Below are 54074 nucleotides of genomic sequence, written 5' to 3'. Positions count from 1 at the left end.
TCCTCAGCTTCATCCAACTCGCCTGCGCCATGTTATGGATGCGATGAATGTCGATTCAGCCTAGTGCAATTCCAGGAAAAGTGCGTAGCGGTTTTCGGACGACATCATGCTCCACTCCTTTGATCTAGAGCCGGATGATTTCAGGTCGATTCGACCTGAAATCATCCGGCTCTGGCGCCGGCTTGGCCGCCGGCGCCGTTCTTCGTCTCTTCGTCCTGCACCATCGCCAGCGCCGTGCCCGGCTCGCCCTCCCACAGGATCAGGCTTGCCGCGCCGACCAGCCCGGCGCGGTCGCCGAGCTCAGCCGGCACGATCGGCACGTCGCGATAGGCGGGCATGGCCCGAGTCTCGACGGTGGTTCTGATCAGCGGCGCCAGCAGGTCGAAGCCGTTGGCAAGACCGCCGCCCATGACGATCAGATCAGGCGAATAGAGATGCAGCAAATTGGTGAAGCCGATTCCAAGCCACTTCGCCTCGGCCTCGACCAGGTCGAGTGCGCTGGCATCGCCGGCGCGCGCGGCCTCGACGACATGCCGGGCCGAAACGTCGCCGTCATTCGAAAGTTGCCGGAGCAGCGAGCCGTCGCCAGGGGCAGTGAGCTTGGTGGCGCGTCGCCCGAGCGCCGTCCCCGAAGCGACCGCCTCGAAGCAACCGACGGCGCCGCAGAAGCAGCGTTCGCCTTCGCCGGTAATCGTCATATGGCCGATCTCGGCTGCCAGTCCGCGCCTTCCATGATAGATGTGGCCGTCGGCAACCACGCCGCCGCCGATGCCGGTCGACACCGTGACGAAGACCAGCGATCCGCTGCCGCGGCCGGCGCCGAAGCGCCATTCGCCAAGGGCGGCCGCATTGGCGTCGTTTTCCAGCCGCACCGGCAGGCCGAATTGCCGGCTGAGAATGTCGATCAGCGGCACATTGTGCCAGCCGGCCAGCGTCGGCGGCCCGATGACGATGCCGGCCTTGGGATCGAGCGGCCCCGGCGCGCACATGCCGATACCGACCACCTTTGCCTGCGGATGCTCCTTGAGCAGCGTGCCTGCCAGTGTGATGATCTGGCCGATCACCGCCTCCGATCCCGCGCCCGCCATCGTCGGCGCCGAAACACGCGCCATGACGTCGCCGCTGCGCTCGACCAGCGCACCGCGCAGCTCCGTGCCGCCGAGATCGAAGGCAAGCGCAAGCGTGTTCATCAGGCCGCGACCTCCAGCCCGTGAAGCCAGGCCATGCGCTGCGCAAGGTCGGGATCGCCGAAGGCGAGCGAGCCCAGCACCACGGTCTCGGCGCCTGCGGCGCGCAGAAGCGGCACGGTCTCGTGGCGGATGCCGCCGTCGGCGGCGAGCACGATGTCCGTCTCGCGGCCGGCCTTGCGCATCAGCGCGCGCGCCTCGATCAGCCGCGGGCAGGCCTGGTCGGACAGGCTCTGGCCCTTGACGCCTATGGAGGTGCCGAGCAGCGTCACGAACGCCACTTCGGGCAGGAAGGGCGTGACGGCGGCAACAGGCGTTTCCAGCCTGAGCACCACGCCGGCCTCGGCGCCGAGCTCATGCGCCAGCCGCACGGCACGAAGTCCGGCCTCGCCGTTTTCGGCATGCACGCTGATCAGGTCGGCGCCGGCCTCGATGAACTGCCGCGTCTGTTCCTCGACGATTTCGGCCTCGACCATCAGGTGCACATGGATAGGCTTTGCGGTCAGCTTGGCGATCCGCGCCACCAGGTCGGGGAAGAACAGGAAGCCCGGCGTGAAGCGGGCGTCCGCCACGTCGATGTGGTGGAGGTCGACATGAGCGTCGATGCGCTTCAGGTCGCGCTCCATATTGGCGAGGTCGGCCGACCACAGCGAGAACTCGCCGATCAGCCGATTGCGCGGCAAGGCGGCTATTGCCGAGGGGCCGGACAGGGGTTTGGTGGTCATGACGGAATGAGGCTCCGGAAGTTGGCGTGGGGGTGAAGGAAGGCCGTGATCTCGGCGTGCAGCTCTGCGAAATGCCTGGCGCTGTCGAGCGCCTTGGGCGCGATATCGGCAAAGACGGCGTTGGGAATGGCGGCCGCCAGCGCATAGGCGGAGGACAGCGGGTGCACGGCATCCATCGCGTTGCCGATGACCAAAGCCGGAATGTCGAGGGCCTCCGCATCCTTTGCCGAAACGCTCGGTCCGTCGGCGGCGATGTCGGCAAGCACTTGCGCGAACGCCATGGTGTCCGGCCGGTCGAAATAGCCCAACAGCGAAGCGAGGTTGTCGGGCGCCTCGCGATAGAGGCGTACGGCGGTATCCGACTGCGCAAAGAGCGCCCGCGCCTTGTCCGGACCATGGTCTAGGATAAGGCCGGCGACCTCGGCGATCGGCCGCATGTTGGCCGGTGCCTTGCCGAACGTCCAGGCCGGACGCACCAGGACCAGGCCGGCGACGCGGTCGGGATGGCGGCAGGCGAGGCGCAGCGCGATTCCCGCCCCCATCGAGACGCCGCCGGCGACGAAACGCTCGAGGCCGGCCTGGTCGGCGGCGGCGAGCACATCGTCGGCGAACATCTGGAACGAGAACGGCCGGCTTCTGCCGAGCGCCGAGCCGCCATGTCCGCGGCATTCGAGCGTGATGCGCCGCAAGTCGGCGCCGGCGGGGAAGGATTGAGCGACCTGCGCCTCGCTGCCGCCGAGGCCATGCTGGAAGACGACCGCCAGTCCATCGCCCGCGTCGGAAACCCTGAGCGTAGCGTCATCGCGGAGCAAGGTCGTCGGGCGCTTCATCACACCAGCCCTTTCAGGAAGCGGGCGACTTCTGGCGCTTCCTCGGCCGAAAGCCCATGCGTCACCAACGGGCCGTCAAAGCCTGTTGCCTTGAGCCGTGCGACGAAGTCGGCAAAATCGACGACCCCTTGCCCGGCGGTGGCGAAGCGGCCGTCGGCGAAACGGTCCTTGGCGTGGGCCATGGCGACATGGCCCGCCGTGGTTTCGATGGCGGCGGTGACGATGGCGCGGGCTTGCGCCGCATCCGCCTGCTCGAACAGGTTCGCCGGATCGAGCACGACGCGCAGCCGCTTCGAGCCCATTTCGGCGATGAGACGCATGGCGTCGTCGGCCGACGTCACGATGTTGGCCTGCTCGGGCTCCATGCCGAGATCGACGCCGTGGCGTTCGGCGAGGTCGAGCGCCTTTTCCATTTCGCGCGCCATGTCGGCCCAGACCGAGGGATCGGCATTGTCGGGATGGTGCGTCCACTGGTCGTCACGGTTGCGGGTTCCCGTGCAGAGCGTGACCAGCGGAATGGAAAGTGCTGACGCGGCCTCGATGACAGCCGCCAGCCGACGCAGGCCGTCCTCGCGCACCGCTCTGTCGGGATGCGCCATGTTGTAGGTGCCGGACAGCGCGACCACCCCGACGCCGGTGGCATCAGAGGCGGCCGCGATGGCACGGATGGTATCCAGCGGAACCTTGTCCGGCATCGACGGCAGGCCGGCACAGGCCAGGTTGAACTGGGTGACGGCAAATCCCGCGTCGCGCACCGCTTCCAGCACGCCGGCCGGCTCGCTGCCCGGAAAAGTCTTGGCGAACACCCCGATTTGCATCAGACCGCTCCCGTGACGCTGGCGATCTCGACGCGCTCGCCGCTCTCGACCGAGCGGGCGATCGCCACCATGGCGCGGATCGAGGCGAGGCCGTCATCGACATCGGCGCCGCGCATCGGCTTGCCGTCGAGGACTGTCTCGGCGAGGCCCTCGAGCTGGCGCCGGAAGCAATGGCCGTCGGCGCCGAGCGGCTTGCGCGAGGTCGCATCCTTCTCGTGGAAGATGTCGACCTCGCTGGCACGGAAATACCAGGGATTGAAGGTCTTCGCGATCACTGAGCCGTTCTCGCCATAGAGCTGAAAACCTTCGTGCCAGTCCATGCGCACGGCCACGGTGAGGTCGAGATGGCCAAGTGCGCTACTGGCGAATTCCGTTTCGACGAACCAGCAATAGGCGCCAAAGCGCTCGTTGAGGCGGGCGCGCACGGCTGTGATCTCGCCGCACAAAAAGCGCGCCGTGTCGACCAGATGCGAGCCATGCGCCAGCATGAAATATTGCCGCAGATCCGCCTTCGGATTGCCGGCCGGCTTCCTCGCCAGCTTGCTGGTCACGGGCAGCGGCTGCACCGCGTCGGTGTTGGTGTAGCGATGCGTGGAATCGCAATACCAGGCTTTTAGCGCCAGGATCTCGCCCATCTCGTCGCGGACGAAATCGCGCGCCGCCTCCAGCGCCGGATCGAAGCGTTTCATATGGCCGACCTGAAGCACCTTGCCGGAACGCTTTACCGCGTCGGCAAGTTTTTGGCCCTCTTCGACCGAGACGCCGATCGGCTTTTCGCACAGCACGTGCTTGCCGGCTTCGAGCGCCTTGATCGACATCGGCACGTGATAGGCGTCCGAGGTGGCGACGATCACCGCTTCCAGTTGCGGGTCGGCGAGCATGGCGTCGTAGTCGCCGTATATCTTCTCGGGCTCATAAGTCGCGCCCATGCGCGCCAGCAGGTCGGGGGCGGCATCGCAGATCGCGTAGAGATCGGCATTGCTGGCCTTCACGCAGGATTCCAGATGGGCGAATTGCGCGATCGGCCCGCAGCCGAGCACTCCGACACGAAGACGACGGTCTTGCTTGCGGATCATCGTCTCAGGCTCCGTAGCCGCGCATGGTCTGGCGATTGGTCTTGACCGCTATGGCCGGATCGGCGGCCGCGGTTTCGGATTCCTCCTCCAGCACCAGCCAGCCGTTGAAGTTGGGCGCGGCACTGGCGATCTCGATCACCTTCGCCGTGTCGCAAATGCCCTTGCCGAGCATCGCCCAGGTGCCGCCGGCGTCGACGTCCTTCAGATGCACGTAGCGGATGCGGTCGCGATAGGTGGTGAGCGTGTCGGCCATGTCCTTGTGGCCGCGCAGTATGTGGCCGGTGTCGGGCACCCAGCCGACCAGCGAGGCGTCGAGCAGACCGAAGATGCGGTCGTAATCGGCGCGGTCGTAGAGCAGCGTGTTGTGGTGCGAACTCGGATGCACCGCGACCTGGACGCCGGCCTTGCGGCCGAGTTCACCAGCCTTGTTGTAGACCTCGGCCGCAATGGCGAACTTGTCGTCGCGCGGGCCGTCCGACACGACGGTCGCCGAGCCCATGGACACCAGCGCGCCCGGAAAGGCGGCGGCAAAATCGATCCAGCGCCTGGCGGTCTCGATATCGGCGCCGATCTTCTCCTTGAGTGTGAAGCCGCTGTTCGAACCGAAGGCGAAGGAGACGAGCGTCAGGCCGGATGTCTTCAGCGCGGTCGCGAACTCCGCCGGTTTGCCGGCATAGTGGCCGATCATCGCGTCGGTGATCTCGATGCCGGCATAGCCGCCATCGGCGATCGCCTTGAGCAGGTCGTCGGGGCCGCCGGCAAAACGGTCTCCGAGCATCTCCCATGTGAAGGTCTGGCAGCCGACTTTGAGGTCTTTCACGTTCATCCTTTCATTCCTTGATTCCACCTGCGTAGGCCCTTCGATGATGTGGCGCCGGAAGAACAGCACGAGCACGATCAGCGGCGCTATAAAGACGCCTGAGGCCGCGGCGATATCGCCTGCCAGCAGAGAAGGGCCAATCCATCGATTTCGATGCGCGGCCTACTCCATCAGTTCTCCGTGGGAGGGACATCCTACTTGACCGAGCCCGCGGTCATGCCGGCGAGGAAGAACCTCTGGGCAATGAGGTAGATGAGCAAGAGCGGTAGCGAGCCGAGCACGCTCATCGCCATCATCTGGTTCCATTCGAAGGCGTGCTGCCCCATCAACAGCTGGATGCCGATCGGGACGGTGCGCATGGACGTTGACTTCGTCAGCGTCAGCGCAAAGAGAAATTCGTTCCAGCACAACAGGAAGGTGTAGACCGACGTCGCCACGACACCAGGCAGTGAAATCGGGACGATCACCCGCCAGAGTGCGGTCCAGCTGGTGCCGCCGTCGACCGCCACCGCTTCATCGAGATCGCGGGGCAAGGTGTTCAGATATCCCGTCATCAGCAGGATCGCGTAGGGCAGCGTAAACACCAGGTAGGTCAGGATCAGTGCGACGTAGGTGTCGAAGATGCCATACGAGACGACAAGCCCGAAGAAGGGGATCAAAAGCGTGATCGGCGGGATCGTCTGCGTGCTGATGATGAGTGTGTTGAGGCTGCCCTTGCCGCGGAAATTGAAACGGCTGAACCCATAGGCGGCCAGCAAGGCGATCAGCACCGTCAGCACGGTCACCGCTCCGGCCACGAAGTAGCTGTTGAAGAAGAAGCGCAGCTTTACCGGGTCGCCAAGGATGGCCGCATACGCTTCGAGCGTGAAGGCCTTCGGCAGGACGGTTGGTGGCAGGGCAAAGATTTCGGTATTCGACTTGAACGAGCTGCTCAGCATCCAGTAGATCGGGAAGGCCGCGAAAAAGAGCCCTGCGGCAAGCGCGGCATGGAGCGCGACGGTGATCAGCCTGTCTTTCGGCGTGTGCCTTTTCCTCATGGTGACTACCGAGCCTTTTGATAGCGGATGTAGAACAGCGTCAGGCCGAGAGAGATCAGCAGGATGACCACGGCACTCGCCGACGCCTGCGACAGGTTGTAGCTCGAGAACGCCAGCTTGTACGTGTAGGTGCTGAGGACCTCGGTCGAGTAGATCGGACCGCCGCCCGTCGTTATCCAGATCAATGGAAAGACCTGCATGGTCCAGATGAAGTCGAGCAGCGAGATGCTGATGATGATCGGCATCAGCTGCGGGATGGTGATGAAGATCAGCTTCTGGTAGGCCTTCGCCCCGTCGATATCGGCGGCCTCGTAGAAATCCTTGGGAATGCCCTGCAAGCCTGCGAGCAGGCTGACCATGAAAAGCGGGTAGCCCGCCCAGATATTGGCGAAGGTGACGGCGTGCAGCGCGGTCTCGGGCGAGGAAAACCACTCGACCTTGGAACCGATGATGCCCATCTGCATGAGAACGCTGTTCACGACACCGTTCGGCTCGAGCAGGAGGCGCCAGATCACGGCGATAATCACCGCGGTGAACAGCCAAGGCAGTATGTAGAGCACGCGCAGAATATTGCGCAGCGTCGGATTGATGCGGTCGCTGTTCAGCATGAGTGCGAAGACCATGCCGATGGTCATGTGGAAGACGACACTCATGCATGTGAAGTAGAGCGTGTGCCACAGCGAGGCCCAGAACACCGGATCGGCAAAGATCGCCTGGTAGTGTTTCAGTCCGGCAAAGGACGGGTCGCGACGCAGCACCGCGCTGTTCTGGAACGAATAGCCAATCACCGTCACCATCGGCAGCAGCATCAGAAGGCCGATTATTAGGAGCGAGGGTGACAGATAGAGATAGGGTGCGACCGCTCGTTTCAGCCTATGGTGGGAGCGCTTCTGCCGAGTCATGTGCCACCCTTGGGATACGCCTTCAACAGGAAGGTGCGCTTCGGAAACAGGTCCATCTCAAATTGCCGATCCGTTGTTGACGGGTGGCCTGCCCGAAGTCAGGCCACCCGGCCGAAGATAGCAAACGGGGAACAGGCCCCTCAGAATTTCGCCATCCAGCCCTTTTGAGCGTTGGCTGCGGCTTGTTCCGGAGACTGCTCGCCGGCGAGCATCTTCTGGGCTTCCACGTCGAACTTGGTCATCAAGTCTTCAGCCACCGGCAGACCGGTGAACTCGTTGGCGAGATAACCGGTCTTGTAGATTTCGAAAGCCTTGCCGAAAGCCTTGTCCGAGGTCACGAAATCGGGCTTGGCGTTGACGTTGCCCGGGAAAGCGTTTGCAAGCGACACGAGCTTGGCGTTCACCTTTTCACTCATCAGATATTGGACGAGCTTCCAGGCCTCCTCCTGATGTTTCGAGGCCGCAGAGATGCCGATGCCCCAGGAGGCGTAGGGAAGGCCGCGCTTGCCAGTGTAGTTCTCCACGACCGGGACCGGGATGAGGTCGAAGTTCAGCTTGGGATTGCGTTCGCGGATGAGGTTCACATGCGCGAGCGAGTCGATCATCATCCCGACCCGGTTGTTGACGAATTCCTCGACCTTTTCCTGCTCGGTCTTGGTGGCAATGCCGGGCGAGATGACGCCGGCGTCGTTCAGCGATTTGACGAAGGTGAGCATATCGACGACCGGCTTGCCCTCGAGAGCCGGCTTGCCGTCGGCCATCATCGATTGACCCGAGGCCCAGACCCACGACATCAGGTCGTTCTGGACACCGGACGGCGTTTGCAGCGACAAGGGAAGCACCCAGCCATACTGGTTCTTGTCGACATGGGTCATCTTCTTGGCGGCTTCGAGAAACTCCGCGCGGGTCGACGGCAGCTTGGTCACGCCGGCCTGGGCAGCGAGATCCATGTTGACGAAGACCGGATAGACGAACGAAGCCACGGGAAACATCACCGCCTTGCCGTCCACCTTGATGATATCCGCGACCTGGGTCTTGTCGAACCCGCTCGCGTCCATCATCGGGTTCATGTCGGCCAGCGCATTCTGCGCGTTCAGATTGTTCACCCAGGCGCCGTCGAGACCGACGACGTCGCTAAGCGTTCCAGTTGCAGCACCAACCGAGATCTGGTCGCGCGTGGTCGCATAGGGGCCGCTGACCAGCGTCACCTTGATTCCGGGGTTTGCAGTCTCGAAGTCGTTCATGATTGCCCTGAGCGAGCCGGCCGGCAATTCGGGTTCCCACCATTGGGTGAATTCCAGCGCCGTGTCCGCCATGGCGCTGGTTGCGCCAAGCAACCATGCGGCCGCGGCTATTTTCAGCATCGCGGGTTGTATCCGAAACATCATTTTCTCCTCCTTCTTTAAGATCGACCGCACAATGCGGACGATCGTCTGGTTTATTCAGAAGCCTTCTTGCCAGTATCTTTCGCAGGCGCCTCCCTCTCGCCTGCGGTCTGCCGCATATCTTCAGATCGCCAGATGCGTCTCGGGATCGAAGAAATGGAACTTGGCATCATCCACGGCCACCCGGATTTCCGAGCCGGAGTGGACGGCGCTGATCGGCTCGAATCTCGCCACCGCGTTCGATGCCAGGCCAAAATCGTCCACCGCGTCCGGATCGCCGGAGTCCACCCGGACCGCGTCGATGTTCAGATGGACGATCTGTTCGGATCCGAGTTCTTCGATCGAGGTCACCTTGGCCGGTATCGTCTGATACTTGCGACCGGATTCGAGGCTGCTGTCATAAAGATCCTCCGGTCGGATGCCGAACACGACCTTGCGCCCCGCATACGACCGCAAGCCCGGCCTGCGCACGAAGGCTGCATCCTGCAGGCGGATGGCGAAGGTGCCGGACATCAGCTCGTCGCCCGTCAGGGTCGCCTCGAAAAGGTTCATCGAAGGAGAACCGATGAAGCCGGCAACGAACGCATTCACCGGCGATTCATAGAGTCTCTTGGGTGTGTCGACCTGCTGCAGCACGCCGCCTTTCAACACCGCGACCCTGTCCCCCATCGTCATCGCTTCGATTTGGTCGTGGGTCACGTATATGGTCGTTACGCCGAGCTGCTTTTGCAGGCTGGTGATTTCGGCGCGCATTTGAACACGCAGTTTCGCATCCAGGTTGGAAAGGGGTTCGTCCATGAGAAAGGCGGCCGGCTCGCGCACCATGGCGCGGCCCATGGCAACCCGTTGACGCTGTCCGCCTGAAAGGTTCGCGGGTTTGCTGTCCAGCAAAGACGTCAGCTGAAGGGTTTTGGCGATCTCGTCCACGCGCTTCTTGCGCTCGGCCTTCGGCTTGCCTGCCAGCCGCATCGAAAAGGCGATGTTTTCGGACACCGTCATATGCGGGTAGAGCGCGTAGCTCTGGAAGACCATCGCGATGTCGCGGTCCTTGGGCGGCATGTCGACGACGTCGACTCCGCCGATCCGAAGGCTGCCGCTGGTGATGTCCTCCAATCCCGCGATCATTCGCAACGCGGTGGATTTGCCGCAGCCGGATGGCCCGACGAGAATCAAGAACTCGCCGTCCTCGACCGATAGGTTCAATTGGTCGATTGCGCGAAAATTGTTCCCGTAGGTTTTGCAGATATTCTCAAGAATGACTTCTGCCATCTTCCTCCCTCCACAAGTATAAGCCGATTATTCTTATAATTCTCCTCGGCTTACGTTCGCATGCGAAATATTTCCTCGGATAGTTTCATGCTATGCTCTAGTATCGACATGCGCTTTTCTCAGTTCGACTGCTGACGGCGCGTTCGTCGATGCCAGGAGTTCCGTGACCTGGTCGTCGGTCGGAAGCGCCTCGCGCCCGCCACGCCCCGTTAACGAAAGGGCCGCCGCCGCGGCCGCGAATGCCACCCGGCCTGCGGTGTCGGCTCCGCGCGTCAATGCATGGGCATAGGCGCCATGAAAGCAGTCACCCGCGCCGGTCGAGTCGACGACCACAACCCGGTGCGGGGGCAGGTGCCAGAGACCTGTCTCTTCACGCCCGCGATAGTACACGCCCCTGCCACCATCGGTCAGAACCACGGCGGACCGTGACGGCAACCACAATGCATCGAGCATCTCGGCGGGCGATCGGCACCCCGTGGCGGTCCGCGCAAAGTCGAGTGGAAGAATGAGATGGTCGCAGAGCGCGATCAGCCGCTCCGTGGCTGGGCCGTTGCTCCATTCGATATCGCCGAGGATCGCAAGGCCGAGATCGCGAGCCCGAGCCACGACATCCAGCGACCGGATCGCGTAGCTATCGACGATCAGGACGGTCGCGCGGCTGAGGATATCGTCCGGAAAGTCCGGAGCGGTGCCCAGCATCGCATCGTCGTCATATGCGATGAACCGTTCCCCGTCCGAGCCGACGGTGATCCGCGAGCGCACCGGGCGCGCGTCGGGATGGCCCGGTGCGAATGCGGTTTCAACACCGCTCGCAACGAGATCGCGCAGCACGGCGTCGTCCGCGGCACTGCCCAGCCATCCGACGAACCCGGCGGTTCCGCCGAGCCGCACGACGGCGGCCAGGGCCGTTGCGACATTTCCCCCGAAAGCGCGGGCACTTTGCAGAACCTTCCCCTTGCCCGCCGACAACGGCTGATCGACGTAGACGATGTCGTCGATCGCAATAGCGCCGAAGCCGAGGATCGAGGGGACGGTGGGCATCGTTCAGGCACCCGCCTTCGCCAGGGCGTCTTGCGCCGAAAGGCCGTCATGGATGACGCCCCGAAAGGCAAGCGCTGCCTTCTCCGGATCGCCATGCCCCCAGAGATTGCGGCCTACCACGGCACCGCGTGCGCCGGCACGGATGGCGTCCGCCGTCTGCTGAAGCGCGCCGAGCAGCGTATCGGTCTTCGGACCACCCGCGATCACAACCGGCACCGGGCAGGTCCGGACGGTCTCTTGGAACGATTCGAAATCGCCCGTGTAGCCGATCTTGATCACGTCGACGCCGGACTCGTAGCCGATGCGCGCCGCATAGGCGATCTCGTCTGGGGTGAAGACGATCTTTGCTCCGTCGGTGAAATCGCGAGGGTAGATATGCGCCACCACAGGCATGCCGTAGCGGGCCGCCGCATTTACCGAATCGGTCAGCCAGCGTATGTATTTGCCCTCGGTTGCGCCACGCACCGGAATAGCCACGGCCAACGCATCGGCCCCGGCGCGCACCGCATCCTCGGGCGTTGCGATCAACTCGCTGATGCGATCGTCCGCAGTGAAGCAGCCCGCCTGAATCACCAGGGAAGCTTTGCCCGCATATTGCGGCCACAGATGGCGCGCGGTGCCAGGCTGGATGCTGACGTAGTCGGGTTTGCCCACCATGACGCGTGCGAGCGCACCCGGCAGGTCGGCAAGGCCGCCTTTGCGCACGTCGCCATAGCCGACGAAGTGGTCGACCGCGCCGCCAAAAAGTTTCCCCGATGGATGCGAGAAGAGGCGCGCAAGACGCACCTTGGTTCCTAGGCTCATGAGTGCAAAATTCCCAAATCGTTTGATTTCAATTCCTGGACCCAGTGTTTCCGAGATATGACAGGGGCCAAGGTGATCTATGCCTGAACCCGTCTCGGTCCCTGACCGCGACGGAAAGATCCAATCCGCGCATGGCCCACGGGCTTCGTATCGGCGGTCGGCCGTTTTTTCATGTCTGTCATTTTCTCCTCCCAGGGCCGGCAGCCTCCCTATGTTGCGCCAGCATTCCCGCATGTTCTATAATAATTTTACGCGCGTCAAGATTTAAAATGTTGTATAGCGGTTTTCGACCATGATCCGTTGCCGGTGCGACGGTTCAGCGAGACCATTGCCGCATTGGGAGGTACGATCGAACATGCACGGAAAATCAAAGACGAAGCTCGGCATTGGTGTCATCGGCTGCGGCAACATCTCGATGACCTATCTGCGCAATGCGGCTCTGTTCGGCGGCGTCGAGTTGCGAGCCTGTGCCGACATTTCGGCTGACATGGCCGCCCTCCGCGCCAATGAATATGGCATCCGCGCGCTCGGCGTCGATGCGCTGCTGGCCGATCCGGACATCGACCTTGTGCTGAACCTGACGATACCGGCGGCGCATTTCGACATTTCGCTTTCCGCACTTTCGGCGGGCAAGCACGTCTTCACCGAAAAGCCGCTGGCGACCTCGGCCGCCGACGGCCGCCGCCTTGTCGCCGAGGCGGCGAAGCGCGGGCTGCTGCTCGGCTCGGCTCCCGACACCTTCCTCGGCGCCGCCGGACGGTGGGCGCGCCGGCTGATGGACGAGGGCGCGATTGGCCGTGCGGTGACCGGCACTGCCTTCATGATGGGACGCGGCATGGAGCATTGGCATCCAAATCCGCAATTCTACTACCAGCCCGGCGGTGGCCCGGTCTTCGACATGGGGCCTTATTACCTGACCATGCTGGTCAATTTGCTCGGCCCGGTCGAGCGCGTCATGGCGATGGCGACGCGCGGCCAGGAGGAGCGGCTGATCACCGCCGAAGGCCCCTACAAGAACACCAGCTTCAAGGTCGGCACGCCGACCAACATCCTGTCGTTGCTCGAGTTCCGCTCCGGCGCCACCGTCACCTTCGGCGCCTCCTGGGATGTCTTCAAACATTCCAACCATCCGATCGAATTGCACGGCACGGAAGGCTCGCTCAGGTTGCCCGATCCCGACACGTTCGGCGGCACCGTCTCGCTGTCGGCGCGCGGCGCCGACTGGGCCGATTTCGCCAGCGAGGCCGAGCTCTACGGCGCGCGCAACTGGCCCTATACCGCGCCCGATCGCGCCAATTACCGCATGCTCGGCGTCGCCGATCTTGCGCGGTCGCTGACCGATGGACGCAAGCCGCGCGCCTCGGGCGAGCTGGCGCTGCATGTGCTGGAGATCATGGAGGCGATCCTGGCCTCGGGCGAGAGCCAGGGATCGGTTGCCGTCGTTGGCACGGTCGACCAGCCGCCGCTGCTTGGCGAGGACGAGGCGGCAAGCCTGCTTGCCTGACGCGGAGGTTCGAATGACATCGATCCTCTCGGCAACGCCGTCCCTGTCCGCGCTCGACCCGGAAGCCCGGCATGTGCTCGACCTCGGCCGGCAGGCCGACGCCCCGCCATTCGAGGCCGGCACGCCGGAACTGGCGCGGCGTGCCTATGACAAAGGATTTCCGGACCTGCAGGGCGAGCGCGAGCCGGTGGGTTCGGTCAGCGAGCGGACCATCGCCGGACCCGGCGGCCCGTTGACGCTGAGGCTCTATCGCGGGCAGGGCGCGCCTGCCACAGACGCCCCGGCGCTGCTTTATCTGCATGGCGGCGGCTGGGTGATCGGCAATCTCGACTCGCATGACGAGATATGCCGCTGGTTCGCCAACATGGCGGCTTGCGTCGTCGTCTCGCCCGCCTATCGGCTGGCGCCGGAGCACAAGTTTCCGGCGGCGGTCGAGGATTGCCTCGCCGTGCTGCACTTTATGCGCGATGTCGCTGGCGATCTCGGCATCGACGCAAGGCGCATCGCCGTTGCCGGCGACAGCGCCGGTGGCAACCTCGCCACCGTGCTCGCTCTGCTCGCGCGGGGCGATCGCGTCCCGTTGACCGCGCAATTGCTGTTCTATCCCAACACCGACGCCGCGCAGACGGCCGACAGCTATCGTCGCTTCGGCGAAGGTTTTGGCCTCACCGCGGCAACCATGGCCTGGTTCCGCGATCATTATGTCCGCAATCCCGGCGACATCGACGACTGGCGCGCCTCGCCGCTCAAAGCCGAAAGCCTCGCCGGCGCGCCGCCGGCCTTCATCGCCCTCGCCGGTCACGACATCCTCGCCGACGAAGGCGAAGCCTATGCCAGGCGTCTCGAAGTCGACGGCGTGCCGGTCGTGCTGCGCCACTGGCCAGGGCAGATCCACGGCTTCGTCTCGATGGGCCGTCATGGCCCGGCGGCGCGGCAGGCGGTGGCCGAAGCGGTTACCGCATGGCGCGGCTTCGATCCGGCTTTCGGGAAGGCTTAAGCGGATTGACGCATCACCAGCGTCGCGTCGAGGCTGACCTTGGGCGCGACCGCCGTGTCGTCCTCGTTGAGCAAGGCAAGCAGCGTCTCGACGCTGCGCCCGGCCATGGCGGCAAAATCCTGCGCCATGGTGGTGAGGCCGGGACATGTGTAGCGGCTCAGCGGATGATCGTCATGGGCCGCGACGCGCAGGTCGCAATCGCCCTTGCGGCCGACCTTGAGGCCGCGCGCATAGGCCGCCGCCATCACGCCGAAAGCGAGGCGGTCGTTGTTGCACAGTATGGTCTTGCCCGGCAGGCCGCCGTTGGCGAGCATCTTTTCCGTCTGCTCGTAGCCGATCCGCTCGAAATCCCAGGTGTAGTCGTCGGTGTCGCCGATGACGACTGACTCATGCCCGAGCCGCGTCATCGAGCCGACATAGCTCTCCAGCCGTTCCGGCGAATTGTGGTTGACATGCGGGATGTCGAAATAGACCGGCGCATCGCCGGAGCGGCACAGATATTCGACGATGGTCGAGATGCTCTGGGCGTTGTTGTTGCCGACGAAAGGGGTTCCGCCTTCGAGATAGGTGTCGAAATAGACGACGGGTATCGCCTGCGTCAGCTTCTCCAGCGTGCGGCGATCCGAGCGCAGGCCGAGCGGCGCGATCAGCGCACCGGAGACCTTCAGCGACAGGATGGTTCGCGTCGCCTCCACTTCGAGTTCGCGCGAGCCGTGCGAGGAGATCACGATCGGCCAGTAGCCTTCGTCGCGCAGCCGAAGCTCGATGCGGCTGACCATCTCCGAATAGAACGGATCGGCCACCGTCGGCACCATGATGCCGATGCTGCGGGTGCGCTTGCGGTTCAGGTTGCGGGCAAACAGGTTGGGCTGGTAGTCGGACGAACGCAGCGCCTCTTCGATGCGCTTTCGCGTCGCCGGCTTGACGCTGGTCGGATCGTCGAAATATTTCGACAATGTCGGCCTGGAGACGCCACAGGAGCGGGCAAAATCCTCCATCGTCTTGTGCGTCATAGGCATTGAACCCCTCGCGTCATGGACATCCAATCCCTGGCGCTGCCCGGCACCTAGATACGGTGCGCCGGCTCGCACCTGCAAGGTGAAATTTTACAGATAACTCCAGCAGTTTCAACGCGTATTGATAATTTATTCCACGCGTCAATTTATTAATTGACGCAAAAAAGTGCAAGCCGTATTGACTCCTTATGTCGGTTGCCGCCAGGCAGAGCTGCGCGGCTGACAGGTCGCCAAGTCAGACTGGGGCGAAACGCCGGGAGGAATTCCGCGAGATGAAGAAGCTGGTCTCAGCCGGCGAGATCCTCGTCGAGATCATGGCCGAGCGCATCGGCCAGAGCTTTCTCGAGCCCGGTCCGCTGCTTGGTCCCTATCCGTCCGGCGCGCCCGCCATCTTTATCGGCCAGGCCGCGGCGCTCGGCCAGCCCGCCGGCCTGATCGGCGCCGTCGGCGAGGACGATTTCGGCCAGCTGAACATCGAGCGGCTGCGGACCCTGGGCGCCGACGTGTCGGCAATCGCGGTCCACAAGGGCCACGCGACGGGCACCGCCTTTGTCACCTACCGGGCCGACGGTAGCCGGCACTTTGTCTTCAACATCCGCAACAGCGCCGCCGGTCTGGTCGGGATCGATGCGGCCGCGCAGAGCATGCTGGCCGGCACCGACCACGTCCATGTCATGGGCTCGTCGCTGTTTTCCGACCGCGCCACCGAGGTCGCCCTGTCGGCGATCCAGACGGTGAAGGCCAAGGGTGGGACCGTCTCCTTCGACCCCAACATCCGCCGCGAGATCATGCAGGCCTCCGGCATGCGCGAGGCGCTCGACCAGGTGCTCAAGCAAACCGATGTCTTCCTGCCGAGCGGCAATGAGCTGTTCCTGTTTTCATCGGGCGGCGACGAAAAGGGCGCGGTCGACGAGCTCCTGCAGCGCGGCGTGTCCTGCATCGTTCTCAAGAAGGGCGCCGACGGCGCCGCCTATCACGACCGTCACGGCACGGTTGCCTTGCCGGGCTTTGTCGTCGACGAGGTCGATCCGACCGGCGCCGGCGACTGCTTCGGCGCTGCCTTCGTCTCGTTCTGGCTGCGCGGCGCGGCTCCAGTCGAGGCGCTGCGCATCGCCAATGCCTGCGGCGCGCTCGCCGTCACCCGCAAGGGGCCGATGGAAGGTATCTTTCCGCTGGCCGAGGTCGAGGCTTTCGCAACCACCGCCGGGAGAGGCCAGTCATGAGCGCCGCGACGCAGAGATTTGCCAGCATCGCGGCGAGGCGCCCCGCGGGCGAAAAGGGCGGCATCGCCTCGATCTGTTCGGCGCACCCGCTGGTGATCGAGGCGACGCTCCGCCACGGCGCGGCGCGTGGCTCCGATGTGCTGATCGAGGCGACCTGCAACCAGGTCAACCACGAAGGCGGCTACACCGGCATGACGCCGGCCGGCTTCCGTAGCTTCGTCGAAGGCCATGCGAAGAAGGCCGGCTTTCCGCTCGATCGCCTGATCCTTGGCGGCGATCATCTCGGTCCCAATCCGTGGAAGCATCTTCCTTCCGCCGAAGCGATGGCGAAGGCGAAGGCGATGATCGACGCCTATGCCGGCGCCGGTTTCACCAAGCTGCATCTCGACACCAGCATGGCCTGCGCCGACGATCCCGCCGCGCTCGCCGACGAGACCATCGCTGCCCGCGCCGCCGAACTTGCCGCCGTCGCCGAGGCGGCGGTCGAGCGTGCTGGCGGCGAGAAGCCGGTCTACATCATCGGCACCGAAGTACCGGTGCCGGGCGGCGCGCTCGAAGCGCTCGACCATATGCATGTCACCGAGCCTGATGACGCCTTGCGCACCGTCGAGATCCATCGCCAGGCTTTTTCGCGCGCCGGCCTCGACGCCGCCTTTGCCCGTGCGGTCGGCGTCGTCGTCCAGCCCGGCGTCGAATTCGGCAATGCCGAGATCATCGCCTATGCGCCGCAGAAGGCGACGGAACTGGTCGCCGTGCTCGGGCGCATGCCGCAATTCGTCTTCGAGGCGCATTCGACAGACTACCAGCCTAGCGAAGCGCTTGGTGCTCTGGTGCGCGACGGCTTTGCCATCCTCAAGGTTGGACCCTGGCTGACCTTCGCGCTGCGCGAGGCGTTTTATGGGCTGAGCCACATCGCCGACGTACTGGCGCCGGACCCGCCGCGCGAAAACCTGCCGGCGGCGATGGAACGCATCATGCTGGTCGCGCCCGACAATTGGCGCAAATACTATCCGGGCACACCCGACGAGCAGCGCATCGAGCGGCATTTCTCCTTCAGCGACCGCATTCGCTACTACTGGCCGGCGCCGGACGCGCAGCGCGCGACCCAGGCGCTGCTCGATGCGCTGGGCGACCGCGATATCCCCCGCACCTTGATCGGCCAATACCTTGGACAGCTCGATGCAGCGGTTGCGGCGGGCCGGGTCAAACCTTCAGCGCATGAGCTTCTGATCGGCAGCATCACCCGCGTTCTCGATATCTACGCCGGCGCGACCGGGCAGTAGCGGCCTTACCGCCCGTTCCAGCTGCCGACTTGAGTCGGCGGATTGTTCGGCACATGATCAAGCGGCACCGCCGGAGGATCTGCCGATGCCACAACGCCCCTATGATGAGCGCCTGCTCCGTCAGGCATTCGACGTCGCGCGCAAGGCCCGCGATGCTGGCGAACATCCCTTTGGTTCGCTCCTCGCCGACAAGGACGGCAATGTGTTGCGCGAGCAACTCAACGGCTACAAATCCGGAGGCGGCGACCGTACCGCTCATGCCGAAAGTCTGCTGGCCCGGTGGGCGGGGATGAATTTCAGCCTCGAAGAGCTGGCCTCTTGCACACTCTACACGTCGGCCGAACCTTGCGCGATGTGCTCCGGGACAATCTATTGGGCGGGCATCGGACGGGTCGTCTTTGGGCAGAGCGAACATGACCTCAAGGCGTTGACGGGTGCACACGACGAGAATCCGACACTCGACCTGCCCTGCACGATCGTCTTCGAAGCAGGGCAGCGTCCGACCGAAGTCGTCGGCCCGCTGCTTGCCGATGAAGCGGCGCAACTCCAGGCCGATTTCTGGAAAGACAAATAGCTCTAGTACAGCGGCTGGGCCATGTGCCTTGGCGTCGGCCATTCGGTTGTGATGCCCGGCTGCACGGGCCGCTCGAGATAGGTCGACAGCACGACATAGCTTCGCGTCGAGGTCACGCCGGGTGTCTCGTAGAGGCGCGACAGCAGGCCCTCCAGCGCGCGTGTATCCTCGGTGCGCACCTTGAGCAGCATGCAGGTGTCGCCGGCCACCGAATGGATCTCCTCGACCTCCGGATATTGGGAAACCGCCATCAATTCCGGCGTCTTGCCCCAGCCCTTGGTGTCGATATGCACGAAGGCGAGCAGCGGCTTCTTCACCGCCTTGGGATCGATGATCGCCGCGGTGCTGCGGATGGCGCCGCTGCGGCGCAGCCGCTTCACCCGTTCATGCGCCGCCGGCGGCGACAGGCCGACCCGATCGCCGAGATCGGCGTAGCTGATCGTCGCGTCGTCGACCAGAACGCCTAATATCTTTCGGTCCGTCGCATCGACGTCCCGGGCCGTAGGCCGGTTCCGCTGAATGCCATCTGTTTCTTCATCCATATGGAAATTCCTTGTTGATGCTGAACTTCATTCGGCCATTATGGTCGCATGTCGAACAGCGATCAATCAGCAATTTTCGCAGCGGCGCCCCGGCCGCCGATCCCGGCGATCGCCTATCTGCTCACCGGATGCATCGCCGTCATTGGCTCGAATTCGCTGGTCCTCGGTCCGATCGCGCCGGCCGTGGCGGCGTCGTTCGGCGCAAGCGTGCCGGGGGTGATGATAGCGTCCGCCGCCTTCGGCCTCGGCACCTCGGCAAGCGCGCTCTTCCTGGCGCGATACATCGATCGCATCGGCGCGCGACGCATGCTGCAGGGCGCGCTGCTGTTGCTGGCGATCGGCCTGGTCGCCTCCGCATTGGCGCCGACGGTGACGGCGCTGGTCGCCGCCCAGCTCGTCGCCGGCATAGCTGCAGGCATTGCCATGCCGGCGATCTATGCAAGCTCGGCAGCGATCGCACCACCCGGCCGCGAGAGCGGCACGATCGGCGTCGTGCTGACCGGCTGGACGCTCTCCATGGTCGCCGGCGTCTCGCTGTCGGCCGTGATTGCCGATCTCGTGCATTGGCGCGCCGTCTTTGGCACGGTCGCGGTGCTTGCCGCCTTTGCCCTGGCAGGTCTGACGCTGACCTCGCTCAGCGATACCAGGAAGAGCGGTCCGGCGCCGACGCCGTTCGGCGCCTTGGCCGTTCCCGGCATCGTGCCGCTGCTCATCGCCTGCGCCGCCTTCATGACCGCTTTCTATGGCGTCTATGGCTATCTCGGCGATCACCTTCACAGCGGCTTGGGCCAGCCGGTCAGTGCCAATGGCTGGGCGGCACTTGCCTATGGTGCCGGCTTCGGCGCGGCCGCACTTCTCGACGGCGTCATCGATCGCCTCGGCGCGCGCCGCGTCATGCCTTTCGCCTATCTGCTGGTCGCGGTCGTCTATGTCGCGATCGCCGCGGCAAGCGGCAGCTTCGGCCTGACGCTGGCGATGGTGGCGGTCTGGGGCCTAGCCAACCACTTCGGCCTGAACGTGCTGGTGATGCGGCTCACCGCGCTCGATCCGTCGCGGCGCGGCACCATCATGGGCCTGAACAGCGCGGTGACCTACTTCGCCGTCTTTGTCGGCACGACAGGCTTCGGCCCGCTTTACACCGGCTTCGGCTTCGCAAATTGCGCCATGATCGCCGCCTTGCTGATGCTGGTTGCGGCATCCGCCGCGGCATGGCCCGCCGCGGGCCATCGGCAGGACTAGCCAGCCTCGTCCAGCCGGTCACGCAGCATGCTCCAGGGCAACAGCATGTTTGGCGCATGCCGCATCAGGCCATGCAACGGAATTGGCGAAGGTGGCGCAAAGGGCAGCGGCAGGTCGCGGGCCTCAGTTCCACCAGCCCAGTCGGCCAGCGTCTTGCCCATCGCCGTCGTCATGGCAATACCGCGCCCGTTGCAGGCGCGGCCGGCGATCAGTCCCGGTCCAAGGTCCAGGAGGTGTGGCAGGAAGTCGGGTTCGACCGCAGCCATTCCCGACCAGTTGTAAGCGAGAGGCGGCAAGTCAGGCAGGTCGAGATGCCGAGCAAGCCGTCGCCAGATCGCTTGCGGGACGCGCGTATCGGCGCCGGCGCCGACGATATGCATGCCGCCACTGATCAACCGGTTTTCGGCATCGAAGCGGAAGGTGAAGAGATTGCGCCTGGTGTCGCCGACGCCTTGCCCGCCTGGAAGCAAACGCGTGCGCACTCTGCGCGGCAGAGGCCTGGTCGCGATCTGGAAGACCTTCAGCGGAATGTAGGTTCGCTGAAGCAACGGGTAGAGCGCTCCGCCATAGGCGTTGGTGGCGATCAGCACCTTGCCGGCACGCACCGAGCCCGATGGCGTTTTCAGCCTCCAGCCATCGGCCACGCGATCGACCGAGGTGACCGGCGTGCCCTCGTAGATCTTCGCACCAGCCTTCTCCGCCGCATCGGCCAGTCCGTTCGCGTAGCCGACCGGGTTGAGCACGCCACCCGAACGGTCCATCCAGCCGCCGGCATAGTCGCGAACGCCGGTCAGCGCCTGGGTCTCCTCGCTGTCCAGAGTGACGGCCGGCCTGCCGCGCTCTGCCCATTGGCTGGCCCGTGATTTGACCTTCTCAAGAGCCGCCGGCGAATGCGCCGGCTGTATCCATCCGCCTTGCAGGGCGTCGCATGCGATGCCATGCCGCCTGATCAGGTCGAAGACGAGGTCGGCGCTGCCGGCGGCGAAATCAATCAGCCGTTCGCCATGCTCGGGCCCGAGATGCGCCAGGATGTCGACCGGGTCCATCTTGGCGAAATTCGGCACCACGAAACCGGCATTGCGGCCGGTCGCACCCCAGGCGATGATTTCGGCTTCGAGAACGGCGACGGAGCGCCCTTGCTCGGCGGCATGCAGGGCGGTTGAAAGGCCCGAAAAGCCGCCGCCGACAATCGCCAGATCGACGTCGAGTGCGCCGTCGAGGGCCGGCCGTTCGCGGCGGTTGCGGCCGACGGCGTGCCAGAGGGAGACGCCACGCGAGCCGGCCATGTCGTTCGTCACGTGCTTTCGCCCGCCGCCGCCTTCGCACGCTTGCCAAACCGCGCACGCAGCGGCTTGTCGCCGAACAGCCCGTTCGGCCTGACCAGCAGGATGACGCACAGCATCACGCCGATGGCGACGATCTGCAGCGAGGCCGCGCGTGCCTGCTGCTCCGGCGCAAACAGCACGCTGGTCAAGGCCCCCGATCCGGCCCATATCGCCCACACCAGGATGCTGCCGACGACGGCGCCGAGATTGCTGCCCGAGCCGCCGACGATCAGCATCACCCAGACCTGGAAGGTCAGGATCGGCAGGTAATTGTCCGGCGCGATGAAGCCGGTGAAATGCGCCTGCAGCGCCCCGGCCAGCGCCATGATGGCGCCGCCGACGGCAAAGGCCTGGACACGGTAGAAACGCGCGCTCTTGCCGAGCGAGATCGCCGCCCGCTCATCCTCGCGCAGCGCCTTCAGCACCCGCCCCCAGGGGCTGCGCGACAGGTGCTCCAGAGCGAGATAGGCGATCAGCGTGACCGCCGAGACGACGGCGAGGTTCGACAGGTTGAACAGCAAGGGCGTTTCGGCGAGGCTGCCGAAGGGGCGCGGGATGAAGCCGATGCCGAACGGGCCGCCGGTCAGCTTCTGCGCGTTGAGCGCGACCAGCTGAACGACGACGGCGACGCCGAAAGTGGTGATCGCCAGATAGTCCGATCTGAGGCGCAGCGTGGCGATACCAGTGATGGCGGCGGCAATGCCGCCAACCAGCATGGCACCGAACCAGCCGACCAGGATCGGCAGGCCGAAGCCGCCGAGCCGCGCTGCATCATCGGGCGTGGTCAGCAATGCGGACGTATAGGCGCCGATGGCGACGAAGCCGGCGAGGCCGACATTGAAAAGGCCGGTCAGCCCCCATTGCAGGTTGAGCCCGAGAGTGACCAGCGAAAAGATCAGCGCCGTGGTCAGGAAGAAAGCCCCATAGCCGAGCAGATCCATCAGCGTTCCCTCACTCCGAACAGGCCGACAGGCCGCACGAACAGCACCGCCATCAGGATGATGAAGGAGACGGCCGCGCGCCATTCGGCGCCGATCAATTGCACGGCGCCCGCTTCGGCGAGGCCGATGATCAGGCCGCCGAGAACCGCACCCGGAACGCTGCCGATACCGCCGAGGATGGCGGCGGCGAACATCGGCAGCAGCATGTCGAACCCCATGAACGGCCGGATCTGTATGAGAATGCCGATCATGACACCGGCGACGCAGGCCAGCGCGCCGCCGATGATCCAGGTGACGCGCACGACGCTGGCAACGTCGATGCCGACAATGCGGGCCAGCGCCGCGTTCTGGCTCAGGGCCTGCATCGAGCGGCCGGTCTGCGTGCGCGTCATCAACAGATGCACGCCGAGCACGAGCACGGCGGTCAGCAGCAGCAGCGCGATCTGGTCGGGGGTGATGCGGATGCCAAAGCCGACCGGCATGGCGATCTGGATGGCGCGGCTGAAATAGGTCGGACGTGACGTGAAGATGAATTCGAGCAGGCTTCGCAGCGCCATCGAGGCGCCGAAGCTCGCCATCACCACGATGATCGCCTGGCCCTTCGCGCGCAGCCGCGCGAACAGCACAAAGTCGAGCAGCAGCGCCAGCAGGCCAGTGATCGCCATGCCGATGATGAGCGCGACAATGAGCGGCCAGCCGAAGGAGAGTGGAGCGATTGGTGCTATCTTGCCGAACATGGCGCCGGTGGCGCCGACCACGGCGAGCGTCGCATAGGTGCCCCAGGCCATGAAGTCGCCATGGGCAAAGTTCGAGAAACGCAGGATCGAATAGGTGAGCGTCACGCCGATGGCGCCGAGGCCGATCATCGAGCCCGTCAAAAGTCCGTCGACGACAAATTGCAGGTTCATGCCGCGCTCCCCTTTTCGGAGGCCTGTCGGCGTTGGCCCAGATAGAGTTCGGCGACGACCGGATCGTTCCACAGTTCAGAGGCGACGCCCTCGTGCCGGTCCTTGCCCTCGACCAGCACATAGGCGCGATCACCGATGGCAAGCGCTGCCTTGGCGTTCTGTTCGACCAAGAGGATGGTGACGCCGGACTTGCGGATGCCGGCCAGCATATCGAACACCATAGCCACGAATTTCGGCGACAGGCCGGCCGACGGCTCGTCGAGCACCAGCACCTTGGGATGGACGATCAATGCCCGGGCGACGGCCAGCATCTGCCGCTGTCCGCCCGAGAGGTTGCCGGCCACGGTCCGGCGCTGGCGGGCGAGGTCGGGGAAGGCGGCATACATTTCCTCGATGCGGGCAGGGGTCTCGCGCCGCTCGAGGATGCCGCAGGCGACCTTCAGATTGTCCTCCACCGACATCAGCGGGAAGATGTTTTCGGTCTGCGGCACGAAGGCGAGGCCGAGGCGAACCATCGTATGGGCGGGTGCCGCTGTAATATCCTTGCCGTCCAGCCGCACCGTGCCGCCGGTGATCGGAACCAGCCCGGCGATGGCCTTGATCAGGCTCGACTTGCCGGCGCCATTGGGGCCGAGCACGACGACGATCTCGCCCTTGCTGACGGTGATCGAGGCACCGCGCACGATCGGCACGCCGGGCTCGTAGCCGGCTTCGAGGTCGCGGACGTCGAGGACGGTCTCGCTCATACCGCGCCTCCGAGATAGGCCTCGATGACGCGTGGATCGCGCGCCACCTCATCCGCCGTGCCTTCGCACAGAAGCTGGCCACTCGCCATGACCAGCACGTGGTGGCAGAGCCGCGTCACCATGTCGATATTGTGCTCGATCAGCAGGAAGGTGATGCCGCGCGCGTTGATGTCGCGGATGCGATCGATGATGACTTCGAGCAGCGTCGCGTTGACGCCGGCGGCCGGCTCGTCGAGCAGGATGATCGCCGGATCGGCCATCATCACCCGGGCGAGTTCGAGCAGCTTGCGCTGGCCGCCGGACAGCACCCGCGCCGGTTCATGCGCCAGATGGGTAAGCGCGACGAGCTCGAGCAACTCCAAGGCCTTTTTTTCGCCGATCCTTTCCTCGGCGGCAACCCGTCGCGGCATCAGGAAATTGGCGAGCAGCTTTTCGCCGGCCTGACCCTGCGCCGCCAGCATGACGTTTTCGATCAGCGTCAGGTTGGGCAATGGCCGGGGGATCTGGAAGGTGCGGCCAAGGCCACGGCCGATCCGGCGATGCGCGGCTTCGCCCGAGACCAAGGTGCCGTTGAGAAAGATCTCGCCGCTGGAAGGCAGGATGCTGCCGGCGAGCAGATCGAACATCGTCGTCTTGCCGGCGCCGTTCGGGCCGATGAGGCCAAGGATTTCGCCCGGGCGGACCTCGAACGAGACGTCATTGACCGCGACGAGCCCGCCGAAGCGCCTGACGACGTTCTTCGCCGCCAGAACCGGTTCGCGTATCTCGTCCTGCCGTTCGATTGTCTCGCTCATGCACCCTCTGGCCGAGCGGTCGTTGCCGCTTTCTGATTTTTTGATTTGTGATCACACTTGCTTTGATCACGCTAATCGGCTTTAATTTTCTCCGCAAGCCGAAAACGGGCCAAATCGGGCCAAGACCGGGAATGCCATGCAAAAGGCTGCCATCGAGCGGAACAACGAGGTGATCGCAGCCCAGCTCACGCCGGTCGGTCGCGAGACCGTGCAGGATCGCGTCTATTCGGAACTGCGCCGGGCTCTGATCGGCGGTCTTTTCGAGCCAAGCCAGGTACTGACCATTCGCGGCCTCGCCGACGCGCTGGTCACCTCGACCATGCCGGTGCGCGAGGCGCTGGGTCGGCTGATCACCGAAAAGGCGCTGGAGGCTTTGCCCAACCGCTCCGTGCGCGTGCCGCCGATCACACTCGAGCGCATCGACGATCTGCTGCGTGCCCGCTCGCTCATCGAAGGCGAGGCGATTGCGCTTGCCGCCACGCGCATGGGCCCGCGCCAGATCGCCACCATCGAAGCCATGCTCGGCGAGTGGGACGAGATGCGGGCGCTGAAGCACAAGAAGGACATCGACCGCGAAGCGACGCTCAACCAGAGCTTCCATTTCGAAATCTACCGCTGCTGCGGCTCTGCCGTGCTGATCCCGATGATCGAAAGCCTCTGGCTGCAATCCGGCCCCTGCATCCGCGTCGCCATCTACGCCTTCTCCGAGGCCGGCGAGGTCGATACCGCCCACTATCACCGCCGCATCGTCGCAGCGCTCGCCAAGCAGGATGCGCAGGCGGCGCGCGAGGCGCTGGTCGCCGACATCAGCCGGCCCTTCGCCTTCCTGCGCGACAAGTTGCAATCCGCCGCTGCGAAAGGCTCGACATGACCAAGCCCGCCATCCGGATCTCCGAGCCACGCTCGAACCTTTCGGCGACGGCGCTGCTGTTGCTCGAGAAGGCGCCCGACAACACTGCCTTCCTGCTGGCCTATCTCGGTGAGCCACGCGTCGTTGCCGGCATCCATGCGATGTGGACGGGGCCGGAGATTTCCTGCCCGGTTCCATCAGCGCATCTGGATGGCCAGGCCTATGCCAGGCCACTGCCGGCCGAGAATGCGACGCTGACGCCGCAGCCGGGCGACATCGTGCTGTCCTATGTGCCGCCGCGCATGTGGGGCGGCAATCCCAATGCGATCTTCGACATCGGCCTGTATTACGGGCAGGGCGCACGCCTGCTGTTCCCCATCGGCTGGCTTGCCGGCAGCGTCGTTGCCCAGGTGCTTCCCGAAGAGCGCGATCAGTTCGCCGCTGCTTGCGGCGTCATCCGCCGCAACGGCGCCTGTGACGTCACCTTCAGCCTGGTGGAGGTCTGAATGGCCGACGACAGTTTCGAACTCTTCGACCTCCGCGTCGAGGCGGTCATCCCTAAGGGCAAGCCGATCTATTGCGGCGCCAAGGCCGGCGACTATTTCGAGCTCAAAGGCGAGATGCTGTCTATGCCGGCCGGGCAGGGTTTTTCCATCTACTCGATCGCGGCCGTGCTGCCGCTGCTGGCGGCCAAGCAACGCCCGACCGACAGGAATGACTGGATGACCTCGGACGCCGAGATCGCCTGTCCCGATCCCAACTGCGCCAGCCGGCTGAGGATCGTCAGGACCGGCAAGCGGCGATTCAGCCACGCCGAGACCACGGCGGTGCCGCTGCCGAAGGAGAATGACCAGTAATGACCGCCAAGACCTTCGAACTCGGCCCCGGCTACACGATCTCGCGCGTCATACGTGGCGGCTGGCAGCTTGCCGGCGGCCATGGCGCCATCGACCGCGAGCAGGCGGTGACCGACCTGATCACCACCTTCGATGCCGGCATCTGGACCTATGACTGCGCCGATATCTACACCGGCGTCGAAGAGCTGATCGGTGCTGCCCGACTGCGGCTGGCCAGCGAGCGCGGTCTCGACGCCGCCGCCCGGATGAAGGTTCACACCAAGCTGGTGCCCGACCTCGAAAGGCTCGCCAGCATCAGCCGCGACTATATCAGAGGCATCGTCGACCAGTCGCTGCGGCGGCTGAAGACCGAGCGACTCGATCTCGTGCAGTTCCACTGGTGGGATTATGCGATGGCCGGCTATATCGACGCGATGGGCTGGCTCAACGAGCTTCGCCTGGAAGGCAAGGTGCGCAATGTCGGCACCACCAATTTCGACACGCCACGCCTTGCCGAGATCCTGGCGGCCGGCGTGCCGCTGGTCAGCCAGCAGCTGCAATACTCCGTGCTCGACCAACGGCCGGCGGGCAGCCTTGCCGCACTCGCCGGCCAGCACGGCATCAGCTTCCTCTGCTACGGTTCGGTGGCCGGAGGCTTCCTGAGTGACAAATGGCTTGATGTGGCCGAGCCGCAGACGCCGCTCGAAAACCGCTCGCTGGTCAAATACAAGCTGATCATCGACGATTTTGGTGGCTGGGATCTTTTCCAGGTATTGCTGAGCACGCTGAAGGCGGTCGGCGATCGCCACGGCGTCGACATCGCCACCATCGCCAGTGCCTGGGTGCTGGAGCAGCCGCACGTGGCGGCCGTCATCGTCGGCGCCCGCAACCAGGCGCATGCGCTCGCCAATGCCGGGATCATGGACGTCGCGCTGACGCCGGATGACAAGACGGCGATCGGCGCCGTGATCGCCGAGAGCCGGGGCCTTGAAGGCGACGTCTACACGCTGGAGCGCGATCGCCACGGCCGTCACGGTTCGATCATGCACTACAATCTGAACGCAGGCCGGGTATGAGCGCACAATCCTCCCTGTTTTCACGCGCGAGTGCCGAGGTCGTCGATCTGCATCGCTTTTTCGTCGACTGGTTCGTCGAAGCCCGCGCCGACGCGGTGGATTTCAGCCGCTTCGAACGCGTCATGGGCGAAGGCCTCAGCATGATCGCGCCGAGCGGCATGATCCTCGACCGTGATGCGGTCATCGGCCATGTGCGGGAAAGCCGCGCCACCTGCGATGACGGCTTTGCCATCTCGATCGAGGACATCCGTCCCGGCTGGCAGACCGCCGACACGATCGTCGTCCTCTATGTCGAGGCACAGCAGCGCGGCGGCAAGCACAGCCGCCGCCAGTCGAGTGCCGTTTTCACCATCAGTTCATCGGCGCCCAACGGCGTCGAATGGCGACATCTGCATGAAACCTGGCTGCAGGTGCCGGAAGGCTGAACAGGCTCCAGAGATCAAATTAGAGTCGAGTAACGAAAGGGGAACAACAATGACAAGGACGATACTCCACATCACCACCGCGCTGGCCTTGCTGACGGCAGCCGGTGCTGCTCATGCCGCCGATTGCAAGATCACCGTCGGTCTCGTCATGGAACTGACCGGCCCGGCCGGCGAATACGGCCAGGCCGGCGCCAAGTCGGTCGAGATGGCGTTCCGCGACATCAATGCCGCCGGTGGCGTGCGCGGCTGCGATCTCACCGCCGACACGCGTGACAGCCAGAGCCAGGGCAACATCGCGGTCGACGCCGCGACCCAGCTGGTGCAGGTCAAGAAGGTGCCGGTCATCATCGGCGGCATCATTTCTTCGGTGTCGATCCCGATCCTGACCTCGGTCACCGCGCCGGCCAAGATCGTCCAGGTCTCGCCGGCCTCGTCCTCGCCGACGCTGACCGCGCTCGGCCGCGACGGCAAGACCAACGGCATCTTCTTCCGCACCATCACCTCGGATGCGCTGCAGGGCGTTGCCGCCGGCAAATATGCCATCGACAAGGGCTTCAAGAAGCTGTCGATCATCCATGTCAACAACGACTTCGGGGTCAACATGGCGGCGGAGTTCTCGCGCGCCTACAAAGCGCTCGGTGGCACCATCATCTCCGACACGCCCTACAACGAAAAGCAGTCGAGCTATGCCTCGGAAGTCTCCGCCGCCATGGCCGGCGAGCCGGACGGGCTTTATCTCGTCAGCACGCCGGTCGATGGCGCAACCATCGCCCGCGCCTGGATTTCGCAGGGCGGCGTGCAGAAGTTCCTGTTCAATGACGGCATGAACAGCCCGGACTTCATCGAATCCGTCGGTGCCGACTATCTGAAGGATGCCTACGGCACGTCCTCGGGCACCAGCCCGACGGCCTCGACCGACTATTTCATGAAGAACTACAAGGAGTTTTCCGGCATCGAACCGTCGAACCCGGCCGCCGACCGCTCCTATGATGCCGGCGCCATCGTCGGCCTGGCCATCGCCATTGCCGGCTCCGAGGATCCGGCCAAGATCAAGGACGCGATGTACAAGGCGGTCGACCCGGCCGGCACGCCCGTCTTTGCCGGCAAGGAAGAGTTCGCCAAAGCGCTCGGCCTGATCAAGGACGGCAAGCCGATCCGCTACGAAGGCGTCATCGGCCCGGTCGCCTTCGACAAGTACGGTGACATCACCGGCCCGTTCCGTCTCTGGAAGATTGTCGACGGCAAGGTGACGACCGACGGCGAAATGACCACGGAAGACGTCAACGCCTTGCAGGCGACGCTGAACAAATAGGCACAGTCTCGATTGCAAAACCCCGGATCAGGCGATCCGGGGTTTTCCGGGCGGGCGGTTCCGCCCTTGCCATGACGACACTTGCGCTACGAGCTACAGCACCGCCGGACCGCCACCCACCAGATAGCCATTGCCGAGTGGATCGCGCTCATCGACGAGCAGCCGCGAATGGCCGGTGATCCAAGCGCTTCCTTCGACCTGGGGAATGATGCCGCTGATCTTGTCCCGCATATCCGCGCCAACCGGCATGCCGCGATAGAGTGTGCCCATCAGCCCCTCGTTGATGAAGGATTGGCCGATTTCAAGTTGCCCCAGCGCCACCAGTGCCGCCATGCGCGCGCAGGTCGCGGTTCCGCATGGCGAGCGATCGAACGATCCCGCCGCTGATACCGGAACGTTGAAGCCCGCCGCCTGCGGATCACGCGGCGTGTCGGTCCACACGATATTGCCGACGACAGGAGGCTTACCGCTGCTCGGGTCGGCCATCGTCAGTTGCGCCGCGATCCTGGCCCGGATGTCCTGCGCGGCGGCAATCAGCGCATCGATCGCATTCGCATCGATGCGAAGGCCCGCGGCGTTTACGTCGACGAAGGCGTACCACTGGCCACCATGGGCGATATGGACCGGCACGGTCCGGCCGTCGCCGACCCGCAGTTCCAGTGTGCATAGAAAAAATGCAAAGCCGAGCCGGAAAGCCACCGCTTGGCAGCGCCCGTTCTTCAACGTGGCCCGCAGTTCGACGCGGCCGGCCGGCGTGCGCAATCCGAATTCGAAGACGCCGTCGTATCCCGGCATCGTCGGCCCAACCAGCCCCAACTCGATCAAGGTCGTCGCGGCCCCGATCGTCGCGTGACCGCACATATCCGGATAGGTCGCGGCGTCCATGTAGACGAGGCCGTAGTCACCGCCAGGGTGCGCCGGCGGGATAAGAGCTACGGAAAACATCGAGCGATGGCCTCTGGGCTCGAACACCGAGACACGCCGCACCCAGTCACGCTCGCCCCGCAACTGTTCCCGAGCTTCGTTTGGATCGAGCCCCGGCGCCAGATCGGCGCCAGCGATGACCACCCGCGTCGGCTGGCCACAAGTATGCGAGTCCACGACCTCCAGAATTCGGGACGCCGTCCGGGATAGACGCGACAGGTCGAGAGAGCTGGTCAAATCCATTTTATCTTTACAGAATAACCGTTTAGGATGAGGCAGCAAACTATAGTGCCTGCCCAGGAATGCAACGCATTTGATGAAGACGACGCTTGAGACCACCGCCGATCCCTTGCCGGAGGAGCTCGCCTTTCTGGGCGAACGGCTCGCCGCCTTCAACGACAGCGATGTCGGCGCGTCCAGGCGCAAGGCGCTCGCCGTCTTCGTGCGCGACGAAGGCGGCAAGGTCGTCGCCGGCATTTCGGGCTACACCGCCTGGGGCTGGCTCTTCGTGCAATGGCTCTGGGTCGACGAGAGGCTGCGCGGCCAGCATATGGCAGGCAACATGCTGGAGGCGGCCGAACGGGAAGCGATCGTGCGCGGCTGCCACGGCGCCTGGATCGACACTTTTAATCCGAAAGCGGCCAGGGCCTATGAGCGTCAGGGCTACCAGCCGTTCGGCACGCTGCCCGATTTTCCCATCGGCCGCAGCCGCATCTTCCTGCAGAAGAAACTGGCTGGCTAACCCGCCAGCCGTCCGCCGCGCATCGGCTGCGGCACGCCGGTCGTGCTCGGAAAACTGATCGGCAGGCCGCGCAGCACGCGCACCGCCAGGAAAGCAAAGCACTCCGCCTCGACCGCGTCGCCCTTCCAGCCGAGCGTTTCGGCCTGCACGGCTTCGACGCCGGCGCGGCTGGCGAGCATCGCCATCATCGTCGGGTTGTGACGGCCGCCGCCGCTGACCACCAGTCTCTTTGGCCGATGCGGCAAAAGGTCGAGCGCCTTGCCGACGGCAGCAGTGGTGAAGGCCGTCAACGTTGCCGCGCCATCCTCGGCGGTGAGCCCGTCGGCCATCGCCGCGCCGAAGTCGAAACGGTCGAGCGATTTCGGATAAGGCTTGGTCAAATACGGGTGCTCAAGCAGCTTCGCCAGCCGCGCCTCGTCCACCGTGCCGGCGTGGGCCAGCGCGCCGTCGCGGTCCATGTCGCCAAGCCCCTTCGCCTTGATGAAATCGTTGAGCGGCGCGTTGGCCGGGCCGGTGTCGAAGGCGACGACATTGTCCTTGCCGTCCCACCAGGTGATGTTGGCGACGCCGCCGAGATTGAGCACCGCCATGTTGCCGCTGGCATCCGCCGCGCGCAGCAGCGCGGTGTGGTAGGCAGCCGCCAGTGGCGCGCCTTGCCCGCCGGCGCGCATGTCGGCCGAGCGGAAATCATAGGCGACCTTGGTGCCGAGAATGGAATGCATCAAGTCGCCGTCGCCGAGCTGGCGGGTCTGGCCAAGCCGGCCGACCTCAGGCGCGCGATGCAGCACGGTCTGGCCATGGAAGCCGACGACGCCGATGTCGGCCATGGTGAGACCATGGCTTTCGACGAGGTCCTTGACCGCCGCCGACTGTGCCCGCGTCAGCGCCTCCTCGGCCTCGCGAAAAATCGCCGGCTCCGGCCCGGTGAAGCTCCACACCCGCGCCTGGCGCAGCGTCTCCTCCAGCAAGGTGCGGATCGATTGCGGGTAGGGCGCCAGCGTATAGGTGCCGAAATCCGCGATGCGCTCGCCGTCGGTCTTGATCAGCGCGACGTCGATATTGCCGTCAAGCACGGTGCCGGTCATCAGGCCGACGGCCCAGATTGGTTCCATAAGTGCCTAGCCTCCGTTGACGAGATCGCCGCTGTCGAGAAGACGTGTCGGATGGTTCCGGCTGGCGGGCAAGGTCCAGCCTTGTCTTTGTCGAAGTCAATCCACAGACCGTTGCCGGCGGAACCGGGATTTTGGTTTCTGCGACTGTCTGGCTCAACAACGGTAGCAACGCCATCTCTTGCCTGTCGCCCGCGAAGGCGCGACGCTACGAGCAGCGTCTGGCGAAATGCTTCCGCCGGAGGCTAACCAAGGAGGAAAAATCATGGCATCCGACGTCGCAGTGATCGCCGGCGCAGGGCAGGGCCTGAGCGCTTCGCTGGCGCGCCTCCTCGCCAAGGAGGGTTTTCGTGTCGTGCTGGCCGCCCGCAACACCGGCAAGCTCGCCCCACTGGTCGAGGAGACCGGTGCGCTCGCCGTCGAAACCGACGTTTCCGATCCGGCCTCCGTCGCAAGCCTGTTCGACGCCGCCGACAAGGTCGGCTCGCTGGCCCTTGCCGTCTTCAACGCCAGCGGCCGCACACGCGGCCCGATCGCCGAACTCGATCCCGATGCGGTGAAACACGCGCTGCTGGTCGGCGCCTATGGCGGCTTCCTGGTCGGCCAGCAGGCGGCGCGGCGGCTGTCGGCGCGCGGGGCCGGTTCGATCCTGTTCACCGGCGCCACTGCCAGCCTCAAGGGATTTCCCGGTTCGGCCGGTTTCGCCATGCCGAAATTCGGCCTGCGCGGCCTGGCGCAGTCCATGGCCCGCGAGTTGGCGCCGAAGAACATCCATGTCGCCCATTTCATCATCGACGGTGCCATCCAGCCGCCCGGGCAGGCCGAGGAGCCGGACCGGCCGGATCGCCGGTTGTCGCCGGATGCGATTGCCGAGGCCTATCTCGCGACCCACCGCCAGCATCGCAGCGCCTGGAGTTTTGAGGTCGAACTAAGGCCCTGGGTCGAGACATTCTGAGCGTTCAGCCAAAGCCGGCGCAGCGATTCTGGCACAGCGCATGTCGCTCGCCGCCTGCAATGTGCCACGCGCTCGCAGGCGTGCTCGCTGTCGCAAAATCTTTGAGAGAATATTTCCTGCTTCGCGTTGAAGAAGAAAACCGGTTCTTTGATCGGAAGCGCAGCATTGCCGATCCTGTCATCAAGGCTTCGCATCCCGCCTGGCCGATATGATTTCAGGATTGCAAGGAACGCATCATGTCCGAACGCGGAAACGCTTTTAAACCTTTCGTTTCAACATCAGTCACCAGGCGCGCAGGTCTTGCCGCGCTTCTGGCTTCGGCGCTTGCCATTGTTGCCTTGGCCGCGCCGACACCGTCCTTCGCCGAGGACAAGAAGGCCATCAAGGTCGGCATCATCAGCGGCGAGGACGAGGATGTCTGGCGCGTCGTTGTGGCCCAGGCCGCCGAAAAAGGCCTGACGATCGACACCGTCGTCTTCAACGACTACACCCAGCCCAACGAGGCGCTGGAGCGTGGCGAGATCGACGCCAACGCCTTCCAGCACAAGCCCTATCTCGACAACCAGATCAAGACGCAGGGCTATCACATCGTCCCGGTCGGCTACACCGGCGTCTGGCCGATCGGCCTCTATTCCAAGAAATACGCCAAGGTCGCCGAGCTGCCTGAGGGCGCCGTCATCGGCTTGCCCAACGACCCATCGAATGAAGGCAGGGCGCTGCGCGTGCTGCAGAACGAGGGTGTCCTCAAGCTGAAGGACGGCACCGGCATCCTGGCGACCACCGCCGACATCGCCGAGAACCCGAAGAAGGTCGTCATCAAGGAGCTCGATGCCGGCATTGTCGGGCGCTCGGTCGAGGATCTCGACGCTGCCGTGGTCAACACCGATTGGGCGCTGAAGAGCGGCCTCGGCCCTGACAACCGCATCGCCCAGGAGCCGGTGGCCGACAATCCCTACCGCAACTTCATCGCGGTCAAGGCCGGCAACGAGAACGAGCCCTGGGTGAAGACGCTGGTCGCTGCCTACCAGAACGAGACGGTCAAGGCCGAGTTCGACAAGGTCTACAAGGGCACCGGGATCAGCGCCTATTGATCGGCGCGTGGCTGGCAGAAACAGGCGGTCCGCCACGGAGCGGGCCGCCATCGCATTTGCGGAACGCCGAAACAGGAACCTCGATGAACCAGCATATCAAAGCATCGGCCGATCTGGCGGCTGGCAGCCATCCTCCTGCTTCGGAAGATGTCGTGCGCCTCACCGAGCTGAAGCGGCATTTTGGCAAGACTGCAGCGCTCGACGGCGTCTCGCTGACGGTGCGCAAGGGCGAGATCCTCGGCATCATCGGCCGCAGCGGCGCCGGCAAGTCGACGCTGATCCGTTGCCTGAACGGGCTGGAGCGGCCGGATTCCGGCGCGGTATTCATCGAGGGCCGCGAGATCAGCCGGCTTAGCGAGGGCGAGCTGCAGCCGCTGCGGCGCCGCATCGGCATGATCTTCCAGCATTTCAACCTGCTGTCGGCCAAGACCGTCGAGGACAATGTCGCGCTGCCGCTCAAGATCGAGGGCCGCCCCAAGGCCGAGCGGCTGGCGCGTGCCGCCGAACTCCTGGAACTCGTCGGCCTGTCGGAGAAGGCGAAAGCCTATCCGGCCTCGCTGTCGGGCGGCCAGAAGCAGCGTGTCGGCATAGCCAGGGCACTCGCCGCGCGCCCGGCGCTACTGCTTTCCGACGAAGCGACCTCGGCGCTGGACCCGGAGACGACGCGCTCGATCCTGGCCCTGCTGAGAGATATCAACCGGCAGCTTGGCCTGACCATACTGCTGATCACCCACGAGATGGAGGTGATCCGCTCGATCGCCGATCGCGTGGCGGTGATCGACGCCGGACGCATCGTCGAGGAGGGTCCGGTCTGGTCGGTCTTTGCCAACCCGCGTTCGGAAATCACCAGAAGCCTGCTCGGCGGCATCCGCCCGCAACTACCGGCTGAGATCGCCAGCCGGCTCGTGCCGGGAGCCGGCGCGGAAGCGATCCTCAGGATCGACGTCTCCGGCGAGGCCGCGCGAGCTCCGCTGCTATCGGACCTTGCCGATGCCGTGCCGGGTCCGTTCCGCCTCGTCCATGGCGGCATCGACCATGTCCAGCAGCAGCCGGTCGGCACGCTGTTCCTGGCGGTGGCGGGCAACGATGAAAATCATCTGTCGCAAGTGATCGCATTCCTGAAAGCCCGCCAGGCGCGGGTGGAGGTGCTTGGCCATGTCGCCGGTTCTGTTTGAGCTTCTCATTCGTTCGATCTGGGAGACGGTCCTGATGACCGGGGCGTCCGGCCTCATCTCGCTGGTCTTCGGCCTGCCGCTCGGCCTTGCACTGGTCGCCACCGATCGCGGCGGCATCGCCGAAAGCCTGTGGGTGAAACGCGCGCTCGGTGCCATCATCAACGGCTTCCGCTCGGTGCCTTTCATCATCCTTCTGGTGGCGCTGATCCCGGTGACGCGGCTGATCGTCGGCACCTCGATCGGCACCTGGGCGGCCATCGTGCCGCTGTCGATCGCCGCCACGCCCTACTATGCGCGCATCGCCGAAGTGTCGCTGCGCGAGGTCGACCACGGCCTGATCGAGGCGGCGCGCGCCATGGGCGGCAACCGCTGGACGATCATCCGCGAGGTGCTGGTGCCGGAGGCGCTGCCCGGCATCGTCGCCGGATTCACGGTGACGCTGGTGACGCTGATCGGCGCCTCGGCCATGGCCGGTGCCATCGGCGCCGGCGGGCTGGGCGACCTTGCCATCCGCTACGGCTACCAACGCTTCGAGACAAGCGTCATGGTGGCGGTCGTCATCGTGCTCATCATCCTGGTCTGCGGCATCCAGTGGGCCGGGGACCGCCTGGTCGCCAGGCTGGACCACCGCGCATGACCGCCGGGTGCAAGCAGGCTGGGTATCCGTTCGGACGTTCTTTGCCAGCCGGCGGCAAAATGCAGGCCGGCGTTCTCCCATCGACGTCGAGTTTGGATCGTCCGTTGCTTGGATCGCAAAGGCCTGTGTGCCACCGTGGCGGTCAGGCGCGACGCCCCGCATAAGGAGCCTGACCATGCCCAGAATTGTCCCTGTGCTCGATCTTGACCGTCTCGAACAGGGCGCATCGGAGCGCCGGACCTTTTTGTTCGATCTGCGCACGGCGGCGCGGGATGTCGGTTTCTTCTATCTCAGCGGCCACGGCATATCGGCCTCGGAGATCGCCGACGTGCTCGATGCCTCGCGCCGCTTCTTTGCCTTGCCGGCGGCCGACAAGCTGGCCATCGAAATGGTCAAATCCTCGCAATTCCGCGGCTATACGCGCGCTGGCGGCGAACTGACCAAGGGCAAGGCCGACTGGCGCGAGCAGCTCGACATCGGCGTCGAGCGCCCGATTATCCCGCAAGGTCCAGGCGTTCCCGCCTGGACGCGGCTGCAAGGGCCGAACCAATGGCCGGCCGCTTTGCCGGAGCTGAAACCGGCGCTGCTCGCCTGGCAGGCAAGGGCGACCGAGGTGGCGATCCGCCTTTTGAAGGCCTTTGCCCAATCGCTCGACCAGGCCGAGGACGCTTTCGATCCGATCTATCGCGACGAGCCCAACCACCGCATGAAGATCGTGCGCTATCCCGGCCGTGACGCGACCGGCGACGATCAGGGCGTCGGCGCGCACAAGGATGGCGGCTTCCTCACCCTGCTGCTTCAGGACGAGAACAAAGGATTGCAGGTCGAGTATGACGGCAGCTGGGTCAATGTGGACCCGCTTCCCGGAACGCTGGTGGTCAACATCGGCGAGCTGCTCGAACTGGCGTCGAACGGCTATCTCCGGGCGACCGTCCATCGCGTCGTCACACCGCCGCCCGGTGTCGAGCGGATTTCCGTTCCCTTCTTCTTCAGCGCTCGGCTCGACGCGACGATCCCGCTGCTGACCTTGCCCGAGGACCTTACGGCCGAGGCGCGGGGGCCGGCCAGCGATCCCGACAATCCGCTGTTTCGCGATGTCGGCACCAATGTGCTGAAAAGCCGCCTGCGCTCGCATCCCGACGTGGCGAAGCGACACTATGCCGACCTGCTGGAAACGGCCACCGCGGCCGGCTGATGTTGCTGCAGCAATGGAGCCGAATTTTTCGCCGTCGGCGCGTTTTTTGGAATTTTGTTCGTCGCAAATGCGCCTGGGCAAGCCCAAATAAGGGTTATCGTTCGGCGGTTTCCTCCCATTCCCCGAACGGTGTTCCCCTCTGAAGGTTTGACCTTCATTTTTGGCCGGGCATTCGCGCCCGGCCTTTTTCTTTGCGGCCGCCTTGGCACTACGATCATCTTTGATCGCGCGGAGCATGACTTCGTTCTTGACGTGCTCAGAAGGCAAGCCTCGAACGCCTTCAGGCAAGTCGTCCGGTGCCTTGAGATGAGCGGAATATTTGTTCGCCATCCGTCGTTCTTGGCACGACGCTCTTTGACGGAGTGGCATTGCCGCTCCGGGCAAAATCGTCGATAGAGCAGCGTATATACTGAGCCATGCCGTGTACGTTCCACCCGGGGACGTAGCTGAATTCCTTCGGAGATCTGATTTGTTGCCGCCCAGCGTTCGCCGCTCCTTGCCGATGGCTCTCCTGCGCGCACGCGAGGCAGTAACGGCGCGATTCCGGCCGATGCTCGCCCGGCACGATATCACCGAACAGCAATGGCGCGTGTTGCTCGTGTTGGCGGAAGCCGGCCCGCTTGAGGCAACCGAACTCGCCAATCAGGCGTCGATCCTGCCGCCGAGCCTGACCCGCATCATCAAGGCGATGGAGGAGCGGCAGTTCATCACCCGCAATAAGGTCAAGGACGATGGCCGTCGGGCGCTGCTGGCCATCAGCCCCGCCGGGCTGGCGGTGATCGAGAATCTGTCACCCGAGCGCGCCGCCATCTATGAGGCGATCCAGAAACGCTATGGCGTCGAACAGCAGGAGCGTCTGCTCGACCTGCTCGAAAGCCTGATCCAGTCGGAGTCGGCGGAAGGATGAGCTTCTCAACGCCACCGCTAGGCTGAAGGTCGGCGACACGCTCCAGAGCAACTCCAGGAAAAGTGCGTAGCGGTTCCCGTCCGGAATGCGTAAAAACAAATACTTAGAGCGGGTCGGCGATTCAATCAAAAGCTGAGCCGCTCTAGACTCTCAGCCGCGAGCCCTCGGGATCGAAGAACGGCATCGGCGCTACGGTCGCTCGTGTCGGTGTCCCGTCAATGTCGATGCTGAGCTCGGTGCCGACAGCGGTGAAGGGTAGCCCGATATGCGCGGTCGCCAGCACCTTGCCAAGGGAATAACCATGGTCGCTATAGGTCACCAGCCCGGCATCCTCGCCGCCGGCCATGACCCGGGCGTTGGTCGCGGCCGGTCTGTCGCCGTCGAGGATCAGACCGGTCCAGCGCTCGTCGACACCCTTGTCGCGAACCTTGAGCAAGGCGTCGCGGCCGACGAAATCGCCCTTGTCGAACCTGATCCAGCGGTCGAGGCCGACATGGAACGGCGTGCGGGTTTCGTCCATGTCGATACCATGCGCCGGATAGGCCTTCTCCAACCCCAGCGTGAACATCGCCAGCACGCCATATGGCTTGAGGCCGAAATCCCGGCCGCTGCGCATCAGCATGTCCCAGACGGCAGCCGCCTCGTCGGCCGGCACGAACAGCTCGAAGCCGAGTTCGCCGGTCACGCCGGTGCGCGAGATCAGCACGCGCGTCTCGCCGATGCGCCCTGAGGTGAACGACCAGCGTTTCAGTCCATCCAGATCGGCGTCGGAAACCAGCACTTTCAGCAGTTCGCGTGAGCGTGGCCCCTGGATCGTCGGGAAGGCGATGGCCGCCGTGATATCGGTGACATAGGCGTTGCGCCCCTCGGCATGATGCAGCAGCCAGGGCAGCATCTTCAGGCGGTTCACCGAGCCGGTCACCAGCATGAAATGCTCCGGCGCCAGCCGGAACACGGTGAGATCGTCCATGATGCCGCCGTCCTCGCGGCACACCGTCGAATAGCGCACCTGGCCCGGCTTCATCGCAGATGCATCATTGACGATGACATGGTTGACCAGCGCCTCGGCATCCGGCCCCTTGATGTCCATCTTGCCCATGGTGCTGAGGTCCTGGACGCCGACATTGCTGCGGGTGTTCAGGTGCTCGTCGGCGATACCTGAATAGTATTTGGCCGAGATGAAATCGCCCCCGACCCGCCCCACGGTCGCACCCAGTCCGACGATGCTGCCGTAGAAGGGGGATCGCCGCTCGGCCACGAAAATCTCCATCGTTCATGAAAAACGGCAGCGCCGGGCGGCGCTGCCGAAGTGAACTGTCGTCAGGTCAGGTACCGTAGACGTCGAACGAGAAGTACTTGTCGTTGATTTCCTTGTACTTTCCATTGGCACGCAACGCATCGATGGCGGCGTTCAGTTTGTCGGTCAGCTCCTTGTTGCCCTTTTGCAGCGCGATGCCGACGCCGGGCCCGTGAATGGCCGGATCGGCCGTCAGGGTGCCAAGCAACTTGCAGCAGGCGCCGTCGGGCTTCTTCAGCCATTCCGTCAGGATGATCGAGCCATCCATCATCGCGTCGAGCCGGCCATTGGCCATGTCGGTGCGGGCGTCATCGCCGGTCGGATAGGCTTTTATGGTCGATCCGCCGTATTTCTGCTCGGCGAAGTTCTGATGAATGGTCGCGCTCTGCACGCCCAACGCCTTGCCTTTCAGATCGTCCGGCGAAGTGCTTGAGATCGTCGATTCCTTCGGCACCGCGATAGCCGGCGGCGTCTGGTAGTACTTGTGGGTGAAGTCGACCTTTTCGGCCCGCTCCGGCGTGATGGTTATGTTGATGATGGCATCGAACTTGCCGGCCTGCAGCGCGGGAATGGAGCCGTCGAAATCCTGCACGACGAACTCGCATTCGGTCTTCATCTCGGCGCACAGCGCCTTGCCGAGATCGATGTCGAAGCCGCCCAGCGTGCCATCGGCATTGGCGTAGTTGAAAGGCGGATAGGCACCCTCAGTGCCGAGCTTGAGTTTCTTGTCCTGGGCGAAAGCCGCGCCCGAGGCGAGGCAGAAGGTAACTGAAGCGGCAAGCACGAAACGACCGAAAAGACGCATGGTCCAGATCTCCGTTGACCGGCGAAGTCTACGGTCTTTCAGGCCCGTGGCGGAGACGGAAACGACACGTCATGCGCCGATCACGGCGCGATGTCGGCTCTTCAGAGCACCAAGCTTGGCCCGCAAGTCCGACCTACAACAATTCTTCACAAACGGCTACCTATACTGGCGACGACGTTTGGTTCGGCTCACGAGGGGGCGGCTTGGAATTCGACTTGAAAACCATAGAGGCGCTGGCTCCCGACCAGGCGTCGCTCAGCGCCGCCTCCAAGCTGACCAAGCGATCGAACTGGCCGCGCCTTGAACGGAATGAGCAGCAGGCCCTGATCTGGGGCGAATGCCAGGGCTCCGGCTCCAACCCTTATCGGGTGGTGGTCGATACCGGCGATCACGGCTACAAATGCACCTGCCCATCGCGAAAATTTCCCTGCAAGCACACGCTGGCCCTGATGTGGATCGCCGCCACGGCACCAGCCAGTTTTGCTCCCGCTCAATCGACGCCGGAATGGGTGAATGATTGGCTTGGCCGGCGCCGAAAGACGACACCGCAGACGGCGGGGCCAGTGCTGCCCGGCGCGGCAGCCAAGAGCATCGACGATGCTCTGCAGCCGGATGAGGCTGCTGTCGTCGAGGACGCCGCGGCTGTCGAACGCCGCGAGGCGGCACAACGCAAGCGGGCGCAAGAGACACGGTCCGCGGTGTCGGCGGCGCTCGATGAACTCGACCAATGGATCGCCGACCAGTTGCGGCTTGGCCTTTCCGGATTTGTCGACGCCAGCAGCGAGCGTTGCCGCCGCATTGCCGCGCGGCTCGTCGACCTCAAGGCAACCGCGCTTGCCGGGCGTATCGACGAGATACCGTCGCGGCTGATGGCGCTGCGCAGCGAGGAAAGGCCGGATGCAGCGATCCGCGAGCTCGGCAAGCTGGTGCTGCTGGCCAAGGCCTGGCGATCGGAGCCTGACGACCCTGAACTGAAGCGGCTCGTATCGACATCCGAAACGCGTGAGCAGATTCTGGCCAATCCCGAGGCAAGGCAGGTGGAAAGCCACTGGGAGGTTCTCGGCGAGAAGATCGAAACCCGCCGCGACGGTCTCGTCAGCCATTCGACCTGGCTGCTCGATCTGAACAGCGTGACGCCGCAATTTGCCCTGCTGCTCGACTATTTTCCAGCATCGGCGGGACGCAGATCGAACGCCTTCGCGCCGGGCGACCGCTTCAACGCTCGGCTGGTGTTCTATCCATCGCGCACACCACTGCGCGCGCTGGTGGCGGAGCGCATCGGTGACGTCTCTTCCGGGGCGGCGTGGCCTGATTTCGGCGCGTTGAAAGACCCGCTCGCGGCGCGCGCTTCCCAGCAGGATGGCGCGCCATGGCTTACCGACAGTCCTCTCATCCTGCCTCCCGGCGCGATCTCGCTCGACGACCGCGGCACCGCCTGGTGGCAGGCAGCCGATGATCCGCATGGGATCGCCTTGCCGATCGCCGGTGCTGTCGACCAGACCTTGCTCGGCATCGACCTTGCCGCCGCCGCAGCACTGTGGAATGGCGCCCGGCTTGACCTTCTGGCGGCGCAGAGCAGGTTCGGGAGGCTCGATCTGTCGTGAACGAGCTCGAACAGACAGGCCTGGCGGCAATGCGCGACTGCTGGATCACCGGCGGACCGACATTCGACCTCGCTCCAGCCGCGTGGAAGGAGATCGCCGGCACCGCAAGCCCCGACGAACGCGAGCGCCGGCTGCTGGCGATCGCGGCGCAGGCGCTTGACATCGGTTTGCGGCCTGCGGTGCCGAAGGTTCTGAAGCGTCGTCCGCCGCTGCCGGCACTTGCCCTGCCCATGCTGCCGGAGCGGTTGCGACCGCTGTTGAGGGCCGCGTTGAAACAGGCTGCCGACGCAAGGCGCAAGGTGCGCGTGGTGACGCTGGTTGCCAGCCGCGGCTTCGTGCTTCATCCAATGGACTGGATGCCTGCCGCGTCGGACCAGAACAGCCCGGACGTCTACGCCCCCTGGATCGACTGGCAGGCCGGCCTCGAAGGGCAGGTGCATGCCCCACGGGAGAAACTGACGGCAGAAAACTGGGATGACTTCTATCCCGCCGCGCGCCGCATCGCGCTGGCCGACATGCGCCGCATCGAACCGGCCGCGGCACGGATGCTCATCGAGACCAAGGGATCGAGTGAGCCTGCGGAGGTCAGGCTCGCGCTCATCGAGCTCATGCGCTTCGGACTCACCCTCGAGGATGCGCCCTTCCTGAAAAGCCTTTCTACCGACCGTTCCGGCAAGGTGCGCGAACTGGCTGGTCGGCTGCTGGCAAGGTTGGGTGAGCACGGTCAGCTTGGCGACGGTGGCGCGGATGACCCCGTTGCCGAACTCGCCGCCTTCATCAGCGAAGGCAAATCCGGTTTCATCCGCCGCCGCACCACCTACACGCCGGCAAAACTCAAATCCCCGGCGCAGGAACAGCGTCGCGCCGAATTGTTCGAGACCTGCAACCTGGTCGACCTCGCTGCACGGTTCGGTGCCACCGAACCCGAATTCATCGGCGCCTGGCAGTTCGGCGCCGACAACAATGCCGACATCCTGATCGCACGAATGGTTGCCGCCTCGGGCAGCGACGCCGCGGTAACGCATATGGCGGATACGCTTGTCGCCGATGGTGGCAAACCGGCGCTGTTCGTCCTCCACCTCATGCCGCGTCTGGACAGCCGCAGAAAGCGTACCCTGATCAGGCTAATCCTGAAGGACTGGAAATATCTTGGCGCGCTCAACCTTGCCGAAGGCATCGAAGCAAGCTGGCTGGAATGGGATGACCTGACAAACGGGCAAGTGCTTCCGGCACTGCGTTCGGTCATCGGCGCAACCGACGACGCCATGCGCCGCGGCCTCGACGATATCCTCGAAACGATGGGCTTCCTCACCACCACCGCCACGGCGGCAAGGCTGATCGACGAGGTCGTCGCAGCCGGCATGCCGCCCGCGGCTCCTTCACTCGCTCTCCTGCGTCTCAACGCAGCGCTGGCCGAACATCCGTCTGGAACCGACACATGATCAATCCGGAGAAGAACCCATGAACGCAGCCATCCGTCTTCCGGTCGAGCAGGCCTATGCCAGTGAACTGCAAGCGCTGGCGCGCGGCGACGACAAGCAAAAGCCCGCCGGCTGGAGCCTCTCGCCAAAGGCCGTCCTGACCTATCTGCTGGGCGGCAAGGCCAGCGACGGCACCGTGATCACGCCGAAATATGTCGGCCGCCGCCGGTTGATGGAAACCGCCGTGGCGACTTTGGCCACCGACCGTGCGCTGCTTTTGCTCGGCGTTCCGGGCACAGCCAAATCCTGGGTCTCGGAACATCTCGCCGCCGCCATCATGGGCGACTCGACGCTGATCGTGCAGTGCACGGCCGGAACCGACGAGAACCAGATCCGCTATGGCTGGAACTATGCCCAGCTTCTGGCGAAAGGCCCGAGCCAGGAAGCGCTGGTGCCTACGCCGCTCTATCGCGCCATGCAGGACGGCAAGCTGTGCCGGCTCGAGGAACTGACGCGCATGGGCTCGGACGTACAGGACACGCTGATCACCGTGCTGTCCGAGAAGATGATGCCGATCCCGGAGCTGAACACCTCGATCTATGCCCAGCGCGGCTTCAACATCATCGCCACGGCAAACAACCGCGACAAGGGCGTCAACGAGCTGTCCTCGGCGCTCAAGCGGCGCTTCAATGTCGTGGTGCTGCCGCTGCCCGCGGACATGGCGGAAGAAATCTCGATAGTCTCGAAGCGCGTCGGTGAGATGGCAGGCGGTCTCGACCTGCCGGTGCCGAAGAATGTCGCCGAAGAGATCGCCCGCGTGCTGACCATCTTCCGCGAATTGCGCTCCGGCTCGACCGCCGACGGCAAGGTGACACTGAAGACGCCTTCGGGTTCGCTGTCGACGGCAGAGGCCATCGCCACCATGGTTGGCGGCCTCAGCCAGGCGGCCTGGTTCGACGGCGGCAAGCTCGGCGCCGAAGGCCTCGCCGCCAGCCTCGTCGGCGCGATCGTCAAGGATCCGGTGCAGGACAAGGTCGTGCTGGAAGAATATCTGGAAACAGTGCTCAAGAAGCGGCCCGACTATTCCGGCTACTATGCGGCCCTGAACGCGGCGATCTGACACCGATGAAGCACAGCGACATCGCCTATTTCGGCATACGCCATCACGGGCCCGGCTCCGCCGAAAGCCTTGTGCAGGCGCTGCAGGAATTGCGGCCGGTCGCCGTCCTGATCGAAGGGCCGAGCGACGCTTCGGCACTGTTGCCGCTGCTGGCCCGCCCGGAAATGCAGCCGCCGGTGGCATTGCTCTGCTACCCGGAGGACGACCCGGCCTCGACCAGCTTCTGGCCGTTCGCCGAATTCTCTCCCGAATATCAGGCGGTCCTCTGGGCGGTCGGCAACAAGGCGGCGTTGCGTTTCATCGACCTGCCGTCGTCGGCGCGGTCGCCCGCCGAGCCGATCGATGCCGCGGAAAACACCGACGCCGCCGAAGCCAGCGAAGCCGGCGATGACGAGGACCCGCATCGCCGTGATCCGATCGGCACTCTGGCGCATGCCGCCGGCTACGAGGATGGCGAAAGCTGGTGGTCGGATATCGTCGAACAGAACCCCGAGCCCGGCCCGATTTTCGCGGCCATCGCCGACGCCATGACGACATTGCGCGAAGGTGAGGGGTCGATCGCCCGGTTCGAAGCCAGGCGCGAAGCACATATGCGGCTCGAAATCGCCGCGGCGCGAAAGGAGTTCGAGGGACCGATAGCGGTGGTCTGCGGCGCATGGCACGTGCCGGCGCTGCAGGCAGCGCACGTCCAGAAAGCCGATCAGGCGCTGCTCAAGGGCATCGCCCGGCGCAAGAGCACGATGACCTGGGCGCCATGGACGGGGCCGCGCCTGGCGTCGGGCCTTGGCTATGGCGCCGGCGTCGTGGCGCCGGGTTGGTGCAAGCATCTTTGGCGCACGCGCGGCCGCCATGACGGGGCAACCCTGTGGCTGGCGATGATTGCGGCGGTGCTGCGCGAGAAGGGTCATCTGATCTCGACCGCTTCGCTGATCGAGGCGGAGCGGCTCGCCCGTACGCTCGCCGCCATTCGCGAGCGGCCGAAGCCCGGCTTCGAGGAATTGCGCGACGCCTCGGTCGCCGCCCTGTTCAACGGCGAAGCGCTGCTGTGGGCGCTGGTCGAGGCCGAGCTGCTTCTGGGTGCGGACGTTGGCGAAATTCCACCCGACACCCCGCTGGCCCCACTGATCGAGGATCTGCAGCGCAACCAGAAGGCGGCACGGCTGAAGCCCGAGGCGCTGGAGCGCGAACTGTCGGTCGATCTGCGCAGCGAAAGCGGGCTTTTCCGTTCGACATTGCTGCACCGCCTGAGCGTGCTCGGTGTGCATTGGGGCAAATTGACCGACGCCGGGCGCAGTCGCGGCACCTTCCGCGAGCGCTGGACGCTGGCCTGGGAGCCGGAGTATGCCGTCCGGCTGGTCGAGAACCTTGTCTACGGCCCGACCATCGAAAAGGCCGCCAACGGCCGGCTGATCCAGATGATCGGCGCCGCGGCAACCCTCGACACGCTTGCCGCTCTGGTCCAGGGCGCGATCACGGCCGACCTGTCGGAAGCCTCGAGCGCCGGCCTTGTGGCGCTGGAGGCACGTGCGGCGCACAGCAGCGAATGCCTGGAAATCCTGGCGTCGGTGCCACCGCTTGCCGACATCATCCGCTATGGCGAGGCGCGCAAGACGGAGACGCACCGCCTGTCCGGCCTCATGGAGCGGCTGATCGTCGAAGCGGCGATCGCGCTGCCCTATGCCGTGCGCGATCTCGATCAGCAGGCTGCCGCTTCACTGGTCGGCGCCCTGCGCAAGGCCGACGAAGCCATCAGGCTGATCGAACCCGGGGACGATGTGCTGAACGGATGGCGCGACGGGCTGGCCGCCGTGCTCGACGGGCCGCGATCGACGGCGCTGCTGGCCGGATGCGCCGCGCACTTGCTTTACGAAGCTGGCCAGCTGTCCGCAGAAGCCGCTGCCGGACTGCTCGGGCGCCGCCTGTCGCCCGGAACGCCGGTCATTGAAGCGGCGGGGTTCTTCGAGGGCTTCTTCAGCTCCGCCGGTCAACGGCTCATCTATGACGAGGGTCTGCGCGGCGCGGTCGATGCGTGGCTGAAATCGCTCGACGAAGAGGCTTTCGTCGCGCATCTGCCCTTGCTGCGCCGCGTCTTTTCCAATCTGGACAGCATGGAGCGCCGGCGGCTGATCGAGGCGGTTCTCGGCCGCGCGGCGCGCCTACCGGCTGGCCTGACGCCGGCACCGGATGGTGGCGAGGCCTGGCGCCGGCATCTGGAACGGCTCGGACCATTGCTCATCGTGGGTGGCAATGGATGACGAGCCCGAAATGAACGAGCCTGGTGCACTCACGCCGGACGGCGAGAGGGAGCGTCGCTGGCGCCTGGCGATCGGCGCCGCCGACGAAACATCGCCGGCGCTTTCCGAAGACGACAAGCGGCTTTCGGCCGCGCTCGACGCCCTCTATGGCGATGGCGCCGGCGATGCTGCCGCCGATCCGCGCAAGCGGCGTGGTGGTCTCGGCCGGTCGGCGCCGCGCGTCGCGCAATGGATGGGCGACATCCGCTCCTTCTTTCCGGCGCAGGTCGTGCAAATCGTCCAGAAAGACGCGTTCGAACGGCTGAACCTGAAGCAGATGTTGATGGAGCCGGAATTCCTCAAGGCGATCGAGGCGGACGTCAATCTGGTTGCCGACCTGATTTCCCTCCGCTCGGTGATGCCAGCGAAGACCAAGGACATCGCCCGCACCATCATCGCCGACATCGTCGCCAAGCTGATGCAGCGGCTCGAACAGAAAACCGCTGAAGCGATACGCGCTGCGCTCGACCGGTCGAGACGCACCAACCGCCCGCGCCAACGCGACATCGACTGGCCGCGCACCATCTCGGCAAACCTTCGCCACTACCAGCCCGAACACAAGACCATCGTGCCGGAAAAGCTGGTTGGCTTCATGCGCAAGCAGCGCCGGTTGGTCGACCTCGACGAGGTCGTGCTGTGTGTCGACCAGTCCGGTTCGATGGCAAGCTCGGTGATCTACGCTTCGATCTTCGCAGCGGTGATGGCCTCGCTGCCGGTCGTGCGCACCAAGCTCGTCTGCTTCGACACCGCGATTGTCGATCTCACCGAGGACCTCAGCGATCCCGTCGAAGTGCTGTTCGGCGTCCAGCTTGGCGGCGGTACCGACATCAACCAGGCGGTCGCCTATTGCGCCGAGCGCATCGAGCGGCCGACCAAGTCCCATTTCGTGCTGATCACCGACCTCTACGAAGGCGGCAACGGCCAGGAATTGTTGCGCAGGCTGGCAGCGCTGGTCCGATCCGGCGTCAATGTCGTCGTGCTTCTGGCGCTAACCGATCAGGGCCGGCCCGGCTATGACCCGGCCATGGCCGGTTCGGTTGCCGCGCTTGGCGTTCCGGTCTTCGCCTGCACGCCGGACCTGTTTCCGGACATGATGGCGGCGGCCCTGCGGCGGGAGGATATCGGCGCCTGGGCGGCGGGGGTCGACATCAAGGTCGTTCGCGCCGACACCGAAGCGCCGAAGCCAGGCGAATAGGGTTCATTGGGCCGTCGGTCGCGGTCAGGTGGTTTTCTCGCCGACCAGTTCAAAGCGCTCGACCTCGCAGTGCTGGCCGACCACCGCCAGCACGTCCGTCGAGGGTTCGATCGCATCGGGCTGTTTCCATTCGAGGTTGAAGGAAAACACGAAGCGGTCGCGGCCGGCGTCATGCTCCATGCCGACAAAGCGCGCCTCGTAGCCGAGCGGCCGCACCATCTCCTGAAGGTCGGGCGGCAATCCTTTTGCCCAGGAGACTGACAGGATCGCATGATGGTCGCGCGGGATCCGGAGATCGACCCATCTCAAGGCCTGAAGCGTCACCAGGGTGAGCAGCGTCGCGATCCCCGCCAGGCCGAACTGGCCACCGCCAAACGCCAGTCCGATCATCGTCATGATCCACATCGTGGCGGCGGTGGTGACGCCGGTCACGAGCTCGCCGCGCCGAAGGATGGCGCCGCCACCGATGAAGCCGACGCCGGTCAGCACGCCGAGCGGAAATCGCAGCACGTCCATGCGGCCGAAAGTGTCCGGCTCCTTGCCCGCCATGTCGAGCAGGATGTTGGCCTGGATCATGGCGATGGCAGCCGCAAGGCCAACCAGGATGGTCGTTCGAAGCCCGGCGGTGCGACCGCGCGACTCTCTGTTCAGGCCAATGAGGACGCCTGCCAGCAGCGTGAGCAGAAGCCGCGCGGCAAGGTCGGGCCAGGTCGGATGAAGCGGCATCTCGCAGCAAAACGGCTCGAACATCGTTTCCACCCTGGCGGCCTGGGCGCGCCGCGTCCTACGTCGCGTCCCTACCGTCTCTCAACATCGCTGGGGCAGTGATGGTTCCCGTCGCCGCCGCCACCCTTTTGCGCGATTTGAACACGCGGCGCTTGACTCCGGCAAAGCCTTGTGAAAAATTTTGCAGCAACTGATAAAAATATCAAAGGGTGGAAATGGTTGGGTTCGGCAACGGCCTGCTGCGCGACGATGAGACCAGCATGGCGACCCGCGCCGCCTGGCTCCACTATGCCGGCGGCCTGACCCAATCCGAGGTTGCCAAGCGGCTCGGGCTGACCAGCCTCAAGGCGCACCGCCTGATCACCAAGGCCAACCAGGAAGGGCTGGTCAAAGTCTATATCGACGGCGAAGTCTCCGAATGCGTCGCGCTCGAGGACCAGCTCTCCGGCCGCTACGGCCTCGACTATTGCGAGGTGGTGCCGGACTTCGATTCCGAGGACCTGCCGCTGAAAGCTCTGGGCATTGCCGGCGCGCAGTTCCTCAAGCGCGAGATCGAGCGCGGCGAGGGCACGCTGATCGGCGTCGGCCACGGCCGCACGCTCGCCGCCTGCGTCGAATACCTGCCGCGCATATCGGCCGACGGGGTCCGCTTCGTCTCGCTGCTTGGCGGCCTGACGCGCAAATTCTCGGCCAACCCGCATGACGTCATCCATCGCCTGGCCGAGCGTACCGGCGCCGAAGCCTATGTCATGCCGGTGCCGATGTTCGCCAACACTGCCGAGGACCGCACGGTGCTGCTTGGCCAGAAGGGCATCAGCGAGGTCTTCGATCTGGCGCGGTCGGCCGACCTTCTGATCGCCGGCATCGGTACCGCCGAGCGCGAAGCCTCGCTCGTCGCCACCGGCATGATCGAGAAGGGCGAGATGGAGGAGACCCGCGGCAACGGCGCCGTCGGCGAACTGCTCGGCCATTTCTTCGACGCGGCCGGAAAGCCGGTGGCGACGACGGTGTCCAGCCGGGCGCTGGCGCTGGTGCGCGAGGACATCGCCAATCGCAGGATTGTCGCCGTCGCCGGCGGCAAGGTGAAGGTTCGTGCCATCAAGTCAGTGCTGGAGGGCCGCTATCTGAAGGGCCTGATAACCGACGAGCGGACGGCGCGATCGCTCGTGGAACAGACGCCGGTCGGGTAGCCGGCAATGCTTTGGTTGAAACTACCCCGTGGAGGAGAAGAGAAAATGTATGAGAAAGAGAAAGACCTGATCGACGCGTTCATGCGCGGACAAGTCGATCGCCGCGGCCTGATCAGGGGCCTCGGAGCACTGGGCCTTGCCGCCGGAACGGCCGGCACGCTGCTCAACTTCGGACAGACCCGTGCGCTCGCCGCCGATTTCGACTGGCAGTCGCACAAGGGCAAGACCATCAAGCTCTTGCTCAACAAGCATCCCTATGCCGATGCAATGATCGCCAACCTCGAGAACTTCAAGCAGCTGACCGGCATGAACGTCGTCTATGACGTCTTCCCGGAAGACGTCTATTTCGACAAGGTCACCGCGGCGCTGTCGGCAAGCTCGCCGGAATATGATGCCTTCATGACCGGTGCCTACATGACCTGGACCTACGGCCCGGCCGGCTGGATCACCGACCTCAACGAATGGATCAAGGATCCGGCCAAGACCAATCCGAACTATGCCTGGGACGACTTCCTGCCTGGCGTCAGGAATTCCTGCGCCTGGAACGGCAAGCCGGGCGGCGAACTGGGTTCCGAGGATGCCAAGCAGTGGTGCATTCCGTGGGGCTTCGAGCAGAACAACATCACCTACAACCATGGCATGTTCGAGAAGGCCGGCGTCAAGGTGCCCGGCAACATGGACGAGCTGGTTGCCGCGGCCGCCAAGCTCACCAAGGACGTCGGTGGCGGCGTCTACGGCATCGGCGTGCGCGGCTCGCGCTCCTGGGCGACGATCCATCCCGGCTTCCTGTCGGCCTACGCCAATTTCGACCAGAAGGACCTGAACGTGTCGGCCGACGGCAAACTGTCGGCCGCCATGAACACCGCCGAATCCAAGGCTTTCCACAAGCAATGGGTGCAGATGATCCAGGAGAGCGGCCCGAAGGACTGGTCGACCTACACTTGGTACCAGGTCGGCACCGATCTCGGCGCCGGCGCCTCGGCGATGATCTTCGACGCCGACATCCTTGGCTACTTCATGAATGGCGGCGACAACAAGATGGCCGGCAAGCTCGCCTTCGCCGGCTTCAAGGCCAATCCGGCCGCCAAGGCGCCGACCCCGAACATCTGGATCTGGTCGCTGTCGATGTCCAACTTCTCCAAGGACAAGGACGCCACCTGGTACTTCATGCAGTGGGCCTCCGGACCGGAGCATGCTCTGTTCGGCGCCACCAAGATGGACTTCGTCAATCCGGTCCGCCAGTCGGTCTGGAAGGACGATGTGTTCCGCGAGAAGCTGAACAAGAGCTATCCGGGCTATGTCGAGATGTTCGATGCTTCGGCACCGGGCGCCAGCATCAAGTTCACGGCGCAGCCGCTGTTCTTCGACCTCACCACCGAATGGGCGGCGACGCTGCAGAAGATGGTGGCCAAGGAAGTGCCGATCGACGAAGGCCTCGACAAGCTGGCCGAGAGCATCAATGGTCAGCTCAAGGAAGCTGGTCTCGGCTAGGATCGGACGAAGGCTGGCCTGCCCGAGGCGGGCCAGCCTCGACCGTCGGTTACATGTTCGCGATGTGGCGCCGGTGGCGTCGCCAATTCGCCCGACCGGCCGCCTGGCTCCCTGGGCGGCCGGCAGGGCGAAGCAACAGGAATGATGGAGCACAGCGGATGACTGCGGCGACAGTGCAGAGGGCCAGACCCTCCGGCTTCAGGATCAGCAAGCGGGTTCTGCCCTATCTTCTCAGCCTGCCGGCCCTGCTGGTCTGCATCGGCATCCTGATCCCGTTCCTGACCTCTGTGGTCTATTCCTTCCAGCGCTACCGGCTGAGCCAGCCCTGGGCGCGGCAGTTCAACTGGGGCGACAACTACATCTCCTTCTTCACCGACCCGAAGTTCTGGAACACGCTGCAGGTGTCGCTGCTCTATGCCGGCATCACCGTCGTGCTCGAACTGCTGCTCGGCCTCGCGATCGCCATGCTGCTGCAGAAGCGCTCGACGTTGAACAATTTCATTTCGATCATGCTTTTGATGCCGCTGATGACGGCGCCGGCGCTCGCAGCACTGATGTGGAAGCTGATGACCAATCCGGGCTTCGGCGTGCTGAGCTACCTTGCCAGCCTCATCGGCCTGCAGGATTTCCGCTGGGCTTCATCGCCGTCGACGGCGCTGTTGACCGTCGTGCTGGTCGACATCTGGGTCTACACGCCCTTCATCATGATCCTTTTGCTGGCCGGGCTGCGCAGCCTGCCAACGCAGCCCTTCGAGGCGGCCGCCCTTGACGGTGTGCCGAGGAGCTTCGTCTTCTTCCGCATCACGCTGCCGATGCTGATGCCCTATATCCTGACCGCGACCTTGTTCCGACTGCTCGATTCCATCCAGCAGTTCGACATCATCTACGCGATGACCCAGGGTGGTCCCGGCGACACGTTGACCGTCTTCCAGGTCGAGGCCTATCTCAACTTCTTCCAGTCGACCAATGTCGGCCGCTCGGCGGCGCTGATGATCATCCTGTGGGCGATCACCTATTTCCTGTCGAACATCTTCATCAAGAACTGGCTGCGGCTGCGCGAACGCGCCCGCGGCCAGGCATAGGAGGCCGGGATGGAACACACCTCGCTTCTCGAACGCATCCTGCGTGGCATAGCGCTGACGCTGGTCGTCATCTTCTTCATGTTCCCGATCGTCTGGATCTTCATGATGTCGTTCCAGACCAACGAGACCATCCTGCGCATTCCGCCGCAGCTGGTCTTCGAGCCGACGCTGGCCAACTACACCGCTTTGATCACCGGCAAGCTGATGACTGCGGCCGGCACGCTCGACATCGCCTTCATGCGCAACCTGTGGAACTCGGTGTTCCTGTCGGTCACCTCGGTTGCCGTCGCGCTGCTGCTCGGCGTTCCCGCGGCCTACGCCTTCGCGCGCCACAAGTTCCGCGGCTCTGAGGATATCGCCTTCACGCTGCTGTCCTTCCGCTTCGCGCCGGCGCTGCTGGTGCTGCTGCCGCTGACGCTCTACTTCCAGAAGCTCGGGCTCGCCAACACCTATTTCGGCCTGATCTGGGTCTACCAGCTGATCTGCCTGCCGCTGATCCTGTGGATCGTGCGGGGCTATTTCGAGGACATCCCGGCCGACATCGAATACGCCTATCGCATCGGCGGCCATTCCTGGTTCGCCACCTTCCGCAAGATCGCGCTGCCGCTCGCCGGCCCGGGCATTGCGGCCGCCGGCCTGCTCGCCTTCATCTTCGCCTGGAACAATTTCGTCTTCGCCCTGGTGCTGGCTTCCGCCGACAAGCAGCCGGTGACCGTCGGCGCGCTGGCCTTCATCACCTCGTCGGGCATCCAGTATGGCCAGATCTCGGCGGCGATCGTTCTGTCGATCACGCCGACGCTGGCGCTTGCCCTCTACGCGCAGCGCTACCTCGTCGAAGGCTTGTCGCTCGGCGCCGTGAAAGGATAGGTCCGATGGCAAGCCTCGAACTGAAAAATGTCGTCAAGCGCTACAAGAGCCAGACCGTGCTGGACGATCTGTCGCTGACTGTCGCCGATGGCGAGACGCTGGTCCTGTTCGGCCCATCCGGCGCCGGCAAGACGGTGCTGCTGCGGCTGGTCGCCGGCGTCATCGATCCCGACGAGGGTAAGATCCTCATCGGCGGCGAGGACATGACCGACGTCGATGCCGAGTTCCGCGGCGTCGGCATGGCGTTCCAGAATTTCGCGCTGTTCCCCCACATGACCGCCTTCGACAACATCGCGTCGCCGCTCGAAGCCAGGCACTCCTCGAAAGGCGTGATCAAGGCCGGCGTCGAAAGCGTCGCCAAATTGCTCAAGATCGATCATGTGCTGAGCCACAAGCCGCGTGCCCTGTCCAACGGCCAGAAGCAGCGCACGGCACTTGCCCGCGCTCTGATCGGCTCGCCGCCGTTGCTGCTGCTTGACGATCCCTTGCGCAACGTCGACGCCAAATTGCGTTTCGAGATGCGGCTCGAACTGCCAAGGCTGCTGCACGATCGTGGCGCGACCGTCATCTACGTCACCCAGGACTACAAGGAGGCGATGGCGCTCGGCAACCGCATCGCCGTGATGTCGCAAGGCGTCATCCGGCAGCTCGGCACGCCCGAGCAGATCTATCGTGAGCCGGCCAACATCGAGATCGCCAGGCTGTTCGGCGACCCGACCATCAACCTGCTCGACGTCAAGCCGGCGCGCGACGCCAAGGGCA

General features: G+C 64.6%; 54 protein-coding genes (1 of these 54 only partly in view). 30 read left to right on the top strand and 24 right to left on the bottom strand.

The window, feature by feature from the left end:
* Positions 1–161: 161 nt before the first annotated feature.
* The 12 genes from DH08_RS31690 to DH08_RS31635 all read right to left on the bottom strand — a co-directional run bounded on the left by DH08_RS31690 (position 162) and on the right by DH08_RS31635 (position 11894).
* Positions 162–1190, bottom strand: a complete 1029-nt coding sequence (locus DH08_RS31690) for an ROK family protein (RefSeq protein WP_192183160.1) — start codon at positions 1188–1190, stop codon at positions 162–164.
* Entirely contained in the window at positions 1190–1912 is a 723-nt protein-coding gene (locus DH08_RS31685; protein ID WP_192183159.1) for a ribulose-phosphate 3-epimerase, read from the bottom strand. Before DH08_RS31685 ends, DH08_RS31690 begins: the two co-directional genes overlap by 1 nt.
* Positions 1909–2742, bottom strand: coding sequence for an alpha/beta fold hydrolase (locus DH08_RS31680; RefSeq protein ID WP_192183158.1), 834 nt, complete (start codon positions 2740–2742; stop codon positions 1909–1911). The genes DH08_RS31685 and DH08_RS31680 overlap by 4 nt, the downstream gene beginning before the upstream one ends.
* Complete coding sequence (locus DH08_RS31675) at positions 2742–3560, bottom strand: sugar phosphate isomerase/epimerase family protein (protein ID WP_192183157.1); 819 nt, start codon at positions 3558–3560, stop codon at positions 2742–2744. Before DH08_RS31675 ends, DH08_RS31680 begins: the two co-directional genes overlap by 1 nt.
* Positions 3560–4636, bottom strand: a complete 1077-nt coding sequence (locus DH08_RS31670; RefSeq protein ID WP_192183156.1) for a Gfo/Idh/MocA family protein — start codon at positions 4634–4636, stop codon at positions 3560–3562. The genes DH08_RS31675 and DH08_RS31670 overlap by 1 nt, the downstream gene beginning before the upstream one ends.
* A 4-nt stretch (positions 4637–4640) precedes the next feature.
* On the bottom strand, positions 4641–5462 hold the full coding sequence (locus DH08_RS31665) for a sugar phosphate isomerase/epimerase family protein (protein WP_192183155.1): 822 nt from the start codon (positions 5460–5462) through the stop codon (positions 4641–4643).
* A gap of 188 nt (positions 5463–5650) precedes the next feature.
* Positions 5651–6493 (bottom strand): carbohydrate ABC transporter permease, encoded by an 843-nt coding sequence (locus DH08_RS31660; RefSeq protein ID WP_192183154.1) that lies wholly within the window; start codon positions 6491–6493, stop codon positions 5651–5653.
* 5 nt (positions 6494–6498) lie between these two features.
* The gene (locus DH08_RS31655) at positions 6499–7395 is read right to left on the bottom strand and encodes a carbohydrate ABC transporter permease (RefSeq protein ID WP_112566022.1); all 897 of its coding nucleotides are present in this window, start codon (positions 7393–7395) and stop codon (positions 6499–6501) included.
* A 140-nt stretch (positions 7396–7535) separates the two neighbouring features.
* On the bottom strand, positions 7536–8783 hold the full coding sequence (locus DH08_RS31650; RefSeq protein WP_192183153.1) for an ABC transporter substrate-binding protein: 1248 nt from the start codon (positions 8781–8783) through the stop codon (positions 7536–7538).
* 120 nt (positions 8784–8903) lie between these two features.
* Positions 8904–10049, bottom strand: coding sequence for an ABC transporter ATP-binding protein (locus tag DH08_RS31645; protein WP_192183152.1), 1146 nt, complete (start codon positions 10047–10049; stop codon positions 8904–8906).
* A 90-nt stretch (positions 10050–10139) separates the two neighbouring features.
* On the bottom strand, positions 10140–11090 hold the full coding sequence (locus DH08_RS31640; protein ID WP_192183151.1) for a PfkB family carbohydrate kinase: 951 nt from the start codon (positions 11088–11090) through the stop codon (positions 10140–10142).
* Between the two features lie 3 nt (positions 11091–11093).
* Positions 11094–11894 carry a beta/alpha barrel domain-containing protein gene (locus DH08_RS31635; protein ID WP_192183150.1) on the bottom strand — a complete coding sequence of 267 codons (801 nt, stop codon included), beginning with the start codon at positions 11892–11894 and terminating at the stop codon, positions 11094–11096.
* Positions 11895–12249: 355 nt separating this feature from the next.
* Between DH08_RS31635 and DH08_RS31630 the strand changes: the two genes are divergently transcribed.
* Both DH08_RS31630 and DH08_RS31625 read left to right on the top strand, forming a co-directional pair.
* Positions 12250–13398 (top strand): Gfo/Idh/MocA family protein, encoded by a 1149-nt coding sequence (locus DH08_RS31630; RefSeq protein WP_192183149.1) that lies wholly within the window; start codon positions 12250–12252, stop codon positions 13396–13398.
* A 13-nt stretch (positions 13399–13411) separates the two neighbouring features.
* Positions 13412–14395 (top strand): alpha/beta hydrolase, encoded by a 984-nt coding sequence (locus DH08_RS31625; protein ID WP_192183148.1) that lies wholly within the window; start codon positions 13412–13414, stop codon positions 14393–14395.
* Here the strand turns inward: DH08_RS31625 and DH08_RS31620 are convergent.
* A complete protein-coding gene (locus tag DH08_RS31620) occupies positions 14392–15414 on the bottom strand; it encodes a LacI family DNA-binding transcriptional regulator (RefSeq protein ID WP_192183147.1) in 1023 nt (340 codons plus the stop codon). The genes DH08_RS31625 and DH08_RS31620 overlap by 4 nt on opposite strands.
* Before the next feature lie 269 nt (positions 15415–15683).
* Between DH08_RS31620 and DH08_RS31615 the strand changes: the two genes are divergently transcribed.
* The 3 genes from DH08_RS31615 to DH08_RS31605 all read left to right on the top strand — a co-directional run bounded on the left by DH08_RS31615 (position 15684) and on the right by DH08_RS31605 (position 18491).
* Positions 15684–16634 carry a sugar kinase gene (locus DH08_RS31615; protein WP_192183146.1) on the top strand — a complete coding sequence of 317 codons (951 nt, stop codon included), beginning with the start codon at positions 15684–15686 and terminating at the stop codon, positions 16632–16634.
* Entirely contained in the window at positions 16631–17917 is a 1287-nt protein-coding gene (locus DH08_RS31610) for a D-tagatose-bisphosphate aldolase, class II, non-catalytic subunit (protein ID WP_192183145.1), read from the top strand. The genes DH08_RS31615 and DH08_RS31610 overlap by 4 nt, the downstream gene beginning before the upstream one ends.
* A gap of 85 nt (positions 17918–18002) precedes the next feature.
* Positions 18003–18491, top strand: coding sequence for a nucleoside deaminase (locus DH08_RS31605; RefSeq protein WP_192183144.1), 489 nt, complete (start codon positions 18003–18005; stop codon positions 18489–18491).
* Positions 18492–18493: 2 nt separating this feature from the next.
* Here the strand turns inward: DH08_RS31605 and DH08_RS31600 are convergent, their stop codons facing one another.
* Positions 18494–19033 carry an Lrp/AsnC family transcriptional regulator gene (locus DH08_RS31600; protein WP_192183143.1) on the bottom strand — a complete coding sequence of 180 codons (540 nt, stop codon included), beginning with the start codon at positions 19031–19033 and terminating at the stop codon, positions 18494–18496.
* A gap of 48 nt (positions 19034–19081) precedes the next feature.
* On the opposite strand from DH08_RS31600, the gene DH08_RS31595 reads away from it, so the two are divergent.
* A complete protein-coding gene (locus DH08_RS31595) occupies positions 19082–20272 on the top strand; it encodes an MFS transporter (protein WP_192183142.1) in 1191 nt (396 codons plus the stop codon).
* On the opposite strand, the gene DH08_RS31590 is transcribed toward DH08_RS31595, so the two are convergent.
* The 5 genes from DH08_RS31590 to DH08_RS31570 are packed head-to-tail and all read right to left on the bottom strand — an operon-like array spanning position 20269 to position 24986.
* Positions 20269–21558 (bottom strand): NAD(P)/FAD-dependent oxidoreductase, encoded by a 1290-nt coding sequence (locus tag DH08_RS31590; RefSeq protein WP_192183165.1) that lies wholly within the window; start codon positions 21556–21558, stop codon positions 20269–20271. The genes DH08_RS31595 and DH08_RS31590 overlap by 4 nt on opposite strands.
* An 8-nt stretch (positions 21559–21566) precedes the next feature.
* Positions 21567–22541, bottom strand: a complete 975-nt coding sequence (locus DH08_RS31585; protein WP_192183164.1) for a branched-chain amino acid ABC transporter permease — start codon at positions 22539–22541, stop codon at positions 21567–21569.
* Positions 22538–23446, bottom strand: coding sequence for a branched-chain amino acid ABC transporter permease (locus tag DH08_RS31580; RefSeq protein WP_192183141.1), 909 nt, complete (start codon positions 23444–23446; stop codon positions 22538–22540). Before DH08_RS31580 ends, DH08_RS31585 begins: the two co-directional genes overlap by 4 nt.
* The gene (locus tag DH08_RS31575; protein WP_192183140.1) at positions 23443–24192 is read right to left on the bottom strand and encodes an ABC transporter ATP-binding protein; all 750 of its coding nucleotides are present in this window, start codon (positions 24190–24192) and stop codon (positions 23443–23445) included. The genes DH08_RS31580 and DH08_RS31575 overlap by 4 nt, the downstream gene beginning before the upstream one ends.
* Positions 24189–24986 (bottom strand): ABC transporter ATP-binding protein, encoded by a 798-nt coding sequence (locus DH08_RS31570; protein ID WP_192183139.1) that lies wholly within the window; start codon positions 24984–24986, stop codon positions 24189–24191. Before DH08_RS31570 ends, DH08_RS31575 begins: the two co-directional genes overlap by 4 nt.
* 136 nt (positions 24987–25122) lie before the next feature.
* Between DH08_RS31570 and DH08_RS31565 the strand changes: the two genes are divergently transcribed.
* From DH08_RS31565 to DH08_RS31540, 6 genes are read left to right on the top strand one after another with little or no spacing between them, the layout of a single operon-like run.
* On the top strand, positions 25123–25857 hold the full coding sequence (locus DH08_RS31565) for a GntR family transcriptional regulator (protein WP_192183138.1): 735 nt from the start codon (positions 25123–25125) through the stop codon (positions 25855–25857).
* A complete protein-coding gene (locus tag DH08_RS31560; protein WP_192183137.1) occupies positions 25854–26342 on the top strand; it encodes a DUF3830 family protein in 489 nt (162 codons plus the stop codon). The genes DH08_RS31565 and DH08_RS31560 overlap by 4 nt, the downstream gene beginning before the upstream one ends.
* Positions 26343–26693 carry a TIGR04076 family protein gene (locus tag DH08_RS31555; protein WP_192183136.1) on the top strand — a complete coding sequence of 117 codons (351 nt, stop codon included), beginning with the start codon at positions 26343–26345 and terminating at the stop codon, positions 26691–26693. It begins immediately after the preceding gene.
* A complete protein-coding gene (locus tag DH08_RS31550) occupies positions 26693–27748 on the top strand; it encodes an aldo/keto reductase (protein ID WP_192183135.1) in 1056 nt (351 codons plus the stop codon). The genes DH08_RS31555 and DH08_RS31550 overlap by 1 nt, the downstream gene beginning before the upstream one ends.
* Positions 27745–28173, top strand: a complete 429-nt coding sequence (locus tag DH08_RS31545; protein ID WP_192183134.1) for a DUF4440 domain-containing protein — start codon at positions 27745–27747, stop codon at positions 28171–28173. Before DH08_RS31550 ends, DH08_RS31545 begins: the two co-directional genes overlap by 4 nt.
* 49 nt (positions 28174–28222) lie before the next feature.
* Positions 28223–29485, top strand: coding sequence for an ABC transporter substrate-binding protein (locus tag DH08_RS31540; protein ID WP_192183133.1), 1263 nt, complete (start codon positions 28223–28225; stop codon positions 29483–29485).
* Between the two features lie 93 nt (positions 29486–29578).
* Here DH08_RS31540 and DH08_RS31535 read toward each other — a convergent pair whose 3' ends face one another.
* Positions 29579–30748 carry a proline racemase family protein gene (locus tag DH08_RS31535; protein WP_192183132.1) on the bottom strand — a complete coding sequence of 390 codons (1170 nt, stop codon included), beginning with the start codon at positions 30746–30748 and terminating at the stop codon, positions 29579–29581.
* On the opposite strand from DH08_RS31535, the gene DH08_RS31530 reads away from it, so the two are divergent.
* Positions 30726–31151: a GNAT family N-acetyltransferase gene (locus DH08_RS31530; RefSeq protein ID WP_192183131.1), complete on the top strand. Its 426-nt coding sequence runs from the start codon at positions 30726–30728 to the stop codon at positions 31149–31151. The genes DH08_RS31535 and DH08_RS31530 overlap by 23 nt on opposite strands.
* On the opposite strand, the gene DH08_RS31525 is transcribed toward DH08_RS31530, so the two are convergent.
* Positions 31148–32263, bottom strand: coding sequence for an anhydro-N-acetylmuramic acid kinase (locus tag DH08_RS31525; RefSeq protein ID WP_192183130.1), 1116 nt, complete (start codon positions 32261–32263; stop codon positions 31148–31150). The genes DH08_RS31530 and DH08_RS31525 overlap by 4 nt on opposite strands.
* Positions 32264–32307: 44 nt before the next feature.
* Between DH08_RS31525 and DH08_RS31520 the strand changes: the two genes are divergently transcribed.
* The 7 genes from DH08_RS31520 to hpaR all read left to right on the top strand — a co-directional run bounded on the left by DH08_RS31520 (position 32308) and on the right by hpaR (position 38220).
* Positions 32308–32547: a hypothetical protein gene (locus DH08_RS31520; protein WP_192183129.1), complete on the top strand. Its 240-nt coding sequence runs from the start codon at positions 32308–32310 to the stop codon at positions 32545–32547.
* On the top strand, positions 32526–33215 hold the full coding sequence (locus tag DH08_RS31515) for an SDR family NAD(P)-dependent oxidoreductase (protein ID WP_192183128.1): 690 nt from the start codon (positions 32526–32528) through the stop codon (positions 33213–33215). The genes DH08_RS31520 and DH08_RS31515 overlap by 22 nt, the downstream gene beginning before the upstream one ends.
* A gap of 236 nt (positions 33216–33451) precedes the next feature.
* Positions 33452–34306, top strand: coding sequence for a MetQ/NlpA family lipoprotein (locus DH08_RS31510; RefSeq protein ID WP_192183127.1), 855 nt, complete (start codon positions 33452–33454; stop codon positions 34304–34306).
* 83 nt (positions 34307–34389) lie between these two features.
* Entirely contained in the window at positions 34390–35481 is a 1092-nt protein-coding gene (locus DH08_RS31505) for a methionine ABC transporter ATP-binding protein (protein ID WP_192183126.1), read from the top strand.
* Positions 35462–36118: a methionine ABC transporter permease gene (locus tag DH08_RS31500; protein ID WP_192183125.1), complete on the top strand. Its 657-nt coding sequence runs from the start codon at positions 35462–35464 to the stop codon at positions 36116–36118. The genes DH08_RS31505 and DH08_RS31500 overlap by 20 nt, the downstream gene beginning before the upstream one ends.
* Positions 36119–36293: 175 nt before the next feature.
* Positions 36294–37313, top strand: coding sequence for an isopenicillin N synthase family dioxygenase (locus DH08_RS31495; protein ID WP_192183124.1), 1020 nt, complete (start codon positions 36294–36296; stop codon positions 37311–37313).
* A gap of 502 nt (positions 37314–37815) precedes the next feature.
* The gene (hpaR, locus tag DH08_RS31490) at positions 37816–38220 is read left to right on the top strand and encodes a homoprotocatechuate degradation operon regulator HpaR (protein WP_192183163.1); all 405 of its coding nucleotides are present in this window, start codon (positions 37816–37818) and stop codon (positions 38218–38220) included.
* Between the two features lie 142 nt (positions 38221–38362).
* Here the strand turns inward: hpaR and DH08_RS31485 are convergent, their stop codons facing one another.
* Positions 38363–39478 carry a glycine cleavage T C-terminal barrel domain-containing protein gene (locus DH08_RS31485; RefSeq protein WP_192183123.1) on the bottom strand — a complete coding sequence of 372 codons (1116 nt, stop codon included), beginning with the start codon at positions 39476–39478 and terminating at the stop codon, positions 38363–38365.
* 67 nt (positions 39479–39545) lie between these two features.
* Positions 39546–40322 carry an ABC transporter substrate-binding protein gene (locus DH08_RS31480; protein ID WP_192183122.1) on the bottom strand — a complete coding sequence of 259 codons (777 nt, stop codon included), beginning with the start codon at positions 40320–40322 and terminating at the stop codon, positions 39546–39548.
* A 215-nt stretch (positions 40323–40537) separates the two neighbouring features.
* On the opposite strand from DH08_RS31480, the gene DH08_RS31475 reads away from it, so the two are divergent.
* From DH08_RS31475 to DH08_RS31455, 5 genes are read left to right on the top strand one after another with little or no spacing between them, the layout of a single operon-like run.
* Entirely contained in the window at positions 40538–41926 is a 1389-nt protein-coding gene (locus tag DH08_RS31475; protein ID WP_246801112.1) for an SWIM zinc finger family protein, read from the top strand.
* Positions 41923–43368 (top strand): DUF5691 domain-containing protein, encoded by a 1446-nt coding sequence (locus tag DH08_RS31470; protein ID WP_192183120.1) that lies wholly within the window; start codon positions 41923–41925, stop codon positions 43366–43368. Before DH08_RS31475 ends, DH08_RS31470 begins: the two co-directional genes overlap by 4 nt.
* Positions 43369–43387: 19 nt before the next feature.
* The gene (locus DH08_RS31465; protein ID WP_192183119.1) at positions 43388–44467 is read left to right on the top strand and encodes an ATP-binding protein; all 1080 of its coding nucleotides are present in this window, start codon (positions 43388–43390) and stop codon (positions 44465–44467) included.
* A 5-nt stretch (positions 44468–44472) separates the two neighbouring features.
* Positions 44473–46722, top strand: a complete 2250-nt coding sequence (locus DH08_RS31460) for a DUF5682 family protein (protein ID WP_192183118.1) — start codon at positions 44473–44475, stop codon at positions 46720–46722.
* Positions 46723–46732: 10 nt separating this feature from the next.
* Positions 46733–47956: a VWA domain-containing protein gene (locus tag DH08_RS31455; protein ID WP_428339580.1), complete on the top strand. Its 1224-nt coding sequence runs from the start codon at positions 46733–46735 to the stop codon at positions 47954–47956.
* A 24-nt stretch (positions 47957–47980) separates the two neighbouring features.
* Here DH08_RS31455 and DH08_RS31450 read toward each other — a convergent pair whose 3' ends face one another.
* Complete coding sequence (locus DH08_RS31450; protein WP_192183116.1) at positions 47981–48706, bottom strand: MgtC/SapB family protein; 726 nt, start codon at positions 48704–48706, stop codon at positions 47981–47983.
* A 191-nt stretch (positions 48707–48897) separates the two neighbouring features.
* Between DH08_RS31450 and DH08_RS31445 the strand changes: the two genes are divergently transcribed.
* The 5 genes from DH08_RS31445 to DH08_RS31425 form a co-directional block, all read left to right on the top strand.
* Entirely contained in the window at positions 48898–49872 is a 975-nt protein-coding gene (locus DH08_RS31445; protein ID WP_192183115.1) for a sugar-binding transcriptional regulator, read from the top strand.
* A gap of 45 nt (positions 49873–49917) precedes the next feature.
* Positions 49918–51363 (top strand): ABC transporter substrate-binding protein, encoded by a 1446-nt coding sequence (locus tag DH08_RS31440; protein WP_192183114.1) that lies wholly within the window; start codon positions 49918–49920, stop codon positions 51361–51363.
* A 158-nt stretch (positions 51364–51521) separates the two neighbouring features.
* The gene (locus DH08_RS31435) at positions 51522–52445 is read left to right on the top strand and encodes a carbohydrate ABC transporter permease (protein WP_192183113.1); all 924 of its coding nucleotides are present in this window, start codon (positions 51522–51524) and stop codon (positions 52443–52445) included.
* A gap of 9 nt (positions 52446–52454) precedes the next feature.
* Entirely contained in the window at positions 52455–53312 is an 858-nt protein-coding gene (locus tag DH08_RS31430) for a carbohydrate ABC transporter permease (RefSeq protein ID WP_192183112.1), read from the top strand.
* 5 nt (positions 53313–53317) lie between these two features.
* A protein-coding gene (locus DH08_RS31425; RefSeq protein ID WP_192183111.1) for an ABC transporter ATP-binding protein crosses the window boundary here: on the top strand, positions 53318–54074 show its 5' portion. The gene runs 362 nt beyond the window's last position; 757 of the gene's 1119 nt are visible here — the first part of the coding sequence; its start codon is at positions 53318–53320; its stop codon lies beyond the right edge, outside the window.

It is taken from the genome of Mesorhizobium amorphae, from assembly GCF_014843845.1.
GTDB classification, from domain to species: Bacteria; Pseudomonadota; Alphaproteobacteria; order Rhizobiales; family Rhizobiaceae; genus Mesorhizobium; species Mesorhizobium amorphae_A.
The sequence above is the reverse complement of the archived record's forward strand: the minus strand, read 5'-3'. Positions and strand labels throughout refer to the sequence as shown.

Bases quoted from the DNA above. Each gene is read 5' to 3' on its own strand.
- DH08_RS31690 (WP_192183160.1), bottom strand. From the start codon at position 1,190: ATGAACACGCTTGCGCTTGCCTTCGATCTCGGCGGCACGGAGCTGCGC.
- DH08_RS31685 (WP_192183159.1), bottom strand. From the start codon at position 1,912: ATGACCACCAAACCCCTGTCCGGCCCCTCGGCAATAGCCGCCTTGCCG.
- DH08_RS31680 (WP_192183158.1), bottom strand. From the start codon at position 2,742: ATGAAGCGCCCGACGACCTTGCTCCGCGATGACGCTACGCTCAGGGTT.
- DH08_RS31675 (WP_192183157.1), bottom strand. From the start codon at position 3,560: ATGCAAATCGGGGTGTTCGCCAAGACTTTTCCGGGCAGCGAGCCGGCC.
- DH08_RS31670 (WP_192183156.1), bottom strand. From the start codon at position 4,636: ATGATCCGCAAGCAAGACCGTCGTCTTCGTGTCGGAGTGCTCGGCTGC.
- DH08_RS31665 (WP_192183155.1), bottom strand. From the start codon at position 5,462: ATGAACGTGAAAGACCTCAAAGTCGGCTGCCAGACCTTCACATGGGAG.
- DH08_RS31660 (WP_192183154.1), bottom strand. From the start codon at position 6,493: ATGAGGAAAAGGCACACGCCGAAAGACAGGCTGATCACCGTCGCGCTC.
- DH08_RS31655 (WP_112566022.1), bottom strand. From the start codon at position 7,395: ATGACTCGGCAGAAGCGCTCCCACCATAGGCTGAAACGAGCGGTCGCA.
- DH08_RS31650 (WP_192183153.1), bottom strand. From the start codon at position 8,783: ATGATGTTTCGGATACAACCCGCGATGCTGAAAATAGCCGCGGCCGCA.
- DH08_RS31645 (WP_192183152.1), bottom strand. From the start codon at position 10,049: ATGGCAGAAGTCATTCTTGAGAATATCTGCAAAACCTACGGGAACAAT.
- DH08_RS31640 (WP_192183151.1), bottom strand. From the start codon at position 11,090: ATGCCCACCGTCCCCTCGATCCTCGGCTTCGGCGCTATTGCGATCGAC.
- DH08_RS31635 (WP_192183150.1), bottom strand. From the start codon at position 11,894: ATGAGCCTAGGAACCAAGGTGCGTCTTGCGCGCCTCTTCTCGCATCCA.
- DH08_RS31630 (WP_192183149.1), top strand. From the start codon at position 12,250: ATGCACGGAAAATCAAAGACGAAGCTCGGCATTGGTGTCATCGGCTGC.
- DH08_RS31625 (WP_192183148.1), top strand. From the start codon at position 13,412: ATGACATCGATCCTCTCGGCAACGCCGTCCCTGTCCGCGCTCGACCCG.
- DH08_RS31620 (WP_192183147.1), bottom strand. From the start codon at position 15,414: ATGCCTATGACGCACAAGACGATGGAGGATTTTGCCCGCTCCTGTGGC.
- DH08_RS31615 (WP_192183146.1), top strand. From the start codon at position 15,684: ATGAAGAAGCTGGTCTCAGCCGGCGAGATCCTCGTCGAGATCATGGCC.
- DH08_RS31610 (WP_192183145.1), top strand. From the start codon at position 16,631: ATGAGCGCCGCGACGCAGAGATTTGCCAGCATCGCGGCGAGGCGCCCC.
- DH08_RS31605 (WP_192183144.1), top strand. From the start codon at position 18,003: ATGCCACAACGCCCCTATGATGAGCGCCTGCTCCGTCAGGCATTCGAC.
- DH08_RS31600 (WP_192183143.1), bottom strand. From the start codon at position 19,033: ATGGATGAAGAAACAGATGGCATTCAGCGGAACCGGCCTACGGCCCGG.
- DH08_RS31595 (WP_192183142.1), top strand. From the start codon at position 19,082: ATGTCGAACAGCGATCAATCAGCAATTTTCGCAGCGGCGCCCCGGCCG.
- DH08_RS31590 (WP_192183165.1), bottom strand. From the start codon at position 21,558: ATGGCCGGCTCGCGTGGCGTCTCCCTCTGGCACGCCGTCGGCCGCAAC.
- DH08_RS31580 (WP_192183141.1), bottom strand. From the start codon at position 23,446: ATGAACCTGCAATTTGTCGTCGACGGACTTTTGACGGGCTCGATGATC.
- DH08_RS31575 (WP_192183140.1), bottom strand. From the start codon at position 24,192: ATGAGCGAGACCGTCCTCGACGTCCGCGACCTCGAAGCCGGCTACGAG.
- DH08_RS31570 (WP_192183139.1), bottom strand. From the start codon at position 24,986: ATGAGCGAGACAATCGAACGGCAGGACGAGATACGCGAACCGGTTCTG.
- DH08_RS31565 (WP_192183138.1), top strand. From the start codon at position 25,123: ATGCAAAAGGCTGCCATCGAGCGGAACAACGAGGTGATCGCAGCCCAG.
- DH08_RS31560 (WP_192183137.1), top strand. From the start codon at position 25,854: ATGACCAAGCCCGCCATCCGGATCTCCGAGCCACGCTCGAACCTTTCG.
- DH08_RS31555 (WP_192183136.1), top strand. From the start codon at position 26,343: ATGGCCGACGACAGTTTCGAACTCTTCGACCTCCGCGTCGAGGCGGTC.
- DH08_RS31550 (WP_192183135.1), top strand. From the start codon at position 26,693: ATGACCGCCAAGACCTTCGAACTCGGCCCCGGCTACACGATCTCGCGC.
- DH08_RS31545 (WP_192183134.1), top strand. From the start codon at position 27,745: ATGAGCGCACAATCCTCCCTGTTTTCACGCGCGAGTGCCGAGGTCGTC.
- DH08_RS31540 (WP_192183133.1), top strand. From the start codon at position 28,223: ATGACAAGGACGATACTCCACATCACCACCGCGCTGGCCTTGCTGACG.
- DH08_RS31530 (WP_192183131.1), top strand. From the start codon at position 30,726: ATGAAGACGACGCTTGAGACCACCGCCGATCCCTTGCCGGAGGAGCTC.
- DH08_RS31525 (WP_192183130.1), bottom strand. From the start codon at position 32,263: ATGGAACCAATCTGGGCCGTCGGCCTGATGACCGGCACCGTGCTTGAC.
- DH08_RS31515 (WP_192183128.1), top strand. From the start codon at position 32,526: ATGGCATCCGACGTCGCAGTGATCGCCGGCGCAGGGCAGGGCCTGAGC.
- DH08_RS31510 (WP_192183127.1), top strand. From the start codon at position 33,452: ATGTCCGAACGCGGAAACGCTTTTAAACCTTTCGTTTCAACATCAGTC.
- DH08_RS31505 (WP_192183126.1), top strand. From the start codon at position 34,390: ATGAACCAGCATATCAAAGCATCGGCCGATCTGGCGGCTGGCAGCCAT.
- DH08_RS31500 (WP_192183125.1), top strand. From the start codon at position 35,462: ATGTCGCCGGTTCTGTTTGAGCTTCTCATTCGTTCGATCTGGGAGACG.
- DH08_RS31495 (WP_192183124.1), top strand. From the start codon at position 36,294: ATGCCCAGAATTGTCCCTGTGCTCGATCTTGACCGTCTCGAACAGGGC.
- hpaR (WP_192183163.1), top strand. From the start codon at position 37,816: ATGGCTCTCCTGCGCGCACGCGAGGCAGTAACGGCGCGATTCCGGCCG.
- DH08_RS31480 (WP_192183122.1), bottom strand. From the start codon at position 40,322: ATGCGTCTTTTCGGTCGTTTCGTGCTTGCCGCTTCAGTTACCTTCTGC.
- DH08_RS31465 (WP_192183119.1), top strand. From the start codon at position 43,388: ATGAACGCAGCCATCCGTCTTCCGGTCGAGCAGGCCTATGCCAGTGAA.
- DH08_RS31460 (WP_192183118.1), top strand. From the start codon at position 44,473: ATGAAGCACAGCGACATCGCCTATTTCGGCATACGCCATCACGGGCCC.
- DH08_RS31455 (WP_428339580.1), top strand. From the start codon at position 46,733: ATGAACGAGCCTGGTGCACTCACGCCGGACGGCGAGAGGGAGCGTCGC.
- DH08_RS31450 (WP_192183116.1), bottom strand. From the start codon at position 48,706: ATGTTCGAGCCGTTTTGCTGCGAGATGCCGCTTCATCCGACCTGGCCC.
- DH08_RS31445 (WP_192183115.1), top strand. From the start codon at position 48,898: ATGGTTGGGTTCGGCAACGGCCTGCTGCGCGACGATGAGACCAGCATG.
- DH08_RS31440 (WP_192183114.1), top strand. From the start codon at position 49,918: ATGTATGAGAAAGAGAAAGACCTGATCGACGCGTTCATGCGCGGACAA.
- DH08_RS31435 (WP_192183113.1), top strand. From the start codon at position 51,522: ATGACTGCGGCGACAGTGCAGAGGGCCAGACCCTCCGGCTTCAGGATC.
- DH08_RS31430 (WP_192183112.1), top strand. From the start codon at position 52,455: ATGGAACACACCTCGCTTCTCGAACGCATCCTGCGTGGCATAGCGCTG.